Here is a 57,671-nt window from a genome sequence, read left to right on the forward strand (position 1 = left end):
TCGGTCGGCGAGAGCAAGCTGCGTATAGCATCGGGACATGCCAAAATCTCCAAAGTGAAGCCGTTGAAATCATTGGCATGTCGCACTTGGAAATAGAATGTACCGATCGCTCGCGTCTGTCAAAGCTGAATAGGGCTGCGATATTGTCAGCCAGTTAGAAATGCGACACTGGCTCTGACGATCAGCCCCCGATCCGGCCGGCTGGGCCGGGTTGTAAGGGCGGAGCGGGGGCGGGGGATGATGCTCCTCTTCGGCTTTAGCTTTCTCAGTAGCAATTGTTCCGTCTCCGGCTGATACTCGTGCGTACCTGCATAGGGGCGGGGTAGGGATCAAAGTCACACGATGCTTCCGGAAATCAAACTGCAGGGTGACGTCAATGTCGCCGCGCTGTCACCACTCGTTCGCGGCATGCTTCTTGCTGTTGCCTATGCCGACGGTGAGGGCGGCATAGGATTGACGGCAACCGGCGCCATGAACCGCAAGTTCGTGCATTGGGCCGCTGTTAACTTCCTCTGGCCCGACTTTACAGCCGAAGACCTCTACAGCATGCACAAGGTGCTCAATGAACGCGACATGCCGCCGCTCTGGGTCGTGCGCGACATGACCCATCATCTGAAGCTGCTTCGTCGGAAAAAGGATTTGCTGCTGCCAACCAGACGCGGTCGCGAGTTTCTGGTGAACCCTAACGCCTTCTTCGATCTGGTCGCCACGGATTATCTCTATTCCTACATCCACGCCACCGAACGGGAAGAGGAGGTGCAAGCGCGGTTGCGCTGGTGGCGCATGTTCCTCAATCTTCTCAATATCAAGGCCAGAGAAGGTTGCACGCCAATGGAGGTTGTGAAAATCCTCTATCCAGATCTGGCGCCTCTTTCGGAAACCGAAATGACCCTGGAGGCCTGGAAGCTGAAATCCGATCTAAAATACGGCGTCTTACAGCGCTTGTGCTGGCTCGGCTTGCTCTATGAAGCAAGAGAGGGCCTCACACTCTTCCAGGACGGATCCTTCCACAAGACACCGCTTTGGTCCGCATGCCTGCAGCTGGAATCGGATACGCAAAGCGACATCGGCGTGCACTGACGATCTTTATTCCGCCGCTGGTTGCCTCAATAACGCTTTCTCTCGCCGTGCAATCACCGCCGGATTGTTCATGTAATCTGTCCTCGGCTTGCGTCCCCGCTTCTGATAGCCGTTGGCGGTGCTACCGTCGCGAATGCCAAACATATGATCCTTCTGCCCGGTGCGTCGGGGACCACTCTTGCTGCGTTGCTGTTCTCGGCCGGCTTGCAACTCGGCGACGATCGACAGCATGTCGTCCAGCCGCTTGTTGTCGACGACCTCCGCACGATGCACCGAGCGCAACGTATCGAAGGTCCTGTAGGGCAGGGAAAAGCTCTCGTGCATGATCTCGAGCCGTCCGTCCGGGTAGTCGCAGACGATCACTTTCTGGCCAGCCAGTGGCCTGGAAATCTCGGTCGGATCGAGAATGAACAGCACCTTGTCGTAGCGTAGCGTCAGAGATTGCGACAGCGTGCGGACTTCCTTCCGGCACATGGCACCATCGAGGTTCTCGTGGTTGGCCAGCGGTCGGTGCATGTCCTTTGGATTGCGTGGTTGCTTGCCAAAGCGAGTGTTGAAATCCGCAATGAACTCAGGCGCATAGGAATTGGCAGCTTCGATCGTATCAATGCCGCGAAGCCGTAATTCCTTCACAAGCCGATCCTGCAATGTCTGGTTGGCACGTTCCACCCGACCCTTGGCCTGAGGGGTGTTGGCGCAGATGATATCGATGTTGAGCTCATAAAGCGCCCGGCCGAACTGCGTCAGACCGCTTGTCCCGTCCTTCTTCGACGGATGCGTCGATCGAAAGACACCATGTTTGTCGCTGTAGAAAGCCAACGGCTTGCCCCACTGCTGCAGATAATCCTTTGTCGCATGCAGATAGTCGAACGTATTCTCCGATCCGGCGAAACGCAGGTGCAATAGCTTGCCGGTGGCGTCATCGATATAGACGAGCAGGGCGCATTTGGGGCCGCGGTTCTCGAACCACCAGTGATGCGATCCGTCGATCTGCACCAGTTCGCCAAAGCAGTCGCGCCGACCACGTGGCTGGAAAACCCGTTTCTTGCGTTCACGACGCGAAATCCAGATACCAGCCTCGGTCATCCATTGCCGCAGCGTCTCCTTGGCGACCGAGATCTGGTGCAACTCGAGCAGCTTCTCGCGTGCCAGCGTCGGACCGAAATCCAGATAGCGCTCGCGGATCAGATCCAGCACCGCATTGCGAAACTCTTCGCTATGGCGCCGGTTGCTTGGTCGTGATCGCTTCTTTGAAACAAGGCCGGCCGGACCATCCCGGTCATAGGCCCGCAGCAGCCGATGGACCTGACTTCGACTGAGGTCGAGCCGTTCGGCAGCCTGGACAACGCTTAGGCGTTGGTCACGGATCTTCTGGATAAGTTCAAGACGATGCAACTCTTTCTGCGATATGGTGATCAAACAAGACATCACGACTCCGACCGTTCATGGTCTCGACCAGGCTGAAGATCGTCATCCTTGCTCCCAACGTTGAATTTGACCAGTGCGTCGAAAGGCGAGACTGTCGCATTACTAAATAGCTCTTACACGCGTCGTGTTGCGTAAGCTAAATTATGGAACTCTCAACAAATTGAGATCAGAACGGGCTACTGGCTTTGTCAGGCCTCAGATCTGCTAGCCTACGCTTGGAACCGGATGTAAAGCCATCAGCATTGGGCTGCTTGAGTGTCGCCGCCGCCGCAATCCGAGGAGCACTCCGTTTTATAGGGATAAGCAACTGAAGTGATCGCGCTCTAGGACACGCCGCAGCCGCTGCATCCGTCCTGCGCGGTTCCCCGGCAAGGGATATCAATCCCGCCTGAGCTACACTCGCGATAAAGTCTCGGACAAATGTGCCTGAAGACCCAGAAGCTCCACGAGGAAGTCAACATCCTCCTGCCTGAGGCGGCTGCCTTTCCGCACCTGCCACAGCTCAGAAATCTTCATCGCGACACTGTCAGCTCGCCGAAAGATATCCAAAATCTCATCGTGATTCTCCCACGTGATGATCGGGTCGACGGCATCGAGGCCTTCTATGGGGCAGTCACAGGGGTAAGCTACTTGCATGAGCTCGCCTTCTGGCAGGGCAGTGACATTCGATCGCGAATCATCGTCCTGCTTGAAGCAGTACGTGGATACGATAAATGGGAAAAATACCCATTTGTCAATCTGGCGCCAAATCGAGCACCCGGCGTTATCGAGGGGGCGGCCCCGGTGGTGGTGGGCGGCCCGGAGGCGCTCTCCGGGGTCCGCCGGGAGGCGGCATATCAGGCATATTTTGTCCGCCCCACGCGCCCGGGTCTGGACGATCGAAGCCGCCGGGCGGTCCGCCAGGTCCACTTCTATTGAACCGCGGCCGATCATCCGGTCGACCAAAGCCACCTGGACCCGGATCAAGGTGGCCCCCAGCCACTGGGACGTTGAGAAGTGCACGTCCGCCTCTGCCGAACGGCTGCAGCCTGTTGTCGTTCAAACGAAAACCAAGGCCGGTCCGCATGGTGGACCCGTTTCTCTCGACGAATGTCTCGATATTGACCGTTCCGTGCGTCATTCCAGGAACGATATCATCCGCCTTCACCTTGCCGGGGCGCCAGGTGCCACCCGACTTGAGGAAGGTCACAACCACGCGGCTGCCCACAAGTCCGGCCGTTGGGCGACCAATTCCAAAGCCTGAGATCGCGAGATCCCCATCCTGTCGTGTGGCAATGCCGCGAAGAATTGGGGCTATGGACGCCGGGCGACCTTCTATGCGGCTTGCGACGATTGTACCGTCCGGCTTTCGGATGCCGTAAACCGCAACCATCTGCCCTCGCCTGAAGCGCGGCCGATCCGCCAGCGTCGTGATATCGACTGATTGGGAAAGAATATAGATCCGAGTGTTTTTGATCTCACTGATCGGACCGATCACTTCGCTGGTGACGTGAATCGACTGCGCCTGCGTGCCGTTGAGCAAGACCCGGACCACATGCCCCAGCCGCATCTTGTCGGCACTCGAGGGCCGGCCGTCGATATAGACAGGAACGTCGGTCGCGTAGGGCACGCGCACGCCGTTGACGATGATGCTGCCGAAGCCGGTGATCGTTCCAACGATACCGGTGCCGCCGATACCCTGATCGTCGCCGCCGCGCAAATATGCGCCTGTCCCCCCGATGCCGTGGTCATGCGGCTTCGGCTTTTCGGCGGCTTTTGCTGCAAAAGCGAATGGCAGGAAAGCGATTGCCTGCATGAAACCGCGGCGCGATGTGTCCAGCCGTTTCATTCGTCGGCCTCCGCCGTCCCCAATCTCGACGTTGGCTGGTCGTCTTCAGCCTGGAACATGTACACGCCTGCGATCCAGCGGTGATCGCCGCCCGCGTCCGTTTCCAAAGCCTGGTTCGCCATGCGATTGAGCCGCAGCAACATCGACATCGCTTCCTCTCTGCCTGCTGCCTCGAGCCGCTTGGCGAGAGCGTCGGAAATGTTGTTGTAGTGAACCGCGCGCTCAAAGAACGGCGGCACCTCGGCAAGCATGTTCTCAACTGCCGCCGCCGCGTGGTCATGCAGGTTGCGGGTGAAATAGTGCTGACGCGTTTGCGTGTCCGCGCTTGATACGAGCGAATCGACGCGTAGTTGCACATGGTCGTTTTCGTCGAGCACCGCGAGGCCACGGTCGAGCCATTCGTCGAGAACGGCCCGCGCATGGAGGTCTTTGGTCACTTCCCCCACCAGGTTTTCAAATGAGAACTCGCCGTTGGACGAAACCCGCGGCAGTGCTTTCGGCACCCCGGTTTCATCGCAGCAACGCGGGTCGGCCAACCATCGCGCAACAATGCGGCTGGTGCGAGACGCCGGCGCTGGCAAGGAGTCTACGGACAGACTGCTTTCGCGCAGACGGCTCACATCCTTGCGATGAATGCCGGTCAGCAGGGATATGCGGCTGTCGGTCTGCTGTTTGTCGGGAAGCGCGAAGTCTTTCTCGGCCACATCGATGAACAGCCGTCGCATGAGCGCGGAAAACGCGACATAGTTCAGACCGCTTGCAAGACAGAGCCGCACCAGCGGCCTGAGGACGCGGAACACCGCGCGCTGCAAAGCATCTTCTGAAAATGGAGGCTTCGGCCGCTGCCTTACCATCGTTCCTCCCGCGCTTGACATCGCAGGCCGCAGCGCCTCGGATGAACGCCCATTCCCATCAAGCCAATCACGCGTAGTACTTATCCGTACCCAAAATCAAGATGCCGAGGCCCCTCGCAGAAAAAACCGGATACAATTCCCCAGGTGTTCTCTCCTGGCCGCCTCGTCAGCCCACCCATCGCGTGGGTATGCGCCCGCAAATATCATATCCATCAGCAACCGCGCGCCGCTTTCGGGGCTATCGATACGCAGGGTCCCCTTAGCCATCTCGCCCCGCAGCCAATCGGCAAGGCAATTCCTCGCGCGGCGGGTCTCGCGAAGAGCCAGCTCCCTGACCATCTCAGGAACTTCCGGCATTTCGTTCATCACGGCGATAATCAGCGCGGCATGGCTGGCCTTGATCGCCCCGTTGTTATCGATCCGGAAAATCCTCGCGATGACCTCTTCTATCGCGACGTCTTCATGCGTGGGTCGAGGGAGGTCGAGTAGCGCCTGAGCGGGCGTCTTCGTTGCAGCGATGAACAACTCCTCCTTGCTCGGAAACAGACGATAGAGCGTCTGCTTTGAAATCTGGCAGCGTGACGCAACGATGTCGGTGGTTGTACTGGCGTAGCCCAGCTGTGCGAACGTTTCGCGTGCCGTCTCAACTATCTGCGCTCGGCGCGCCGGTTCATCCTGAGCTGGCGGACGGCCACGCGATCGTTTGATGTCGGAGGTGCCACTTTGAGGTTCACGCACGTTCAAGATGCCAAACGCCCCACTGCCAGTCGCTCCACGATGCGGCCTCGGGCGCAATGATAGCGCGTCGAACGGCACCTAATCTGGCAACAAGATCATAGCACCTGACCAAGGGTCAACCGTCCAAGCCTAAACAAGCGGGACGCGGAGGTACTGTCCACGGTTCTCTGATATCTCTTTGATAGCGAGGGCGTTCTCTCAAAGGGTTGGCGTCCTCTGCAGGCAGGTGTAGGGCTTCGCCACGACTGAAGCCTTGCGCGACCACCGGAAAGACAGGACTGAAGAAATGAATGAGGCAACTCCTCACAACGAGACGGCCGCAAGAACATCCCCACTGTCGGAGAGAGAAAAGAACGTCATCATCGCGGGCGTCCTTCTGTCCATGCTGCTCGCCGCACTGGACCAAACGATCGTTGCCCCTGCGATGCCGACAATCGGCAAGGCGCTCGGGCATGCGGATTACCTTCCCTGGATCGTGACCGGCTATCTCCTGACCGCGACGGCGATGGCGCCGCTTTACGGAAAGATCTCGGATGTTCGCGGCCGGCGCCCGACCATCTTTGCGGCCATCATCATCTTTCTCATCGGATCCCTGATCAGCGCGCTTGCGCCCAACATGCTGCTGTTGATCATCGGTCGCGCCGTGCAAGGCCTCGGCGGTGGCGGCTTGTTCGCGCTTTCGCAAACGGTCATCGGCGACCTGGTGCCACCACGGGAGCGCGCACGGTACGCCGCCTGGATCTCCGGCACGTGGGCGGTGGCAAGCATCGCCGGACCGCTGTTGGGTGGTACCTTCGCCCAGCATCTTCATTGGTCGCTGATTTTCTGGATCAACATTCCGCTCGGGCTGGTCGCGCTCGCCATCATCAACAATCCGCTGAAGAAGTTGCCGATCACCGCGCGCTCGCACCGCATCGATGCCGCAGGCGCATCACTCCTCGTTGCCGCGACGGCCGTGCTACTGCTCGCTCTCAACTGGGGTGGCAGCCAGTATTCGTGGCTGTCGTCGACGATAATCGGATTGCTGGGTGCTTCCGCGGCTCTCTGGGCGATGTTTGGTTTGCGGTTGCGGCGCGCCGTCGAGCCGCTGATCTCGCTGGACGTTCTTGCCAATCCAATCGTGCGATATGGCACCCTTTCGATGTTCACGGCGCAGGCCGCCAATGTTGGCCTGTCGGTCTACCTTCCCGTCTATATGCAATCGTTCCACGGCCTTTCCGCCGGCGCGTCAGGCGTTGCCATGCTCGGCCTGCTGCTCGGCGCCGTCGCCGGTGCGACATTTAGCGGGCGCACGATCCCACGGGTCGCGCGCTACAAGATGATCGCCATTGTCGGCGCCCTCTTCAGCTTGATCTGCCTTGCCGTGCTGGCGCTTTTGACCGGCCGATCGTCCTTGCTTGTCTTGGAGCTCCTGACCGTCGGCGCGGGGTTCGGCACTGGCATGACATTTCCGGTCGCCACGATTTCCGTCCAGAATGCGGTGGATCAGGCGCATCTCGGCGTTGCAACGGGCGTGCTGACGTTCCTCAGATCGCTGGGCGGAGCCTTGGGGGTCGCCATTCTTGGTGCCATCGCGCTCGGCAACGGGCTGCCGCTCGGCGGCGAGAGCTTGCAGATGGGAAGTGCGTCCCTCACATCGGCAATGCCTTTCGCCTATATTTTCCTGGCCTGTAGCGCAGCCATGGCGCTATCGCTTCTTGTCCTCTGGCTCATGCCGGAAAAATCTCTGCGCGGTCACACCGAGAGCGATATTCCCACCGTGGTGGAATGACCGGGCCGGCGGTCTCGACCGTCCCGGCGTTGTCGAAGATTTGCGCTTCACGTTTGGCATCGATCGTGAGGGTCAGCTGGCGGTACCCAGCAAATCGTCCAATGAGGCGACATGAACGAAAGATCGCGCCGCTTTCGCGAGATCACTGTCGAGAGTGACCAGCGCATCTGCCTGAAGCTGGGTTACGGCGATGTATTCGGCGCGATAGGTGTCCGGCCAATCGAGCTTGCTGGCGATATTCCATGCGTGCCGTTGCAGCACGCGATCGCCAAGCAACCGGATTCGTAGCGCTCGAAGATAATCGAGCTGAAAGTCAGCCTCTTTCTTCGTCAGTTCGCCGCTGCGCACCGCGAAGTAGAGTTGCGACAACACCTGGGACCGCAGAAGTGTCGGAGCAACCATAACGTGGTTCTCAGGCACCATTGCCCCGTTCTTCGCCAGTGCCAATGCGGCATCGGCGGCTATCGCAAATCGCGTCTTCACCATGCTCTCCCTCTGCGGCAAAGGACGATCCCCTTGCTGACCCTTTGTCACCTAACGCCGAGTTAGAAGTAATCCAACCGATCGCTTGGCATCAGGCGCAGATATCGTTGTTGCGGCATGACAAGGGAGCGAGAGCAGCATGCCGGCTCTGGCTCGCACAGAGTCCGGCATTCAGTGACTCGAGAGAAGGAACACGTCGCCTTCAGATGGTCTGCCGGCGCGTCAGACCAAGCGCGTGATAAAGCGCGATCGCGCCGATCGTTGCGGTACCGATCCCGTCGAGCGTGAAGCCCGCGACATCGAGCTTGAAGTTGCCGGCGCCCAGCACCAGCGCAACACCGACGGTGATGAGATTGCGCGGCTCGGAGAAGTCCACCTTGTTTTCGACCCAGATGCGGCCCGCGGTCGCTGCAATGAGGCCGAAAACGACGATCGACAGGCCGCCAAGGACCGGTCCCGGAATGGTCTGGATGAGCGCGCCGAATTTCGGCGAGAAACCGAGAAGAATTGCGACACAAGCAGCCACCAGGAACACAAGCGTCGAAAAGATCCGCGTGACCGCCATGACGCCCATGTTTTCTGCATAGGTGGTCATGCCCGTGCCGCCGAAGAAGCCTGAAAACATCGTCGCCAGACCGTCGCCGATGAAGGCACGGCCGAGATACGGATCGAGATTGCGACCCGTCATTGCGCCGATTGCCTTGATATGCCCGAGGTTCTCCGCAACGAGGATGACGACGACGGGGGCAATCAGAGTAACAGCTGACGCCGAAAACACCGGCGAGGTGAAGTGTGGCAGGCCGAACCAGCTCGCAGTAGCGACACCCGAAAAATCAACTGGCGTGCCGAAGCCGAAGCCGTTGGCGAGTATCAGGTAAACGACATAGGCGATCGCCCCGCCGAGGAGAATCGGTAGGCGACGCGTCATTCCCGGCGCGTAAACGGCGATGAGGCCGACCGCAGCCACCGTCAGGAGCGCGACCCACCGCGACAGCTGGCTGCCATCCGGGCTCGCGGCACCTGTGCCCGATGCGCTGGAAATCGCGATCGGCGCCAGCACAAGGCCGATCGCAGCCACGATCGCGCCAGTCAGAACCGGCGGCATCAGCCGTTCGATCCAGCGATGGCCGGCAAGCATGGTGATGATGCCGATCAGCGTATAGAGCGCGCCGGCAGCGATGATGCCACCAAGCGCCAAGGCTATGTTCGGATTGGGGACGCCTGCCGAAGCGGCAGTCGCGACCAGGACAGGGCCGATGAAGGCGAAGGACGAGCCGAGATAGCTAGGCACGCGACCGCCTACAGCGATAAAGAAGATAAGCGTCGAAATGCCGGAAAACAGGATCGACACATTCGGGTCGAATCCCATGATCATCGGGGCAAGTACGGTCGAGCCGAACATCGCCACGACATGCTGGAAGCCAAGCACCACCGTCTGTGCGGCCGGCAACCGCTCGTCAGGAAGAATACGTCCCTCCGTCTTCAGCCGCCAACGCGGAAAATAACCACCCGTCTCACTCATCGCTTGCCCCATCCCTTGGATCACGCCCGTCCGCTCTTCGGAGTTTCCGATCGTCGGAGGCGTAGATTTCATTGTTATCGCGCCAATACTTCGTCGACGCTGCGTGTCGGCCCTTCGAACTGGCCGCTACGGCCGTCGATACTGCGAACAATTGCTGCTGTCATGGGGATGAAACGGCTTTCCACAACACTCCAAAGTCATTCGCGACCTGTTCATCTTGTCGACCGCGGTCTTTGAAGCGGTTGGTTGGGCAAGCCGTTTACGGCGCTGCTATTGGAACGCAGACTGGTCAAGCGCTTAAGCCCCCTCCCCGCTATCGGCAAAAGCGCCTCGCCTTGAATTACCGGCTCGACAGCATTGGAAGCACGGGACGCGTCCTCCGGTAGTCCGGATTGGTCATCCACCTGTCCTGGGAGAAATAGGCTCGCGTGCGAATCTGCTGGTTGGAGCCCTGGGAGAGGACCAGCGTGAAATTGTAACTATTGTCCTGGCTCAGCTCTCGTGTGAATTCGAAAGATGCACCGAAGCGTTCGCAGCGGACATCCAGGAGCTTCCGGATTGGGCCTAGCGTGTCCTGAAAATCGCCCCACTTCACCTGACTGACGAGAACCTCGAAGATGCGCATGAGGGAGGGATCGAGGCTTCCTTGATCATCCGTCGTCGGCCCAACAATTCTGCCGCTGATTTCAAGCACCTCTCCCCATGCGTTGCCTCGAACGCGAAGGAAGGTCGAGCGAAGGGGGCGTATCTCGTCTCTTTCGTAAATGCGCTGAAAGTAGCATTCGTAGGTGACGCTGCGCATGGATGCGGCGCGCCATTCCGTCGCCTCAATGCCCGCGTCCCGGAACGCTGCGCACATCTGAGGTCCGGAAATGCGCCATGTGCGCGTGAACTGGCCGGTCAGTTCAGAGACCGGCGCATCGAAAAGGCGCGTTCCGGTCATCGTGGATGATGGTGCGCTGAGGGGCGCGGCAATTCCGTCGTCAGCCGGTTGGGCGGACAGACTCTCATCCTGGACCGCCGGATCCACCCTGCCTGTCACGAGATCGTGCCAATAGCGCGCCCCCGACAGCATAACGACGCTAATGACGGCAACGCAGAAGAGCCCCATGAGGAGCACTATGTGGTTCTTTATCCAGAACGGCGGGGTCGTTGTTCGACTTCCTGAAGTCTGGTTTCCCAAATCCAACACCGTCGTGAGGGTGAATGCGAGATCACTAAGATAGCAGTGGTTGAAAAGCTTTGGAAGCCATCGATCCACGCGCGGCAATGCCCCACGCTTTCAGTGCTGATTGCCCGCCAGAAAGAAGGCCGGATTGCTTCTCGGCAACCGGCGGCGACCTCCTCATCGAGGCAGCCGGGGGAGACAAATGGTGGGCTTCGGCCAGCCAATCGTTTGAATTTTTCTAGAGTGTCCCTAGGTCAGTTCAGGTGGAATGAAAACGCCTGCTTCGGCATAAGGAGGACTGCTTATGCAGTTTACGATCAACGGCGAGCCGACTGAGGTTTCCGCCGATATAAGAACCTCGCTCCTCGATCTCCTTCGCAACACTCTTGGTTTGACCGGTACGAAAAAGGGGTGCGACCAAGGCGCTTGTGGCGCATGCACTGTCCTCGTCGATGGCGAACGGATCAATTCGTGCCTTGCGCTGGCCGTTCAGTATCAAGGGCGATCCATTACCACAGTCGAAGGGCTCGCCGGCCGCGACACCCTCCATCCGCTGCAGCAGGCCTTTGTCGATCATGATGGGCTGCAATGTGGCTACTGCACACCGGGCCAGCTCTGTTCCGCCATCGGCATGGCGGGGGAGATCAGGCGGAATTTTCCGAGCGCGGTTTCGAAGGATCTTTCAGCCGAGCACTATTTGCTCGACGGCGAGGAGGTGCGGGAACGCATGAGCGGCAATCTCTGCCGATGCGGCGCCTATAACGGCATTGTCGAGGCAATCTCCGGGTCTTACTCCCGAGGAGAACTGGACGAGCCCCCCTCGCAGATTTCACCGGCTGAGCGGAGGGTACGCGCATGAACCCGTTCACATACCAGCACGCAGCCGACACATCGGCGGCCATCAAGATGGCGAGCAGTCACGCAGCAGCGAAATATCTGGGCGGCGGCACAAATCTCGTGGATTTGATGCGCGAGACGGTCGAGCGGCCTGAAGTGCTCGTCGACGTCACGGGCTTGCCTGGCGTCATCGAACAGCGCCCCAATGGCCCCCTGATGATCGGCGCGGCGGTGAAAAACACTGCGCTCGCCACCGATATGTACGTGCGGTCGGCGTTCCCCATGCTGTCTCGTGCCATTCTCACCGGCGCGAGCGCTCAAATCCGCAACATGGCGACAGTCGGCGGCAATATCCTGCAACGGACGCGCTGTCGCTATTTTTATGACACCGCGGCACGCTGCAACAAAAGAGACGTTCAATCCGGATGCGACGCGCGGGACGGTTTCAATCGCTATCACGCCATCCTCGGCGCCTCAGATAGCTGCGTCGCCACGCACCCCTCGGACATGTGCGTGGCGCTCGCCGCGCTTGACGCAATGGTCCACCTCGATGGGCCGACCGGTGCACGCGCGATACCGTTGCTTGACCTGCACCGCCTGCCAGGAGATCGCCCTGATATCGAAACGGAGCTGCGTGCGAACGAACTGATCACCGCGATCGAAATCCCGCCGCTGCCGTTCGCGCAGCGATCCACATATCGGAAGGTACGCGACCGGGCGAGCTATGCCTTTGCGCTCATTTCGGTCGCCGCCGCGCTCGATGTCGATGAGAAGGGAACCGTGCGCGACGTGCGCCTGGCGCTCGGCGGGGTCGCACATAAGCCCTGGCGGGCGTTCAATGCCGAGGCGGCCCTCAAGGGAAGGGTTGCCAACGAGGAGAATTTTCGTGCCGCGGCGGAGACGGAGCTCGCAGGCGCGGTCGCGCTGCGCGATAACCAATTCAAGATCGAACTGGCAAAACGCACCATCGTTGCGGTCCTTGGCGAACTGAAGGGACGAGAAGCATGAGCGGGCAAACAGACCTCCAGAATCCCAAGCCGGGCCGCTGGCAGCCAGCGGTCACCTCGGACCCGCTGCTGGGCAAGCACGGTACCCTCGGGCAGCCCATCTCGCGCATCGACGGTCCGTTGAAGGTGCAGGGCAAGGCACGTTTCGCAGCCGAGGTGCCGTACGAAAATCTGTGCTATGCGGCCCTTGCTTACAGCACCATTCCACGCGGACGCCTGACCCGGCTCGAGACAGCTGCGGCGGAAAAGGCGCCCGGCGTCGTGCTCGTCATGACCTATCGCAATGCGCCGCGCATGAAGGCACCATCTCTGATGATGTCTTCGCCGACGGCGGCTGGCGCAAGTGACCTGCCCGTCCTGCAAAACGACGAGATCCACTGGAACGGTCAACCGATTGCAGTCGTGCTCGGCGAAACGCAGGAGGAAGCAGACTACGCGGCCTCCCTTATCGCTGCCGAATATGAGCTTCTGCCGGCCGTCACGTCGTTCGCCGAAGCCAAGAAGAAGCCGCGGCAGCTCGACACCCTGCTGGGCGAGCTGCCGATCCTGGAAATCGGCGATGCCGAGGCGGCGCTCAGACAGGCGCCGGTTCAGGTCGACCATATTTACCGGACGCCGAGGCATAATCACAATGCGATCGAGCTGCACGCGGCCACCGTCGCCTGGACTGGCGACGAGCTGAGGGTTCACGATGCGAGCCAGCTGCTCGACCTCACGACCGGCCAGTTGGCCGATATTTTCGGCATCGACCCCGGCAAGGTTCACGTCACTTCGCCCTTCGTGGGCGGTGGTTTCGGCGGCAAGTGTCTCTGGGATCATCAGATTCTGGCATGTGCGGCCGCCAAGCTTGCCAAACGGCCGGTTCGCATCATGCTGTCGCGGGAGGGTGTCTTCCGCATTGTCGGCGGTCGGACTGTAACCGAACAGCGGGTTGCGCTCGGGGCAAATGCGGACGGCTCGCTCGAGGCGCTGATCCATACCGGCATTGTCGCGATGACGCGCCACAACTCCTGTCCCGAACAGTTCACCTTCCCTGCGCGCCATCTCTACGCGGCCAAGACATTTCGGCTGGCCCAGGAGGTCGCTGACATGGACATGCTCGCGAATACCTTCATGCGCGCGCCAGGCGAATCCGTCGGCACGTTCGCGCTCGAATGTGCCCTTGACGAGTTGGCGGAAAAGCTCGGTCTCGATCCGATCGAATTACGCCGTCGTATCGAACCCCGGCAGGACCCGACAAGCGGCAAACCCTTCTCCTCTCGCCATCTCGTTGCCGCTTACGAAAATGGCGCCAAGGAATTCGGCTGGCATCGGCGTAGCGAAACGCCCGGCCAACAGCGCGACGGTGAATGGCTGATTGGCATGGGCTGCGCGACGGCAACCTACCCCTATTACCGTTTCCCGGGCGGTGCCGTGCGCATTCGGCTGACGATCGACGGCCGCGCCACTGTATCGACGGCAGTGCACGACATGGGAATGGGGACCGCGACAGCACAGGCCCAGCATATCGCTGTCCGCCTCGGGATCCCGCTCGAACATGTGACGTTCGAGCATGGTGACAGCAGGTTGCCGCGTGGGGTGATCGCCGGTGGCTCGACGCAGACTGCTTCCATCGGCGGTGCAATCATCGCCGCCACCGAGGTGTTGACCGAAGAGTTGATCAAGCTTGCCGGGAATGATTCACCACTTGCCGGGCTGACGTTGGGCGATGTCGAGATCGGCAATGGCGGCATCGTCCACAAGGACGACGCGTCGCGCTTCGAGAGCTATGAATCGATCCTTCGACGCTCGGGCAGACATGACATCGTCTGCGAGGCGCAGGCGTCGCAGCCGAGCGAAGTGGAGGCGTTTTCGATGCATTCCTACGGCGCGCAATTTTGCGAGGTGAAAGTGAGCGAAGTCACCGGCGAGACCCGCGTGTCGCGCTTCCTCGGCTCATTCGACGCAGGCCAGATCCTCAATGCCAAGACCGCAACGAGCCAGTTCAAGGGCGGTATCATCATGGGGCTGGGGATGGCGTTGACCGAGGAAACCAATTTCGACGAACGTTCGGGGCGCGTCATCAACGCGTCGCTGGCCGAATATCATGTGCCCGTTCAGATGGACGTGCCTGACATCAGGATCCTCTATACAAATTGCCCCGATCCTCAAGCCCCCATGGGCGCGCGTGGCATCGGCGAAATCGGCATCACAGGCGTCGCCGCGGCCGTCGCAAACGCCGTCTACAACGCGACCGGCAAGCGCATCCGGGACCTGCCAATCACGCTGGACAAGCTGATGTGATCGCCGCAACGAGCAAGTTCAGATGCTCGATATTGGCGTCCTGATCTGGCCGAGTGACATCCGTGACTGCGTCGAGGATCTGGCGGTGTTTTCACGCGCTTTAGGCTACCCGAGAGTAAGCCAACATTTGGCGCGCGGATACCGATCCGCTTGCCCGCGCAGCACCATTCGAACAATCAATTTTTATGCTAGATTGGCCTCTCCGGCGATGGACCCAGCCGGGAACGAGGCGACGATGACCGAAGGACAGAGACCACCCCCGACCCGGGCTGCCCTCAAACGGCGGCACAAGATCAATCCGAAGCGGGATGTCAGGCCGCAGGTTCTGACGAGAGCCAATCGTTTCGTCGGTTGGGGGGCGTCATTGGTCGTTATCGCCTTTCTCGCGATCATCGCGATCAACGCGCTGTTGGCCTAGGGCGTGCACACGATGCCAGGGTGGCGAAGCTAGCTTGCCGATCGTGCAAGGCTTTCGGCGAGCGCGATGACCACGGGCCCGACCAGCGGTAGCAGGACGTTGGAAATCGCATAAGTGACCGTATAGCCGATTACAGGAGTGGCATTGCCGGCCTGCGAGACCAGAGCGCTGATGGTTGGCGTGCTGCAGTGTTGGCCGGCGATGACGCCGAGCAGGATCGGCATCTCGATTTTCATCAGCTTCCAGCCAACGAACAAGGAGACGAGAGCCGGCGTCAATGACATTGCCGCGCCAAGAACGGGCAGGATCAGGCCATATTCGGCAATCAGCGCGATGGCGCCAGGCCCCGCGGCCAAGCCGATCGCCGCGATGAATGTTGCCAGCCCGAACTCCTTGGCAAACTCGGCCGCAGGTGGTGGAAGATAGGCCCTGTTGGGGTAGCGCATGTTCAGCCAGCCGAAAAACAGGCCGGAGATCAGGGCTCCGCCGCCGGCGCCGAGCGTCAGTTCCAGCGCGCCGGTCTTAAACGCCAGCCTTCCAACCAGCAAGCCGACGACGATGCCAAGTCCCATGAACATGAGGTCGGTCGCCGTCGTGGAGGGTAACGCCTTGCCGAGCCGCGTGGCAGCACCGTTGAGAAGCGCTTCCGAACCTTGAAGGGTGATGACGTCTCCCTCCTGCAGGCGCGTTTTCGGCAGGACCGGCACATGGTGGCCGAGCCTGCGGATGCGGGTGATGAAGATGCCACGTTGTGCTTCGATATTGCCAATTCCGCGCAGCTCTTCGATCCTTCGTCCGAAGAGATCCCGACGCAAAAGCACCACGTCCTTCGTGGCGATGGGCGGTCCTGCACCGGCTGGGACCGGAACCTCTTCGCCGAGCATGTCCTTGGCCGCAATGACCGCGTCGCGCCGGCCGAGCACGAAAGCAATGTCGCTGGCTGCGAGCGTGAAATCCGATGTTGCCTCGAGGAGTTCGTCGCCGCGCTTCACCCGCTCGATCACGACACTGTAGCCATGGCGCCGCTCGAAGCTTCCAACCGATTGGCCAGCCAGCGGCGTTGCAAGGAAGGCGCGTCCGACGAGAATGGGAAGCCCGCTTTCGAGGCCTTCCTCCTCCTCCGACCCAAGAGAGGCGGCAAGCGCCTGGGCTTCCGCCCTCAGGTTCTTGCGGAGGATGAGGGGAGCGATCTGCGTCGTGAACAGGACGATGGCGACGAGGCCAAAAAGATAGGTGATGCTGTAGGCCGTTGCCATGTTGGATTCGAGATCCAGGATGCCGTCGGGCGACATATCGAGCCGGGAAATCGCATCGCCAGCCGTCCCCAATACTGCCGATTCAGTTGCTGAGCCTGCAAAAAGACCTGCCGCCGTGCCGGGATCGAAGCCAAACACGTAGACGCAGATTGCCACGAGCGACAAGGCCGTCACGACTTCGATGACGGAGAAGATGCCGAAGCGCCATCCGCCGCGGATATTCGCGAAGAACTGCGGCCCTGCCGAGAAGCCGAGGGCGAAAATGAAAAGCGCGAATGCGGTATTCTTCAGGTCGGCGCTGACGGTCACGCCAAGCTGGCCGATCAGCAGGGAAACGAACAAGGTGCCGCAGACACCGCCCAGCCGTATCGGTCCGATTTTGGCCAGGCCGATGAAATAACCCAGCGAGAGCGACAGAAAAACTGCAATCACTGGGTCAGTCAAGAATGTCATGGCACATCCGAGATAGCGAGGGCGATCGCCAAATACTCTGTTCTTTCAATCCGCCCTAAACAAGTGCCTGTGCGTGCAAAATATTCAAGATCGCCTTTCGAACAATCCTGCGTTGCTCTTTCAGGATGGCGCGTAGCGGCTGAGAGCAAGGTCCTTGATCTCGATCTGTGGCGCAACGCCGCTGATGAGATCCGAAAGAACGCTCGCCGACCCGCAGGCCATGGTCCAGCCAAGCGTGCCGTGACCCGAGTTGAGATAGAGGTTGCTGAAGCGGGTTGCGCCGATCACCGGTGTGCCGTCCGGCGTCATCGGTCTGAGGCCCGACCAGAAGGTCGCCCTTTTCTGATCGCCGGCGCCGCCGAACAGATCCTCGACCGAATGTTCCAGCGTGGCGCGGCGAGCGGGCGGCAGATCGCGGCTGAAGCCGGCGATTTCGGCCATGCCGCCGACGCGGATACGGTCGCCGAGGCGCGTAATCGCGATCTTGTAGGTCTCATCCATGATCGTGGAGACAGGCGCGCGGGTTTCGTCGACGATCGGTACCGTGATCGAGTAGCCTTTTACCGGGTACACAGGAAGCCGCAGACCGAGCGGCTTCAGCAGTGCGGGTGTATAGCTACCAAGGGCTGCCACGAAAGCGTCGCCGGAGACGTCGCCCTCCGCTGTCTCGACGGCAACCACGCGGCCGCCGCTCGTCTTCAGCCCGCGAATATCGACACCAAACCGGAACGTGACGCCGAGCGCTTCCGCCTTTGCCTGCAATTCATTCGTGAACTTGAAGCAATCGCCGGTTTCGTCATTCGGCAGCCTAAGGCCGCCCACGATCTTGTCCCGGACCGGCGCCAGGCCGGGTTCGACGGCAACGCAACCCGCCGGATCGAGAACCTCGAACGGCACGCCGTCCGCCTTGAGAACCTCGATGTCCTTGCCAACGCCGTCGACCTGCTTCTGTGTCCGAAACAGCTGCAGCGTACCCTGTGTCCGGTGATCATAGGCGATGCCGGTCTCCTCGCGCAGCGCGATCAGGCAATCGCGGCTGTACTCGGCAAGCCGCACCATCCGGCTCTTGTTGACGGCGTAGCGGGCAGCCGTGCAATTGGCGAGCATCGCCATCATCCAACGCCAGGTGGCGGCGTCCGCCATCGGCCGGATGATCAGCGGGGCGTGCTTCATGAACAGCCACTTGACCGCCTTTTGCGGAATGCCGGGTGCCGCCCAGGGAGACGCATAGCCCGGCGAAATCTCGCCCGCATTGGCAAAGCTGGTTTCGAGAGCGGGGCCGGTCTGCCGGTCGAGGACGGTTACCTCGTGTCCAGCCTTGGCGAGATAATAGGCCGATGTGACGCCGATGACGCCGGCGCCGAGAATGGTGATCTTCATTATGCTCTCTGCTGTATGGATTGCGGCTGAGTTAGGCCCCGGTATTCGCGCTGGTAGCGTTGGCCGAGGCTTGTCAGGATTTCGTATGAAATGGTTCCGGCGGCGTCTGCGACATCTTCAAGCGTCTGATGCTCGCCGATGATCTCGACAAAGCTGCCGAGCGTCAACGTACCGGGCGGCAGAGCCGTTACGTTGATGGTCATGCTGTCCATCGAAACGCGTCCGACGATAGGAAGACGCGTCGCGCCGTAAAAGGCGGCGCCGCGGTCGCTGAGGCTGCGTGGCAGACCGTCCGCGTAGCCGGCGGCGATCGTTGCAAGGCGCATTTCGGTTTCCGCGACATGGACGCCGCCGTAGCCTATGCGGGTCCCAGCCGGCACGGTCCGCGTCTGGATGACGCTGACGTCCAGCCTCACGGCCGCACGCATCGGATTGGCTGCACCGCTTATCGGCGCCCCGCCATAAAGAGCAATGCCTGGACGTGCCAAACCGGCATGGTAATCCGAGCCAAGGAAAATGCCGCCGGAGTTGGCAAAGCATATAGCGGTGCCAGGAAATTGCGCCGCCACGGTCTGCATGGCAGCCAGTTGCTCGCCATTCTGCTCGCTGTCAGCCTCATCAGCCGAAGCGAGGTGGCTCATGATAAACAGGACGTCGACATCGCTTAGTCGGTTCGGTTCGCGCGCAAGCAGCGCACTGTCGTCGGCCGACATTCCAAGCCGCGACATGCCGGTGTCGAACTGAAGGATGACCGGCAGCTTCTTGCCGCGATTGCGCGCGACAGATGCCCAGCGCTCCAGCTGCTCGGGAGAGTTCGCGACCGGAATGACATTGGCATCGGCACACGCGTTCTCGCTGCCCGGCTGGAGGCCGTTCAGCACGAATATCCTGGCGTCACCTGCAAGACGCGGCCTTATCTTCAGCGCCTCGCCGAAGTGAGCAACGAAGAAGTTGCGGCAACCTGCAGAGTAAAGAACCGGGACGACGCGGTCAGCGCCAAGCCCGTAGGCATCCGCCTTGACGACGGCTCCGGCTTTCACCGGTGCCAGCTGCTCTGAAAGTTGCAGGTAATTCCGCCGGATGGCGGCCAGATCGATGATCAAACGGCCGGACGCTCCCCGGAGATCCGATTGATCCCTGTTCGACGAACTCCAAACCCCACCGTCCATTGCCAATGCTCCCACGATTTCTACCGCAAAGGTATTGAAACAATCGGAGAATTTCTCACGGATTTGCGCTTGAAAATTCTAATCCAAGATGATTATCAGAATTATCATCTGAAGAATGAAAGAAAATTCATGGCCGCCTTGGACGCAATCGACCGCAATATCATCCGGCTGTTGCGACTCAATGCGCGCATGACCAACGCCAAGCTCGCGGCGGAGGTGGGACTGTCGCCTTCCGCCTGTCTCCGGCGGATTCACATTCTCGAAAACGATGGCGTCATTCGCGGTTATACCGCTCTCGTCGACAGCGCTGCGGGTGAAAATTCGATTGCCGTTATCATCAATATCACGCTGGAACGGCAGACCGAGGATTACCTCAACCGGTTTGAGGCATCGGTCAGGCGTCACCCGGAGATCCAGGAATGCTTTCTGATGACGGGTGGCTCGGACTATCTGCTTCGCGTGGAGGTGGCGACCGCCGGTGAATTCGAGCGGATCCACAAGGAGATACTGTCCACCCTCCCCGGAGTGTTGCGGATCCATTCGAGCTTTTCGATCAAGAACGTGTTGGCAGCGCGCTCCAAGGGGCGCAAGGGCTAGGCGATTGGGGCAATTGTTCGGTCGCGATTTGCGCGCCGTATGAGCACCGATTTTTCAGCACTCGCCAAAATCGGCAAGGATATACCTTTAGTCTATAAAAAATATGGACAATATTGCCGAAAGATTGGCGGTATGTACGAAAGGAAATCGAATGCCTGGTCCCAAACTCGTTGGTCTCGCGGGAAGCTTCAACCGTCCTTCGAAGACTTATGCGCTGGTAAGCCACGTCGCGGATCTGGCGAGCGGCCAATATGGCTTTGCACAGACGATATATGATCTGACGGATGTCGGCCCGTCACTCGGACAGGCCCAGTGGCGCAAGGATCTCGATGACACAGCCAAGCGCGTGATCGACGACATCGTCAGCGCCGACGCGCTGATTATCGGATCGCCGACCTACAAGGGATCCTATCCCGGCCTCTTCAAACATCTGATCGACCTGATCGACCCGCATGAGCTGCGTGCCAAGCCGATCATTATCACTGCGACCGGCGGCGGTGATCGCCATGCCCTGATGGTGGAGCATCAGCTGCGTCCGCTGTTCGGCTTCTTCATGGCCCATACGCTGCCGACTGCCGTTTACGCGTCGGATCGCGATTTTACGGACTATAAGGTGGCTTCCGAGCCGTTGGCCGGCCGCATTGGCGAGGTCGTGGGCGAGCTGTCCGCATTCTTTCCCAGCAAGAACCGGGTTCTCGCCGCGGCTGAGTGACGCGCTGACGCCGGATTATTGCCCGCAAGAATTTCCTCAATAAATAGTCCTAAGGCTCTATCGCGCCACACGCCGTTAAGGTGATAGCGTGTGGCAAAAGTAGAATGCCGGAGGATTGGTATGACGAAGAAGACGCTTGGCGATTGGCAGGATCTTGCCGAGAGGGAGCTTCGTGCTTCGCCTGAAACGCTCGTCTGGCATACGCCAGAAGGTATCGACGTCAAGCCGCTCTACACCGAGCAGGATATCGAGGGGGCCGACCATCTCGGTTCCCTCCCCGGGCTTGCCCCGTTCACCCGCGGGCCGCGCGCGACGATGTATGCCGGTCGACCGTGGACCATCCGGCAATATGCCGGCTTTTCGACAGCCGAAGCATCCAACGCATTCTATCGCAAGGCACTGGCAGCCGGCCAGCAGGGTGTTTCCGTCGCCTTCGATCTGGCCACACATCGCGGCTATGACAGCGACCATCCCCGCGTGGAAGGCGATGTCGGCAAGGCGGGCGTGGCGATCGACAGTGTCGAGGACATGAAGATCCTGTTCGACGGCATTCCGCTCGACAAGATTTCGGTCTCCATGACCATGAACGGTGCGGTCATTCCGATTCTCGCGAACTTCATCGTGGCAGGAGAAGAACAGGGCGTATCGAGAGCGGCACTGTCGGGGACGATCCAGAACGACATCCTCAAAGAGTTCATGGTCCGTAACACCTATATCTACCCGCCCGAACCATCGATGCGGATCGTTGCCGACATCATCGAATACACGGCAAAAGAAATGCCGAAGTTCAACTCGATCTCGATCTCCGGCTATCACATGCAGGAGGCCGGCGCGACGCTGGTGCAGGAGCTTGCCTTCACGCTCGCCGACGGACGCGAATATGTGCGCTCCGCCATTGCCAAGGGCTTGAACGTCGACGATTTCGCGGGGCGCCTCTCCTTCTTCTTTGCCATTGGCATGAATTTCTTCATGGAGGCCGCGAAGCTGCGTGCGGCCCGGTTGCTGTGGACGCGCATCATGCAGGAGTTTCAGCCGAAGAAGGCATCGTCGCTGATGTTGCGGACGCATTGCCAGACATCCGGCGTCTCCCTGCAGGAGCAGGATCCCTACAACAACATCATCCGCACCGCATTCGAGGCGATGTCGGCCGTGCTTGGTGGCACGCAGTCGCTACATACGAATTCCTTCGATGAGGCGATCGCGTTGCCGACGGAATTTTCCGCGCGCATTGCCCGCAATACACAGTTGATCCTGCAGCACGAAACCGGTGTGACCAATGTCGTCGATCCGTTGGCCGGGTCTTACTATGTCGAAAGCCTCACCGATGAACTCGCGAACAAGGCCTGGGCGCTGATCGAAGAGGTCGAGGCATTGGGCGGCATGACCAAGGCAGTGAACGAAGGGCTACCGAAACGGCTGATCGAGGAGGCCGCGACACGGCGCCAAGCCGCCGTGGACAAAGGCGACGAAGTCATCGTCGGCGTCAACAAGTACCGGCTGGAAGACGAGAAACCGATCGACATTCTTGAGATCGACAACAGCGCCGTGCGTGCTGCCCAGATCAAGCGGCTCGAGGACACCCGGCGCCGTCGCGACGGCGCCCGGGTGCGCGAAACCCTCGACAGGCTTTTCGACGTGGCGCGGACCGGCAAGGGTAACCTGCTAGAGGCTGCGGTCGATGCGGCCCGTGCGCGGGCGACGGTTGGCGAGATATCCGATGCCATGCGCCGGGCATTCGGCGATCATGCCGCAACGCCCGAGGTCATCAAGGATGTCTACGGCGACGCCTATCGCGACGAACCGGAGCTGGCGACCCTGAAGGGGCGGATGTCCGCCGTCAGCAAGAGCCTAGGCCACAAGCCCAAGATCATGGTCGCCAAGCTCGGCCAGGACGGCCATGACCGCGGCGCCAAGGTCATCGCCTCGGCGTTCGGTGACATCGGCTTTGACGTGCTCGCGGGCCCGCTCTTCCAGACCCCGCAGGAGGCGGCCGATCTTGCCGTGGCCAGCAAGGTGCATGTCGTGGGCATGTCGTCGCTGGCGGCGGGCCATAAAACCCTCGCACCGCAATTGATCGCAGCGCTCAAGGCGCAGGGTGCGGATGATATTATCGTGGTCGTCGGCGGGGTCATCCCGCGCCAGGATTATCAGTTCCTCACAGACCACGGAGTCGCCGCCGTTTTCGGGCCGGGAACGAACGTGCTCGAAGCGGCCAACTCGGTGCTTGATCTGCTTGAGGGTAAGAGGCGAAACCAGTAGGATTTGACGGTTTCTCCCGCATTTTTCAGGGGAAATCAGGAGGTAATGAGCGGCTTTTCACAGCTGTCAGCAGCGCTTTCCTCGGAGCGTGCGGATGGTTGCGGATGCCGGATCGGCCAGCTGTTCCGCCGTGAAAATCGAAAACCCGTCAAAACAAGTGGCTATGAAAATTAATTTCATACACCCAACTTTTTGCGGGATTTCTGTTGACGAGATCGAATTTTTGTCCCAACTTGACGAAAATAAATTACGTAAATGGGAACGAGAACGGCATGAAAGTGGGAATTATCGGGCTAGGTTTCCGGCTCGGCTACCTGGGCTACGTCTTCAAGTCTGTCGATGAGAGCTTCGAGATCGTCGGTTACGTCGATCCCGATCCGGCAGGCCTTCCTGGCCTCGTTGAAAACGGCGTTTCCGCTGGTAAAGCCTATGCCTCGCCTCAAGAGCTGATCGCCAGCGAAAAGCTCGATCTGCTGATGATCGGTTCGCCGAACCACATGCATCTCGACCACATCAGGCTCGGCCTCGAAGCCGGCCTGAAAGTCTTCTGCGAAAAGCCGATCGTGACCACGATTGCCGAGAGCATCGAGCTGGCGCGGCTGATGGCCAAGTTCGGCCATGAGCGCCTGATGGTCGGTCTCGTGCTGCGCTATTCGCCGCTCTACAAGGACTTGCGCGCCATTCAGGCGTCCGGCAGCCTTGGCCAGATCGTCTCGATTGAAGCCGCAGAGCATATCGAGCCCTATCACGGCGCGTTCTTCATGCGCGACTGGCGCCGTTACGAGCGTTATTCCGGCAGCTTTATGCTGGAAAAGTGCTGCCACGACCTCGACCTCTACAATGGTGTCGTCGGCGCTCGCCCCGAACGCGTTGCAAGCTTCGGCGGTCGCAAGAGCTTCACCCCGGAAAATGACCCAGCCCGCGAAGGCATCAACGACCTCGAGCTGTTCCATCGCAAGCCGAGCGGCTGGATGGGCTCCGACAAGGTGTTCGATAGCGACGCCGATATCATCGATTATCAGGTCGCGATCGTCGAATACGCCAACGGCGTGGGCATGAACTTTCACACCAATCTGAACGTTCCTGACCAGTTCCGCCGCTTTGCCATCATGGGCTCGCGCGGCATGGCGGAAGGCGATTTCGTCCGCGGCTATCTTGACGTGCACGAGCAGCTGACTGGCAAGAAGGTCATCGAGAACAAGTATTACGCCACCGAGCTTTCCCAGCATTACGGCGCCGACGAACAGATGGCGGCCGACCTTCTGGACAGCGTTCGCACCGGCACCGAGCTCCCTGTTTCGACGCTCAACGCGCTCGAGGCCGGCATTCTTGCCTTGTCCATGGACGAGGCGCGGATCAAGAGAACGATTGTCGATCTGCGCCCGGTGTGGGACAGATTTGACGAGGCGCTTCACGCAAGAGCGGCTTGAGGAGGGCGGCAGGATGAATGTTCAACGCAGCAACCTCATCTTCGCCTGGATATTGCTCTTTCCGGCTGTCCTCTATGTCGCGGTGATCGTCGCCTATCCTCTGGTCGATACATTCATCCTCTCCTTCACCGATGCGTCGCTGAAGAAGGTGACGAACTGGGTCGGCTGGGTGAATTATCAGAAGATCTTCAACGAGACCTTCGCGGAAGTCATCATCCGGACCTTCATCTGGACGTTCTTCTCGGTCTCCATCAAGATGATCATCGGTGTCTTCGGCGCGACGATGCTGAACTCCGCTGTGCCCGGTCGTGCGCTGTTCCGTGTCCTCACCATGCCGCCGTGGATCGTTCCGATGGCAATCGGCATCTTCATGTGGGGCTGGATGTATAACGGCCAGTTCGGGATGATTTCCGGGATGCTGCAGCGCTTTGGCCTCGCGGACGCTCCGGTAGCGTTCCTGGCTCAAGGATCGACAGCGTTCTGGGCGACGATCATCACCGACGTCTGGATCGGCGTTCCCATGGTGACGCTCTATATGCTCGCGGCCATGCAGGCGATCCCGCAGGATCTGTACGAAGCTGCGTGGACCGACGGAGCAGGCCGTTTCTACCGCTTCCGCCGCATTACCATGCCGCTGATCGTCCCCTCGATGATCACCATGTCGATGCTGTCGCTGATCTCCACCTTCAATTCGTTCGACATCATCTGGATTTTGACGCGCGGCGGTCCGAGCGGCGAAACGACGACGATGATCATCGATACCTACAAGACGGCGATCGGATCGAACAAATATGGCGAAGGTGCCGCTCGCGCCGTGCTGATCTGCATCTTCCTGTCGATCTTCTGCGTCTGCTACTTCCGCCTGACCAGCCGTCTTGCCTCAGGAGACAAGCGATGAAACAGCCTCCTATGCTGATCAACCGGTACAAATGGTACGAGATTGTCGGCATCTACGTCGGCATCGCGGTGTTCCTCACCTTCGTGCTGGCGCCGTTCGTCGAAGGCTTCCTTGTTTCGCTGAAGCCGCTCAGCCAGCTGTTCTCGTCGCCTTATCGGTTCATTCCCGAGAATGGATCCTTCGAGGCCTATAGGACGATGTGGGTCAGTGTTCCCGGCTTTGCACGCTACATCTTCAACTCGTTCTTCATCTCGACCATCGTGACCGCGGCGGTGCTGGTTCTCGTCATCCCCGCCTCCTATGCGTTCGCCCGCTTTGAGTTCAAGGGTGCTGGCGTCCTGCTCGGCGCGTTCCTGGCCGTCAACATGTTTTCAGGCGCTGTGCTGCTCATTCCGCTGTTCCGGCTGATGCGCACGCTTGGCCTGCTCAACACCTATTTTGCGATCATGGTTCCCGGCATTGCCTTCCTGATCCCTTCGGCGATCTGGCTGCTCAGGACCTACATGATGCGCATTCCGAGGGAGCTCGACGAGGCTGCATTCGTGGACGGCGCCAGCCATTTTTACACGCTGCGCCGCGTCATCCTGCCGATCGCCATGCCAGGTATCACCGTGGTTGCGATCACGACCTTCATCGGCTCCTATGCCCAACAGTTTATCTTCGCACTGACCTTCAATTCCAAAACCGAATTCGCGCCGTTGCCGGTTGGCCTCTTCGCCTATTTCGGCCGACAGGAAGTTGTCTGGAACGAGCTCATGGCCGCAAGCTTCGTCGGCATTGCGCCTGCCATGATCGTGATCTTCTTCCTTCAAAAGTATCTCGTCAGCGGCCTGACCGCTGGCGCGGTGAAACAGTAAGTCGATAAGTCAACCACCAGAGAAAAAACGGGAGCTAACGAAGTGACAGTTCAATTCAAGACCGGGCTATTGGCCCTTGCTCTGCTCGGCACCACCGCGCTCGGCACCATGACCGCACATGCCGCTGACAAGGAGATCAGCTGGATCTATTGCGGTGACAAGATTGACCCCATCCATGAAAAGTACATCAAGGAATGGGAAGGCAAGAACCCAGGCTGGAAGGTCACGCCTGAGGTTGTTGGCTGGGAACAGTGCCAGGACAAGGCGACGACGCTTGCTGCTGCCGGCACTCCGGTCGGCATGGCGTATGTCGGCTCGCGCACGCTCAAGGAATTTGCCCAGAACGACCTGATCGTTCCGGTTCCGATGACCGACGAAGAGAAGAAGAGCTACTATCCGAACATCGTCGACACGGTTACCTTCGATGGCAATCAGTGGGGCGTGCCGGTCGCATTCTCGACCAAGGCCCTCTACTGGAACAAGGACCTCTTCAAGCAGGCTGGCCTCGACCCGGAAAGCCCGCCGAAGACCTGGGCTGAAGAAATTGCCGACGCGAAGGCCATCAAGGAAAAGACCGGCATCGCAGGCTACGGTCTGCCGGCCAAGACCTTCGATAACACCATGCACCAGTTCATGCATTGGGTTTACACCAACAACGGCAAGGTCATCGACGGCGACAAGATCGTCATCGACAGCCCTGAAGTGCTGGCTGCCCTGCAGGCCTACAAGGACATCACGCCTTATTCCGTCGAAGGCGCAACCGCCTACGAACAGAACGAAATCCGCGCCATCTTCCTCGATGGCAAGGTCGGCATGATCCAGGCTGGTTCCGGCGCTGCTGCCCGCCTCAAGGACACCAAGATCAACTGGGGTGTAGCACCGCTGCCGCTCGGCCCTTCGGCCAAGGGTGAAGGCACGCTGCTCATCACGGACAGCTTGGCCGTGTTCAAGGGTACGGGCGTGGAAGAGAAGGCAGCTGAATTTGCCAAGTTCATCACCTCGCCGGGCCCGCAGGGCGAATACGAACTCCAGGGCGGTGCAGGTCTGACGCCTCTGCGTCCGTCGGCCAAGGTTGACGAATTCGTCAAGGCTGATCCGTCGTGGAAGCCGTTCATCGACGGTATTGCGTTCGGTGGTCCTGAGCCTCTCTTCACCGATTACAAGGGTTTCCAGAACTCTATCATCGAGATGGTCCAGTCCGTCGTGACGGGCAAGGCTGAACCGGCTGCTGCCCTCAAGAAGGCTGCCGGCGAAATCGAAGCGTTCAAGTAAGCCTTTGTTGGGATCGCGGGCGCAACACCCGCGATCCTTTATCTATTATGTAAAGCGCCGGGTGACGCGGCGACCGGAGACAGGTTTTGGGACAGCTTCTTCTCAACAAGGTTCAGAAGTTCTACGGCGACTTCGAGGTTCTCAAGGGCGTTCAGCTCGAGGTCAAGAACGGCGAGTTCGTTGTTTTCGTCGGCCCCTCCGGCTGCGGCAAGTCCACGTTGCTTCGTATGATCGCGGGTCTGGATGCAACGTCGGGCGGTGACATCGTTATCGATGGCCTGAGGGTCAACGACCTTCCGCCGGTCAAGCGCGGCATCGCGATGGTTTTCCAGTCCTACGCGCTCTATCCGCACATGAGTGTTTTTGAAAACATCGCCTTTCCGCTTCGCGTCGAAAAGATGGAAGAGGAAAAGCTGAAGGCCAAGGTCGAGCATGCCGCGCGCATTCTCCATCTCGACCAGAGACTGCAGCAGAAGCCCGGCATGCTTTCAGGCGGCCAGCGTCAGCGCGTTGCGATCGGTCGAGCCATCGTGCGCGAGCCAAAGATCTTCCTGTTCGACGAACCGTTGTCCAACCTTGACGCGGCGCTGCGTGCGGACATGCGCATCGAGCTTGCGAAGCTTCATCGCCAGCTGAAGGCAACGATGATCTACGTCACGCATGACCAGGTCGAAGCGATGACGATGGCGGATCGTATCGTGGTCCTCAATGCCGGCGAAATCGCCCAGACCGGCGCGCCGCTGGAACTCTATCACAAGCCGGCCAACATGTTCGTCGCCGGCTTCATCGGCAATCCGAAGATGAATTTCCTCAGTGTCACCTGCAAGGCGGTGAGCGATGCGGGCGTGACGGTAGACTACAAGGGGCAGACGGTGACGCTGCCGGTGACGCCGCGCGAGACTGCCGTGGGCAAGACGCTGACGCTGGGCGTCCGTCCCGAACATATCCAGCTTGGCGCCGGTGACATCTCGATCAATGTCGTTCCGACGGTCATCGAGCGCCTCGGCGCCCAGACGGTCGCCTATGCTTCGCTCGACGGTGAAGGAGAGAACTTCTGCGCGACGCTGCCGGGCAGCGCCAGCGTGCGCCCCGAACAGCCACTGACGGCCGGCATCAATCGTGTCGATTGCCACCTGTTCGACGAAGCCGGTATCGCTTTCGAACGTCACGTCGAACTGACCGATATCGATATGGGTCTGCTGAACTCGACCGCGAACGCGTGATTGCGGGCGGCGCTATCGCCGCCCCTCAGAGCCGCCCGGTTATCATGCCCTCAGCGATCGAGGGCGTGATAGAAGTAGAGGTAGGTCGGGTAGGCGTACGCGCCGCGATCGATGATCCCCATCCGAGACATGCAGCTCCTCAATGCCGTGACATGAAGCAGGCTATACGGATCCGGTGAGCCGCGCTGGACTGCTTCGGGCTCGCAATAGGCATATGCCCGGTCGAAATGATTGAGCAGCGTCGGCGTGGAATCCACGCGAACGCCGTAAAGTGTCTGCCATTGCCAAGGCGCTTCGGCTGCCGATATGCAAGCCAGGCTCGCCACGATTCCCACTGCCACCAGAACTCTCATAGACCTGACCTCCCGGCGTCGCTAAACCATTGCCGCACAACAGAAGATGCGCCGGTAAACTGCCACGTCAAGATGTCTCAGCCAAAGGTAGGCGTCTGGTTTACGGGAGATTACCAGACCAGTCCGCGCGCAGCGACATCTTCGACCCGGGTAACGACGCCATCGCGATGGAAGACCATCGTGTCGAACAGGTTCGAGACAACACAGGTGTGGTTCGGAATGATGCGGATCTTCTCGCCGATCTCCGGGCGTCTGCCGGTGCATCTGGAAAGGTCGATCACGCCGTGCTCTTCCGAGAGCCCGGTGATCACGGCGTCGGGATAACCAACGACAGTTCCGAAATCGGAAAAACCTAGCAGGTCGGAGGTCAGCGCCTTCGAACCGGCGTCGATGACGGCGCGGTCCGCGGTCGGGCGCGAGACGACGGTCGCAAGCACATGCATTGCGCAATCGTCTTCGGTGCAATGCCCGGCCCTGACCATGGAGCGGTCGTTATAGATGTAGGTCCCGGCCCGGTGTTCGGTCGCAGCCGTGACCAGATGCGCTTCAAACAGGCTTGGCGTCCCGCCGTTGCTGACGATTGGGCACTCGATGCCTTGCGCCTGCAACAGCGACAGAGCGGCGGCGAGGAAGGTCTGGACGGCCTCAGCAGCACCCGGTTTCGGGTAATTCAGAAGGCCCGCAAATATCAGGCCGGGCGCGTCGTTGATGCGCTTGGCAAGGGCAGCAGCATCTCCCGGCGTCTGGACGCCGCAACGTCCGCCGCCAGTGTCGCATTCGACAAGAACGGCGAGCGGCTTGCGGGACGAAAACTTGGCGGAGAGACCATCGACCGTGGTCGCGCTGTCGGCCACGACCTTCAAGCCAGAGATCCGGTCGTTGAGGGCGGCAAGGCGTTCCAGCTTCTCGGGGCCGAGGATGTTGAAGGTGATGAGAATGTCTTCGAAGCCTGCGGCAGCGAAAACCTCGGCTTCGGTTATCTTCTGGCAGTTGATCCCCTTCGCGCCAGCGGCGACCTGCTCGGCGGCGAGCGCGGGGATCTTGTGTGTCTTGATATGCGGACGGAAGTTCAGGCCATGCTCATTCATATAGGCCTGCGTGCGCGCAATGTTTCTTGCCAACCGCTCTTCGTCGATGACCGGTCGCGGTGTCGAGAGATCGGTGATGCTGTCGCCTGGTTGTGCGACCACCGCAAAGCGATTGTGCTCCATCTTACGCTGCTCCGCTTTCACTGCCATGTGGGTCGGCTATCATCGGCCAGATATCCTTGCGGGCGCGCCGATAAGGAGTCTTGGCCGGATTGTTCGGATAAGGCGTTCCGGCCGCGCAGTAAATGATTTCCGCCGCGATCTTGGAGAAGGATGCAAAGAAGTGATTGGTCGACTTGATCACCAGGATCTTCTTCGAAGTCGGTTCAATTCCGAGGGCTGAAAACAGGCTCGGATCGAAGCTCTGCGCCCGCGTCGAGTTCAGGATGATGTCGATACCGTTCAAGACGATATGCGCGGAATCGCCAAACGGGGCAAAGCTCTCGCCGAACCGCATTTCGGCGTTGCGAACGATCCTTACCACCTTGACGATGCCATCCACCGGATTGCCGGTGCCCGGAGCCGATTTGGCGCCGAAGCGGAGCGGGATTTCGGCCCCCTCGCCTGCGGCCATGCAGATCTGCACGGCCATCGGGTCCCAGATCGTGCCGATTGCGGCATCAGTCACGCCCCTCGCCAGCAATTCTTCGAGAAGCACTGTCGCGTCGCCTGCCGTTCCGCCGCCGGGATTATCCCACATGTCGGCGATGACGACCGGCCAGGAGGTTGCCTTCAATGCCTGGTCGACGGCCTGCTTCTCGTCGATCTGCGGCATGATGAACGTTCCGCGCTTCGAAAAGAGTTCGAGCCCCAGTTCCCGTGCGACCGCCTTGCCCTTTTCGGGCTTGTCGTTGGTGACGACGAGAAGCTTCGTTCCCATTTCCGGCACGTCGCCGGCCATGAAGCCGTGGATCACCGAGATCGACAGGATGTCGGCGTCATCCTTTTCGATCTGCATGATCTTGTCGACAAACGACCGCATCGGATCGCGCGATGTCGGGAACACGTCGATCATCCGGCAATCGAAGACGGACATGACCGGCTTGATACGACCCTCGAGCGTATCGACCGCCAGGCGCCACAGGTCCTCGGCGCGGTCGACGAAATCGGTGTGCGGAAACTCCTTGAAATAGACGAAGAAGTTCGCAGCCGTCAGCCGCTTGACCGTTAGATGGCTGTGCGGATCGAGTTCGGCACAAACCAGAATATCCGGCCCGACGATCTCGCGCACGCGCGCCAGAATATCGCCTTCGGTATCTTCATAGCCTGCGGCCACCATTGCGCCGTGCAGGCCGAGAACGACCGCGCCGACGGGCATAGCCGCGCGCAACTGATCAAGGACCTCGTCGCGCAGGCCTTCATAGGTCGTGCGGCTGACGAGGCCGGCGGGATCTGCCCAGGCGGCGGTGCCTTCGACCAGTTCCCAGCCCTTCGCCGCGCAGACGCTTCGCCCGACCGTGATGGGCGCCGAGCACAGCGTTGGCGTCTCCGGATGCTCGCCGGGTGGCGCATAAAGCGATGCTTCGAACGCGCGGCGATCGATGCAGATGGGAGAGAAGGTGTTCGTTTCGGTCGCGAGCGCCGCCGTGAAAATGCGCAATGGCTTGGCCTTTATTGTTTGTCAGCCCATCGGGTTCGGCAGGTAGCCGGTAAAGCCGCTGATCTTCCACCGGCCCTCATGCAGGCGGCAGTAATAGAGTGTCTGCCACTGCATGATATCGCGGCTGCCATCCGGCTTGTTGATGCCACCGTTGAACTTCTTGCGGACGAGCGCCATGTCGCCCTCGATCTCGATGTCCTCAAGCGTCGTGGTCGTGAAGATCGCGGTGCGGGTATCTTCGGCAAACGACTGCGTGGCGAAATCCTTGGCCTGGCGCAGCCACTCGTCACGGTAGGCTGCAAGGGTCGGAAATGCCAGGCGCCAATTGTCCGGGCTCACTTCCTTGCGGCCGTCGATGCCGATGAAACCCTCTTCCACGAAGTCGTGCGCGACAAGCGACCAATCGGCTGCCAGAAACGCGTCGATGTCACGCGGAACAAGCATCTCCCATATCGAATGTCTGGCAACGTCGGAAGCGGGGAAAGGGTTCTTGAAAGGATCGCGCATGGGGTTCCCGATTGAAATTCTTTTCATGAATGATGTTTTTCGCTGGTCAAATTCCGCTTAATATGGTCCTTTGTCAACGTATCACGAAAATAATTTGCAAGGATCGGTCAATGTCCATCAAGCGTTATGGCACGGTTCAGAAGGGTGCCGGCGGCAAGCCGCTGCCGTTCGCCCGCGCGGTCGAAGCTGACGGCTGGCTCTATGTTTCGGGCCAGGTCGCCATGGAAAACGGCGAAATCATCGACGGCAATATCGTCGCGCAAACCCACAAGACGATCCAGAACGTCATCGCGATTCTTGAAGAAGCCGGCTACGGCCTCGAGCACGTCGTGCGTTGCGGCGTCTGGCTCGACGATCCGCGTGATTTCTGGACCTTCAACGGTATCTATCAGCAGTATTTCGGTGAACACCCGCCCGCGCGCGCCTGTGTTCAGTCTTCGATGATGGTCGATTGCAAGGTTGAAATCGACTGCGTCGCGTATAAGCCGAAGGATCGATAGCGTCTGAAGCGGAAAGGAAGTCGGGATGGATATTTTCTCTACATTGCAGGAAGAGAAGGCCCGGCTTTCGCCGTCGGAAACTCGTATTGCCGATATTCTGCTCAATGACTTCGAGTTTGCGGTCAACGCCTCGATCATCGAGCTCGCTGAAAAGGCCGATGTGTCGCCGCCTACCGTGACGCGTTTTTGCCGCCGCGTCGGCTGCGACAGTTTCGCCGATTTCAAGATCCAGCTCGCGCGTACCGCTTATGTCGGGATGCGCTACATCCGGCCGGAGCCGAAGAGCCGCAATCCAGCCGATGTGGCGCAGGATATCGTCACCAAGGCACAGAACGCACTCTTTCTCCTGCATCGCTCGCTCGATCTGGCGGCCCTTGAGGAGGCGGCGGAAAAACTCGCACACGCCGAGATGATCTATGCCTTCGGCTCGGGCGGCAATTCCTCGATGATCGCAAGCGAATTGCAGAACCGCCTCTTCCGATTTGGCCTGCATGTGACCGCAAGCTCCGACCACAGCATGCAGCTGATGATGACGGCTGCCGCCAAGCCCAAGGACGTCGTCATCGGCTCCTCATTCTCGGGCCGCAACATGGAACTCGTGCGCTCCTTTGCGCTGGCGCGTGAAACCAAGGTGACAACCATCGCGCTGACGCAGGCAAACAGCCCTGTCGCGCAATCCGCAGACATCGTCGTGCCGATCGACCTGCCGGAAGGCAACAATATCTTCCGGCCAACGTCGACACGCATCGCCTACCTCGCTGTCGTGGACATCCTCGCGAGCCTGGTGGCCTATGCCGTTCAACCGCAGGCGGCAGTGACGCTCCGCCGTATCAAGCAGCAACTCGTCGCCCATCGTGACGGTGATGACCGTCAGCTTCTTGGGGACTGACATTTTCATGCAGGGAAGGATGTAGAATGACACAATCGGTAGCGATCGTAACAGGCGCTGCGGGCGACATAGGTCGGGCCATCGCCAGCCGGCTTGCCGACGATCACGATATCATCCTGCTTGTCGATATTGATCTCGCCGCCGCCGAAAAGGCAGCACGCACGCTTGGCCCGATCGAGCGGTTCGTGGCCTTCGCCTGTGACGTTACCAGCGTCGAGAGCACGGCTGAAATGGCGAGGAAGGCTGCTTCCCTTGGTTCTGTGAAGACGCTGGTCAACAATGCCGGCGCTGCGCGTAGTGTCAGCCTCCAATCCACCACGCCGGAAAACTGGCGCGCCGATCACGCGCTCAACCTCGAAGCGCCATTCCTCTGCTTCCATGCACTGGAAGAGCAATTGAAAGCGGCCAAGGGTTCGGTGATCAACATTGCCTCGGTCAACGGCATGAGCGTCTTCGGACATCCGGCCTATAGCGCGGCCAAGGCCGGTCTGCTTCATTTTACCAAGCTGGTCGCGGTCGAATACGGCAAGTTCGGCATTCGCTCCAACGCGATCGCGCCGGGCACCGTGCGAACGCAGGCCTGGGAAGCGCGGGCCGCTGCCAATCCCAACGTCTTTGAGGAAGCCCGGCGCTGGTATCCACTGCAACGCGTCGTGGATCCGAAGGACGTCGCCAATGCTGTCGGCTTTCTGGCGGGACCACAGGCTGCCGCCATCAGCGGTGTTTGCCTGCCCGTCGACTGCGGTCTGACGGCCGGTCAGGCGGAGCTTGCCCGCACCTTCTCCCAATCCGCAGACTACTAAGAACAAAATCATAAAGAGGAACGACTATGGAAGCGGCTTATCGCCTTGAAACAACGTGGAATCCGGAGGGCGGTCCCAACGGACGCTTTACGTTCTCGTTGTTCAACCTCTCGGACGAGGCGCTGACAGGGTTCAAGCTCGTCTACACGTCGCTGACCCGCGTGATCGACCCGAAGGCTTGCGAGAACGCCGTCTTCCAGCGGCGCAATGCCAATTTCCATGAATTTGCACCGCCTGCGGGGCTGTCGATCGAACCCGGCGCGAGCTGGATTTTCACCGTCAGCGGTCTGCACCGTCCGGCAAAGCATTGCACTGACGGCGCCAAGTCGGCTTACGTGACGCTGGCAGACGGCAAGCATGTGGCCATCGCGGTGTCCGATCTGCTGCTGGAAGGCCGTGTCAGCGAGCCGCCGCCGGTGCTGCTGCCGGAAGGCCGACTGGAACTGCCCTTTGCCCTGCAGCCCTGGCCGGCTGAGATCGATGTGATCCCCGGGGATGGTTTCCCGGTCGTTCTCTATCCCGCCGAAGGCTCGTCGAAGGACGAGCTCACGGCGGTGTCGACGGCGCTTGCCCTTTTTCGCCGTCTCTTCGAGAGCGGCCACGCGCCGTTCAACCTTTCGGTTTCTCCGCAGGGGCGGCCGGTGCGTTTCGCGCACGATCCGTCGGTTGCCAAGGAAGGCTACAAGCTGACTTTTTCAACCCAGGAGGTCACGCTCGCCTATTCGGATGCGGCCGGCCGCCAATACGGTCTCACCTCGCTTGCGCAACTGCTGCACGGCGCGCGCAGCGAGCCTAACAAATTTCGCTTTCCGGCTTTAGGCACGATTACGGACAAGCCGCGCTATGTCTGGCGCGGGTGCCATCTCGATGTCTCGCGCCAGTTCTATCCAGTGGCCGACCTCAAGCGGCTCATCGATATTCTTGCCTGGTTGAAGCTCAATATCTTCCATTGGCATCTGACCGATGACGAGGCCTGGCGTCTCGAAATCAAGGCCTATCCGACGCTGACGACAACTGGCGTCCTTCGTGGTCCCGACGAACCGCTGCTGCCGCAGCTCGGCAATGGCGCCGATCCCGTCGGCGGGTTCTATTCGCAGGATGATGTCCGCGATATCGTCGCTCACGCGGCGGCACTCGGCGTTGAGGTCGTTCCTGAGATCGATATCCCCGGACACAACTCCGCGACGCTGATTGCATTGCCGGATCTGACCGACGGGCAGGAAGCACCCGACAGCTACCATTCGGTACAGGGCTATCCGAACAATGCCCTGAACCCGGCCGTACCGCTGACCTATGAATTCCTCGAGAAGGTGTTCGACGAAATGGTCGAACTCTTCCCGTCCGAATACATCCATATCGGCGGCGACGAAGTGGCGAACGGTTCGTGGCTCGCCTCCCCGCTTGCCAAGAAGCTGATGGAACAGGAAGGCATCTCGGGCACCTTCGCGCTGCAGTCCTACTTCCTGAAGCGCATCAAGGACATGCTGACGGCGCGTGGGCGCAAGCTTGCGGGCTGGAACGAGGTTGCCCATGGCGGTGGCGTGGCCTCCAAGGACTCGTTGCTGATGGCCTGGGAAAACCCGCAGGTCGGTATCGATCTGGCCAAGCAGGGCTATGAAGTGGTGATGACGCCCGGCCAGGCCTATTATCTCGACATGGTTCAGGCTGAAGCGTTCCAGGAGCCGGGCGCCAGCTGGGCCGGCACGGTCCCGCCGGCACATACCTATGGCTACGAGGCCGAGGGTGACTTTCCGGAAGAGCTCAAGGACAAGATGAAGGGCGTGCAGGCCTGCATCTGGTCCGAACACTTCCTGTCACGCGGCTATTTCAACCGTCTCGTCTTTCCGCGCCTGCCGGCAATCGCTGAAGCTGCGTGGACGCCGAAGGCGAAGAAGAACTGGCATCGGTTCTCGGCCATCGTTCCGCTGAGCCCGAAATTGTAAACCCGAATCCAGGATTGAGACGATGCGGATAGCCGTCGGTGGACTTCATACGGAATGCAGCACCTATTCTCCGGTGCTGATGGCTGTCGAGGATTTTCGTGTCCTGCGGGGCGCGGAGCTTCTCGGCGCGGAATATTTTAACTTTCTCAAGGCGGAGGGGATCGAGCACCTTCCCCTCCTTCATGCGCGTGCCGTGCCGGGCGGCCCGGTTTCGCGTGTGGCGTACGAGGCCTTCAAGAGCGAGTTTCTCGATCTTCTGAAGGCATCCCTGCCACTCGACGGGCTTTATCTTGCCATGCACGGTGCGGTGAACGTCGAGGGCATGAACGACGCCGAGGGCGACTGGATCTCGGCGGCGCGCGCCGTCGTAGGGTCGGATTGCGTCGTTGCCGCAAGCTACGACCTGCACGGCAACGTCAGCCAGACGATCATCGATCAGCTTGATATCTTCGCCGCCTACCGCACGGCGCCGCACATCGATGTGCGTGAAACCATGGTTCGTGCCTGGTCGATGCTGGTGGAGGCGTTGAAGAGCGGCAACCGCCCTGGGGTTGCCTGGGCACCGGTTCCGGTTCTTTGGCCGGGTGAACGTACTTCGACGGAGGACGAACCGGCCAAAAGCCTCTATGAGGCGCTGCCGACGTTTGATGAACGGCACGGCGTCCTCGATGCCAATCTGATGATCGGCTACGTCTGGGCCGACGAACCGCGCGCGACCGCCTGCGCCGTTGTGACGGGTGCCGACAAGAAGGCCGCCGCCAAGGCTGCCGAAGATATTGCTCTTTCCTACTGGAACGCGCGCGAGGAATTTCGGTTCGGCCCAACAACAGGCCCGCTTGCCGAGATGCTCGATATCGCCGAGAAGACCTCCACCGCGCCGGTCATCCTCGCGGATTCCGCCGACAACCCAACCGGAGGCGGCGTTGGCGATCGAGCCGATGTCTTGAACGCGTTGATCGATCGCAAGTTCGATGGCGCCCTCATCGCCGGCATCACCGATCGTCCCGCCGTCGAGGCATGCTTTGCCGCAGGCAAGGGCGCGACCGTGTCGCTCTCCATCGGCGGTAATCTCGATCCGTCGAGCGTGCCCGCAAAGGTCGAAGCCGAGGTTATCGGCCTCGATGATCCGGGTGTCGTTGCGGAGCGTCAAGCCGTTGTGCGCGTTGGGGGCATTACGGTCGTGCTGGCCGCTCGCCGTCGCCCCTACCACAACATTGCCGACTTTACCCGCCTGGGGCTTGATCCGAAGACGGTGCGGCTGCTCGTCGTCAAATCCGGCTATCTGTCGCCGGAACTGGCGCCGATCGCCAACCCGAACCTGATGGCGCTGACCGAAGGTGTGGTCAACCAGGATATCGAGGGGCTTGCCAGCCTGCATCGTGCCCGGCCGGCATTTCCGTTCGATCGCAATTTTTCCTATGAAGCGCGGGCTCGCCTTTCGGCGTGCTGGCAAGACTGACATTCTGCCTTGGCAGGTTTCGGCGCTATGCCGAACCTGCCAAGGCGCAGGTCGCCCGGAGACCGGATGACTTGCCACTCGCTCAATTGCACGACATGACCCGTCCCCTCCCCGATGTATTCCGCAACCCGACGATCCGGGTCAGCATGCTTGCGATCTTTGCCTTCGGCTTTGCAGGCGCTGCAACGTCGCCCTATCAATCCGTTGTCGGTATCCGCGAGCTGGGCCTGAGCAACGGGATCTATTCGGGCCTGATCTTCGCGGCCGCAGCCGTCAATGTCATCGTCAGCATTCTGCTCGGCAACCTCGCTGACCGCATCGGCGAATATCGCGCGATGATGATCGTCTCAGCCGTCTTCGGCATCCTGGGCTATGGCGCTGTCTTCGTCCTGCCGGCGCAGGCGACCTTCGTTTTCAGTGCACTGCTGTTGCTGCCGGTCTATGGCTCGCTGAATTCGCTGCTTTTCGCCAACGTGCGGGCAACGACCAAGGGCATGTCGCGAAACGACGTCGCGACCGTGAACTCGGGCGTGCGCGCGATGATTTCGCTTTCCTGGGTGCTGGTCCCAGGAATTACCGGTGCGTTGCTGGCGGGCTCGACGACGATGCTGCCGGCCTATCTGTTTGCTGCACTCGCCTGCGTGGTCTGCCTCGGTCTGATTTCTATCTTCCTTCCCCGCCAGAGCGGGACGGACAAGGCTGCCACGCACCACCTTTCCTATCTCGCAGCACTCGGCGAGGTCTTGTCGCCGCGTGTCTTTGTTCGCGTTATTGCGGTGGCATTGATCAGCAGCACACTGCACGTAAATGGCGCAATCCTGCCGCTGATCGTAACAGGCGCGGCGCATGGCACTGTTACCGACATCGGCGTGCTCGTCGGCATCGTGGCCTTCTTTGAGGTGGTTTTCATCATCATCTGGGGTCGGGCGCAGCGGATCATGAGCCATGTGACAGCCTTGGCGCTGGGTGCCGTCATCTATGTCGTCTATCTGGTCCTGCTCGGCTTTGCCTCGGCGCCCTGGCATGTCTATGCGCTGACAGTTCTCAGCGGCATCGGTGCGGCAGCGCTGATCAGTATTCCGATCACCTACCTGCAGGACCTGATCGCCGAACGGCCAGGGCTTGGCAGCGCACTGATCTCCGTCAACATCTTCCTCGGCGCGGGACTGAGTGCGCTGCTGTTTGCAATCGGCACCGGCATCAGCAGTTATTCCGGCACGGCCCTGATCGCGGCGGAAGCCGGACTGATCGGCTTGGGCCTGCTGCTCCACTTCGATGGGCGCAAACGGCGGCGCTGAAAACCGTCTTTCGCAACCACGGCAATCGTACCGTTCATCCGCGGGGACCAAGCCACGGCTCTTGTCTATCGACGAAGGGTCGTGGATGTTGCCGGACGGCAGCGATCCGCGAGCGGTCTCCGGTGTGCCCAATGTGGAGGTTACGAAATGAGCATGGGTTTCCCGCCGAAGTCGTTGGCCGACACCGCTCCGTCACCGGCCAGGCAGTCTCGGCTGCCACGCGTCCCGGCCGCCTTCTTCGGGATCGTTCTCGGTATCGCCGGGCTCAGCAACAGCTGGCGTGCAGCGGCTGCGATCTGGCCACTGCCGCCCGGGATCGGTGCGGCGCTGGGCTTCCTGGCTGTCGTAGTCTGGCTGCTGTTGGTCATTCTCTATGCCGCAAAATGGATCGTCGACCCGAAGGCCGCGCTGGCCGAGGCCGAAAATGCCATCCAGTGTTGCTTCATTGGCCTTGCCGGCGTTGCGACGATGCTGATCGCATTGGTGTTACTTCCCTATTCCAGATTGGCGGCTGAGGTGCTCTTTGCTCTGGGAGCTATCTTCACGCTTCTCTTCGCGCTGTGGCGGACTGGCATTCTCTGGCGTGGCGGGCGCGACCCGGCAACGACGACGGCCGTCCTCTATCTGCCGACCGTGGCGGGCTCGTTCGTCACGGCAATCGTCGCGGGCGCGCTCGGCCATGCCGACTGGGGACAGCTGGCGTTCGGAGCGGGCTTCTTCTCCTGGCTGGCGATCGAATCCGTGCTTCTCAACCGCCTGCTGACAGCGCCCACCCTTGCCGAGCCATTGCGTCCAACACTCGGGATCCAGCTCGCACCGCCTGCGGTTGGCAGCGTGGCCTATCTCGGCGTCACGCAAGGGGCGCCCGACATGCTGGTTCATGCTATGCTGGGCTATGCCATCCTGCAGGCGCTTTTGCTCCTGCGCCTGCTACCCTGGATCGCAAAGCAGCCTGTGGCGGCATCCTATTGGGCCTTTACCTTCGGCATCACCGCGCTTTCGACGGCGGCCTCGAAGATGGTCGGTCGAGGCGACATTGGAGCGGTAGACGCCTTGGCGCCGATCCTCTTCGTCGTGGCCAATATCGTGGTGCTGGTGGTTGCGATTGGAACGATCGTGCTTCTCTTACGTGGAAAATTGCTGCCAACGCCGGTTCCGGCCGCCTCGTAGGGACAAAAATGCCCGCCGCGAGACCAGCGGCGGGCATCTGCTCTTAGGCTCGGAGAGAGGTGAGCCTTAGATGTTGGCAAGCAGTTCGTTGATGCGCGACTCCATGTCGGTGAGAGCGGCATCCACTTCCTTCTGGCCGGTGATGGCTGCGCTCATTTCCTGGCCGATGATGTCCTGGATCGCGAACTGGCGCTGGACGGTCGACGGCAGCGGCGTGCCGAGCGTCGCGATCGCCGAGATCGTGTCACGATGCGGCAGAGCCTTGAACTCAGGCGAGTCGAGGACTGCCTTGACAGCCGGCAGGTGGCCGGTGCGCGACCAGTCGAAGTCGTTGTCGTGGAAGAACTTCAGGAACTTGCCGATAGCGGCCGTTTCCTCAGGCGAGCGGTCCTTCTGCGATACGGCCCAGCTGTGGCCGTCAGCGTACTGCGACTTCTTGCCGGCGAAGAGCTGCGGATACGGATAGACCGCATAGCCGCCCTTGTTGAGCGCGGTGCCGGCCTTTTCGGACGATGCGGTGTAGTCGCCGATCACCCAGGTTCCGTTCAGGTGCACGCCGCCTTCGCCGTTGAGGAAGGCATTGATGCCAGCGGCGTAGTCGAGGTCCTTGGTGGTGTCGCCGTTGTCATAGATCGCCTTGTACATCTCGAGCACCTTCTTGGCCTCGGGCGTATTCAGCTTCACCTGCTTCGGATTGGCGAAGAAGTCGGAATCTTGCTGGAACAGGTAGGTGTAGAGGTTACGGGTGTAGAGCGCCACTTCGTTGGCGAGGTTCTGTACGAAGTAGGGCTTGCCGGTCTTCTCCTTGAACTGCTTTGCCTGCGCCAGCAGCTCGTCCGGGCTCGTCGGCAGCTTCGGCGTGCCGTCGGCATTGAGGAGGTCAGCCTGTTTGAAGAGGTCCAGGTTGATATGGTAGAGCATGGTCCAGTTGTCGATCGGCAGGCCGTAGATCTTGCCTTCCTTCGTCACGCCGCCAAGGCTGGCATCGGTGAAGTCGCTGGACGCGACCCCGACGGACTTCAGGACGTCGTCGAGCGGCATGATCAGGCCCTTGGACTGGTAATCAGCAAGCACCGACTGATGGATGGTGACGATGTCCGGCGGATCGCCGGCTGCGAACTGAGCCGTCAGCTGGTCGTAGCCCGGCCATTCAACGGTGGTAACGGTGACATGAACATCCGGATTGTCGGCGTTGAACTTGTTGATCAGCGACGTGATGATGCCGCATTCGCCAACGGCCTTGCTGACGTCGGTGTTGGTGCCGAAGTCTGCATCGCAGGCACCGAAGAAGCGCTGAACGCTGAGTTCGGTGGCGGCAAAGGCTGGCGATGCGCCGACAAGGGCGATCACCGATGCTGCTGCCAGCATGTATTTCCTGAAGGTATGCGTCATTCCAACTCCTCCTCTTGGGTCTTCCTTGACCCTTGGCTTAAGCCCCCTCCCCGGGAGCCGGTTACATGATCACCGGGATGGCGGTCGTCAGCGCACGGCGGCGCCGGAAACTGCCGTCACGATGTATTTCTGGAAAAACAGGTAGAGAATGAGGATCGGCGCACCGGCAAAGACTGCTTGCGACATCAGGAAGCCGAGGCCTTCCGACTGTGCGAAGTTGGTCTGCGTCGAGGCGATGCCGATCGTCAGCGTGTACATTTCCTTCTTCGTGCCGGAGATCAGCGGCCAGAAGTAGTCGTTCCACGCGCCCAGGAAGGTGAAGATGCCGAGCGTTGCCTGTGCCGGGATCGTCAGGGGCAGAAGCACCTTCCAGAAGATCTTGAAACGGCTGGCATTGTCGAGAAGCGCCGCCTCGTCGAGCTCCTTCGGGATGGCGCGGAAGTACTGCGTCATCAGGAACACGCCAAAGGGTGCCGACAGTCCAGGCAGAATCAGGCCGTGGTAGGTGTTGTGGAACTTCAGCCAGCTGAACAGTTGATGGCGGGCAATCAGCACCGCCTGTTCAGGCACGGCCAGGCCGAGCAGCACGATGATGAACAGCGCGTTGCGGAACGGAAAGTTCAGTCGGGCGAAGCCATAGCCTGCAAGCGAGGACAGCACGAGGGTCATGACGGTCAACCCGCCGGCGACGATGATACTGTTCAGGATCCAGCGAAAGACCGACGAGGTTGCCAGGATATTGATGTAGTTGTTGATCGTGTAAGGAGCGTGGAAGACAGCGTTCATATCCGCCATCAGTTCCTTGTTGTCCTTGAGCGAGAGCCCGATCACCCACAGGACCGGCGCCATCATGATCAGTGCGCAGAGAACCGCCAGGATAAGGATCACGCGGTCGCCGGTCGAACGGCCGACGATGTTGCCACCAGTTACAGCGCTCATCCTTCTTCTCCTTTGCGGCGCGAGATGAAGTACTGCGCCATGGCAGCAATCAGGATCAATACGAAGAGAACTTCCGAGGCTGCAGCACCGAGACCGAGGTCCCACTTGGTGAAGGCGGCTTCGTAGATGTAGAGCACGATGGGCTTGGAGACGTTGTTCGGTCCGCCGAGCGTCATCAGCTTTGCCTGGCCGAACAGCTGGAACTGCAAGACCACCTGGATGATCAACACCAGAACGAAGGTCCGGCGGATCGACGGCAGCGTGATGTACCAGAGGGTACGCCAGCGGCTGGCATTGTCGAGCGCGGCGGCTTCATAGATCTCCGCCGGCACCTGCTGGAGGGCTGAGAGGAACAGCATCATCGGCAGGCCGATGCACCACCAGACCGTGGCAATGGCGATACCGATCATCGCGAGCTTCGGATCCGACAGGAAGGCCGGCGCCGTTGCGCCGAACCATCCGTAGATGGTGGCGAGCAGACCGAAATTGCCGATGAAAACAATCCGCCAGATCAGCGTGACGATGGTGACCGACATGACCGACGACGAGAAATAGACGGCGCGCAACGCTGCCGCGAGCCTTGTCTTGCGGTTCAGCGCGAGCGCCAGCATCAGGCCGAGGATGGCAAGTGTCGGCACGGTGAGGAAGACGAAATAGAAGGTGTTTCCGACCGCCTGAATGAAGATCTTGTCGCGGAAGAGGCGGATATAGTTGTCGATGCCGACGAACTTGCCGGCGCCGAAGGCATCGGCCTTATGCAGGCTGAGCCACATGCCCCAGAACAACGGCACGACGAGCAGCGTGACGAAGAAGAACAGGTAGGGCGCGACGAAAAGCGCGTTGCGCCAGAGCGGTGCGTTGATGTTCTGCACCTTCTGGCGGGCCGCGGCCTTTGCAGCCGCGGCGGTGCCGGACAAGGTTGCGTCAGCCATGCGCCGGCTCCTCGTTGTGCCAGGCGCTGCCATCGGCATCGAAAAGATGGGTCCGGGTGCCATCCAGCGTCAGGGCGACTTCGTCGCCGATCGCCACGCGGCTGTTGCCGATATCCTCGGCAACGAGGCTGCTGCCGTCCTTAAGGCGCGTGTAGAGAAGCGTGCGGTCGCCCAGGCGTTCGAGAACGTCGACCTTGCCGGTCGTCGTTGCGGGAACGCCGTTGGCAAGCTTCACCGCTTCGGCGCGAATGCCGAGCGAATGCGCGCCGTTCTTGATGCCGGTCGGGCGTATCGCCGTCTGCAGTTCGGTGCCGTCAGCCAGCTTCGCGCTGATGAAACCGTTGCGTTCCGAGATGCCGACGTCGAGGAAGTTCATCGTCGGCGAGCCGACGAAGGTCGCCACGAAACGGCTGGCCGGGCGGGAATAGATCTCCATCGGAGATCCGATCTGCTCGATCTTGCGGTTGTTCATGACGACGATACGGTCGGCGAGCGTCATCGCCTCGATCTGGTCGTGGGTGACGAAGATCATTGTCGACTGAACGCGATTGCGCAGCTGGGCAAGTTCGACACGCGTGCGGACACGCAGCGCGGCATCGAGATTGGAGAGCGGCTCGTCGAACAGGAAGGCCTTCGGTTCCTTGACGATGGCGCGGCCGATGGCGACGCGCTGGCGCTGACCACCGGAGAGCTGGCCGGGCTTGCGCTCGAGCAGATGACCGATCTCCAGCATACGCGCGGCCTCGGCCACGCGGGCGGAGATCACGTCGGCGGCAACATTGATGTTGCGCAGTCCGAACGCCATGTTGTCGGCGACCGTCATGTGCGGATAGAGCGCGTAGCTTTGGAACACCATGGCGATGTCGCGCTGGCCGGGCGGCAGCGTGTCGATGCGTTCGCCATTGATGGAAATGGTGCCTTCATCGACGCTTTCGAGGCCGGCAATCATTCGTAGAAGCGTTGATTTCCCGCAGCCGGAAGGACCGAGGAAGACCATGAACTCATTGGCCTTGATCGACAACGACAGGCCGTCGAGAATGGTCACGGCGCCGTAGCGCTTGCTGACATTGTGGATTTCAATATTGGCTGTCATCCGACCGCTCCCATGTTGCAGTCAGAATCCGAAAAGCCGATATGGACACGTGGCTGGCATATGTCGACCGGGCAGGCGCCCGCTTTCGCAAGCGGGGCCCTTTCAGTCAGTGATAGTGCCAAAACAGAAGCGCTTGCTCCCATCTCTTCCTCCCAGTGGCACGTCAAAACCGGTGCGCTGACGTTAAATCATACAATTACGATGTCAACATATCTTTGATATGTATCAGGAAGTCTGATTTAAATATCAGGCCTGCAGGCGGATCACCCGATAGGACAGCGGCGCGATCTTTGCGCTGAGCTTTCCAGCTTCAAACGCCGAGCCGGTTGCCTTCTGCGGCACCACGTTGTCCGGCTTTTCAGCGGTGTTGGTGATGTTGAGGTCGGCGTGCGAGATGACCTGGTCGTCGACGATCTTCAGCGCGCCGAACTCCAGCAGGCTGGCGTCCAGATCGAGCGCTTCGGTGCCATGGCGATTGACGATGAAGAACGTTACGGCCTTGGCGTCTGCGTCGTGGACGGCGGAGACGTCGAGGTAAGGCACATCGCCCAGATCATCGACCTTGTAGGTCGGGCTGTCGACGATCAACTTCAGCGCCGTGCCGCGACCGTAGACCGAAGCGAAATAGTACGGGTAGAAGATCGTCTGGCGCCATGCAGCGCCGCCAGGCGTCGTCATGATTGGGGCGATGACGTTGACCAGCTGCGCAAGGCAGGCGATCTTCACGACATCGGCGCGATTGATGAAGGTGTTGAGAATGCAGCCGACCTGCAGCACGTCTTCGAAGTTATAATCGTCTTCGAGCAGTGCCGGGGCATGCGGCCAGCCGTTAGCGCCGGCGAGCGTCGCCTTGTCGCGTTCCTTGGAGTGGTACCAGACGTTCCATTCGTCAAACGAGATGTAGACGTCCTTGGTCGAGCGCTTCTTCGCCTTGACGTAATCGATGACGCCGGCGACCGTGCCGATGTAGTTGTCGAGTTCGATGCTGCGGGCGAGGTAGTTGGCGGTGTTCTTGGCGCGGTTCTCGAAATACATGTGCAGCGAGATGTAATCGACCTCGTTGTAGGTATGGTCGAGAACGGTCGCTTCCCATTCCGGATAGGTCGGCATGTGGGCGTTGGACGAGCCGCAGACGACGAGTTCCAGCGAGCTGTCGAAGGCGCGCATGGCCTTTGCGGTTTCGTGGGCCAGGCGGCCATATTCGTCGGCCGTCTTGTGGCCGATCTGCCAGGGACCGTCCATCTCGTTGCCGAGGCACCACAGCTTCACGTCCCAGGGCTCCGCGCGGCCGTTGGCGATGCGCTTGTCGCTCCACTCGCTGCCGCCGGGATGGTTGACATATTCGAGGAAGTTGCGTGCTTCATCCAGGCCGCGCGAGCCGAGGTTGACGGCGAGCATCATCTCGGTGTTGGCCGAGACGCACCAGTCGGCGAATTCGTGCATGCCGACCTGGTTGCTTTCGGAGGTGTGCCAGGCGAGGTCGAGGCGCGTCGGGCGGCTTTCCTTCGGGCCGATGCCGTCTTCCCAGTTGTAGGCGGAGACGAAGTTGCCGCCGGGATAGCGTACGATCGGAACATTGAGTTCCTTGACGAGATCGATCACGTCCTTGCGCATGCCGTTTTCGTCGGCGGTCGCGTGGTCGGGTTCGTAGATGCCGGTATAGACGGCGCGACCCAGGTGCTCGATGAACGAGCCGTAAAGGCGCGGGTCAATGTCCGAGATCGTGTATTTGCTGTGCGCTGTAACCGCGGCCTTCATGGTTTCCTCCACCGTATCGTAGTTTGTGATGTATATCACAATTTGAGGTGAATAAACCGGAAGCCTTGGGCGTGGTCAAGGGTAAAATTCAGAAAATTGGATAGACTCACCGAGTCTTGATGCGCAGCAGGATATCCTGGTCGTAATTACCGAAGCCGCGGCCGAAAATGTTGATCCCGCCGGGATGCTTGGCATCGTCGCGCACGCCGATCCGCAGGCGAATTGAATGGTGTTCGTCGAGCTTGAGATCGGCGAGCGTCACATCCGAGATCCGCAATCCGTCGACGAAGGCACCGTCTTCATTGATGCGGAAACTCTTCAGCTTGCCGTATTGAGACCCCTTCAGTTTCCACCAATCCGGCGTGAAAACCCCGCGCTTGTCGCCGAAATCGCCCGGAGACGTCCAGGTTCCGATGTCGGCACCATTCACAGTCAGGGTGATGTCGGAGGGCCAGTCGGCACTGGTGCCGGGCACCTCCGAGCTCAGTTCCATGACGAATTCGACTTCGCGAATCCGGGTGTTGGTCAACCGCGCATTGTTCGGGAACTGGTACTCTACATGGCCGCGCGTGAACCAGATCAGCGCCGTTTTCATGCGGTCCGGATCAAGGAACGTATTGGGGACGTCAAGCAGGCCGATGATGCCATCGACTGAACAGAGCCCGCACGGTGCCGTCACATCGAAGCTTGTATAGAGGCCGAGCGGCATCGCCACCTCGATGGCATCCGGTTCGGTTTCCTTGATTTCATTCTTGAAGACGACGAGAATCTCGTCATAGACGCTATGGCAGACCTTCTGGTTGCCCTTGCGCGCCTTCTGCGTCTCGGTACGGATCAGCCCCGCCTCCTCCAGCATCTGCACGTTTGTCGAGACACTCGACTGCGGCAGCTCAAGGATTTCAGCGATTTCGTTGACGTTGAGCGGGCCCTTCTCGTGCAGCAACTTCAGCACGGATACCCTTGCCGGCGATGCAAGCCCCTTCAGGATTGGCATGCCCTCTTCGGGATCAACGACAAGAAAATTACGGCTCATAGGGTTCCGATCAGGCGGGATGAGAATGCGTATCCATGTTCTATATCAATATATTGGATTTAATCAATCGGCTGCTTGCCAAACCTGATGCAAACAAAGCTTAGCCATGTTGATGAACTTACCCGCCCGGGTTCCTCGCGCATGGTTGCTTCCAACGGTTCGCCGTTTATCCTAGCAAGGCGCGTCTTGCCGTCTCGTGGCCAAACGCGTTTGAACGCAATGTGGGATCGTCGATTTTGAAAGCTGCCTTCCGCGCGACGTTAATTTCCTTTGCCGCACTTCTGCCGACGATGGCTTCCGGCCAGGAAGGCTGGAGTTCCGATGGCAGGGGAACGAGCTCCTGGCACGTCTCACCGTCGCCGGGTCAATGCAATGTCAGCCAGGCGAGAAATCTGGCTAGGCGTGCACGGATCTACCGCACCGATGTTGTCTATCAGGATGAAAACGTCGTGACGCTTCGAGGCATGACGGACGGAGGAGATCGCCGTGAGATAAGCTTCGCCAATGTTCGCGGTTGCCCCGAAGTCGGCTTCAATGATGTCGTGCCGGGCGCTGTTGATACGCTGGGAAACCCTCTCGGTAGGAAAGTCCCGCGGTAGAACCGCGGGACTTCTTGAGGTCCCTGACCGGGAGAGAGAGTGGTCAGGCGGCCTGAACTTTGCGTGAGGTTCGGGCCCATTCCGGCAGCCAGTCGCCGTGGGCGGCAAGCAGTTCGTCCGTCATCGCCCAGATCTGATCAAGGTCGAGTTCGGCCGCCGTATGCGGGTCCATCATCGCGGCGTGGTAGATGTGCTCGCGATTTTCCGTCATCAGCGCCTGAACCGTCAGCTCCTGCACGTTGATGTTGGTGCGGATCAGCGCCGTCAGCTGCGGCGGCAGGTCGCCGATGAAGGTCGGCTGGATGCCTGAGGCATCCACCAGGCAGGGAACCTCGGCCGCGCAATTGTCAGGCAGCGAGGTGATGCAGCCATTGTTGCGGACGTTGCCGTAGATGACGGAGGGTTCGCCCGTCCAGACCGAGTTGATGATCGAGGAAGCGTATTCCTTCGACTGCGCGACTTCGATCTTGTCAGCCGACTTGTAAGCTTCCGCCTGTCCCTTCCAGCGGGCGATCTGCTCGATGCAGCGCTTGGGGTATTCGTCGAGCGGAATGCCGAACTTCTCGATCAGGTCCTCGCGGCCTTCCTTGATGAAATAGGGCGTGTACTCTGCGAAGTGCTCGGAGCTCTCGGTGACGAAATAGCCGAGGCGCGTCAGCATTTCGTAGCGTACCTTGTTCGGGCAGCGCGGGTTCCAGCCCGGCTTCGGAGCGCGGCCTTCACGGTAGGCGCGCACGAGATCCGGATAGAGGTTCTTGTAGGAACCGTCTGCCTGGCGATGCTCGAACTTCAGATAGAAGGCCATGTGGTTGATGCCGGCCGAGCGGTAGCGGATTTCCTCGTAGGGAATGTCGAGGTCATGGGCCAGTTCCATCGCGGTGCCCTGCACCGAGTGGCAGAGGCCGACCTGCTTGATCGTCGGGTATTTTTCCGAGATCGCCCAGGTGTTGATCGCCATCGGGTTGACGTATTGCAGCATGATCGCCTCGGGGCAGACCGCGAGCATGTCTTCGCAGATCTTCCAGAGATGCGGGACGGTGCGCAGGCCGCGCATGATGCCGCCGACGCCGAGCGTGTCGGCGATCGTCTGACGCAGGCCGAACTTTTTCGGAATCTCGAAGTCGGTTACCGTGCAGGGCTCGTAGCCGCCGATCTGGAAGGCGACGACCACGAAATCGGCGCCGGTGAGTGCCTTGCGCTGGTCCGAATAGGTCTCGGCCTTCGCCTTGACGCCAAGTGTCGAGATCAGCTTGTTGACGACGATGGCGCTTTCTTCAAGCCGCTGCGGGTTGATATCCATCAGGGCGATGGTCGCGCCCGACAGCGCCGGGCGCTGCAGCACGTCGCCGATGATGTTCTTCATGAAGACGGTGGAACCAGCACCGATGAACGTGATCTTGGGATTTCTTGCCATTATAACCTCCGGCATGTGCAATCAGGCTACCTCGAAAGCGGCTTTGACGAGCCGTTCCGTGTAGGCGGTCTTGGGATTGGTGAGAACTTCGTTGACAGGTCCCTCTTCCATGATCTTGCCATGCTGCATGACGATCACCCGGTGGCAGAGGGCACGCACGACCTTGAGATCGTGCGAAATGAAGAGATAGCTAAGGCCGCGCTCGTCCTGCAGCTTGCGCAGCAGTTCGATGATCTGCGCCTGGACCGAAAGGTCGAGCGCCGAGGTCGGCTCATCGAGCAGGATGAACTCCGGCTCGAGCGCAATCGCCCGGGCAATGGCGATACGCTGGCGCTGACCACCGGAAAACTCATGCGGGAAGCGCGACAGGATATTGCCGGGCATGCCCGCGGCGATCAGCGCCTCGCGGACACGGTCGAGCCGTTCAGCCTTGGTCGCTCCGAGCTTGTTGACCACAAGCCCTTCCTCGATGATCTGGCCGATGGTCATGCGCGGGTTGAGCGATGAGAACGGATCCTGGAACACGATCTGCATGCGCGAGCGCAGCGGCCGCATTTCCGCACGCGATTTTCCGTGGATCGGCTGGCCGTCGAAATAGATCTCGCCGCTGTCCGGTTCGTTCAGCCTGACAAGTGCCTGACCGAAGGTGGTCTTGCCTGACCCGGATTCGCCGACGAGGCCGAGTGTTTCATGCCGCCTGAGCGTCAGGTTCAACCGGTTGACGGCGATGAGCTCCTTCAGTTCCGGCTTGAAGAACCCGCCATGACGCATCATGAACGAGACGCGCACGTCCTTAGCATCGAGGATGACGTCCGAGCCCTCAGGCAGCGGATTGGCCTGGCCACGCGGTTCCGAGCCCAACAGATGCTTGGTGTAGGCGTGCTGCGGATTGGCAAAGAGGGCCTCGGTGGTGTTGTGCTCGCGCATCTCGCCATGCTGCATGACGTAGACGTAGTCCGAGAACTGGCGCACGACCGTGAGGTCGTGAGTGATCAGGATCACCGCCATCCGCAATTCCTTCTGCAGGTTGCGGATGAGGTTCAGGATCTGCGCTTGCACCGTCACGTCGAGTGCGGTGGTCGGTTCATCGGCGATCAGCACATCGGGGTCGTTGGCGAGCGCCATTGCGATCATCACGCGCTGGCGTTGGCCCCCTGAGAGCTGATGCGGATATTGTCTGAGCCGGGCTTCCGGGTCAGGAATCTGGACATGTTGCAGGAGTTCAAGCGCTCGGGCTTCCGCCTGCTTCTTGCTCACCTTGCGATGCACGCGGATCGCCTCGACGATCTGGCTGCCGATCGTATAGATCGGATTGAGCGAGCTCATCGGTTCCTGGAAGATCATCGAGATGCGGTCGCCGCGCAGTCTGCGGCGTTCGCGCTCGGAGAATTTCAGGATGTTGGCGCCGTCATAGGTCACCGTGGATTTCGGTGACACCACGGCGCGCTTGGAGAGCAGTCCCATGACGGTGCGCGCGGTGACCGACTTTCCGGAGCCGGATTCACCGACGATCGCGATCGTTTCTCCGCGATAGAGCTGGAAGGAGATGTCCTTCACAGCCTCGACGGTGCCGTGCTCGACCTTGAAGTTGACCGCGACGTTGCGCGCATCGATGACAGGGCTTTCCGACCGTCCCTCATGATCGAGGCGCACCGGCGGGGCGAAAGAGTTGACGAGTGCAAGAGCCATCTTGGTCACCTCAATAAGGATCGACTGCATCGCGCAGACCGTCACCCAGCGCGTTGAACGCGAAGACGGTGATCAGCACGAAGCCGACAGGCGCCAAAATCCAGGGATAGGTGCCGATAACGGAGTAGTTTGCGGTATCCTGAAGCATCAGACCCCAGGAAATCAGCGGTGGCTTCACGGCAAAGCCCAGGAAGCCGAGGAAGGATTCCAGCAGCACCACGCTTGGGATATGCAGCGTGACGGCGACGATCACGTGGCTCATCACGTTCGGGAAGATGTGCTGGAAGATGATCCGTCGGTCGGTGGCACCGACGGCCATTGCCGCTCTGACATAGTCGATGCGGGCGAGCGCCAGTGTCTTTCCGCGGACTTCGCGCGACATCTGAGCCCAACCGAGTGCCGACATGACGATGATGACGAAGCCGAGGAAGACATTGGTCGGTGCCGTCACCGGGATCAGTGACGTCAGCGCCAGATAGAGCGGCAGTTGCGGGAAAGCGAGCACCACTTCGACGAAGCGCTGCACCCAGGTGTCGAAGGCGCCGCCGAAATATCCGGACACCATGCCGACCGTGGTCCCGATCACCGTTACGATGAAGACGACGGTAAGTGCAATCGTCAGCGAAATCCGCGAGCCGACGATGGCGCGCGACAGCACGTCCCGGCCGAACTTGTCGGTCCCGAGGAAATGGACCGGCTGGCCCGTGGTCGAACCGAAGAAGTGCCGGTCCGTCGGAATGAGGCCGAGCAGCTTGTATTCAGACCCCTTCACGAAGAAACCGAGGAGGTTCGGATTGTCGTAATCCGGGCCGACGATCGGCTGGAAGGTCACGGGGTCGAGTTCTTCGGACTCAGCAAGTCCATAGACGCGTGGCTGAAAGACGAAATTGCCGTCCTTGTCGTGGAAGCTCATCATCTGCGGCGGGGCAAAGCCGACATCCGTTGCCTTCGGATCCATCGGGGCGAAAAACTCCGCGAAGATGGCCATTATCAGGAGCAGGGCAACCAGCACGAGGCCGATGGTGCCCGTCCACGAGCGTCTCAGGCGGCGCCAGACCAGCGCCATATAGCTCTCATTACCATGCGGCACGACGTTGACGGTTTCTTCATGCGGCGGTGGGGGAGCGGAATCGAAAGCGAGCATGTCAGGCTCCTCCGTACGTACGGACGCGAGGGTCCAGCATGGCAAGCAGCATGTCGGCGATGATATTGCCGACGATGAGCGTGGCGGACAGCACCATCATGAAGGTGGCCGTCACGTAGACGTCGCCGATCGCCATGGAGCCGACGATTGCAGGCCCGACGGTTGGGAGGGAAAAGATGATCGCGGTCTCGATCTCGCCGGTCAGCATGTAAGGAAGCACGACGCCTTGGTACATGACGAGTGGATGCAGCGCGTTTGGCACCGCATGGCGCATGACGACCGCGCCGCCCGAAAGGCCCTTTGCCCGCGCTGTCTCGACATACTGGGCGTTCAGCGTATCGAGCAGGTTCCCGCGCATCACGCGCATGTTGTAGGCAAGCCCGCCGAAGGTGGCGATGGCGACGACCGGCCAGACATGGTGGACGAGATCGACGAATTTTGCCCAGGACCACGGCGCTCCACCATATTGCGGCGAGAAGAAGCTGCCGATCTCCGCAACGTTGAACTGGAATACCATGAGATAGACGATGATCAGCGCCATCAGGAAGCGCGGCACCGTCATGCCGAGGAAAGAAATGCCGGAAAGCAGGCTGTCGATCCAGGAATACTGGCGGGTCGCGGCCCAGACGCCGAAGGTGATGCCGAGCACGGATGCCAGTATGTGGCAGACCAACGCCAGCGCAAGGGTGCGTGGCAGGCGCTCGGCGACCACGTCGGCCACCGGCTTGTTGTAGAACATGCTGTAGCCGAAATCGCCCTGCGTCAGGATGCCCTTGATCCAGTTGAAGTACTGGATGACCATCGGTTGGTCGAGCCCGTGGGCGACGCGATAGGCCTGGGCCTGCGCATCGGCGGCCGCGAAGGAGGCTCCACTCTGATTGATCAGCTGCGAACGGATGTAATCGGCATAATCGCCGGGCGGCGCCTGGATGATCGCGAAGGTCACGATGCTGAGGATGATCAGCACCGGAATCGCGGAGGCTATGCGCACGAGCAGGAATCGGAACATCTGACGGTTCGCTTCTCATTGCGGCCAGTCGCTGTCTCTATGCGGCTGGCTTGTTGATCTTGGCCGGTCGCGCGCAGCACGCGCGACCGGTGTCTTTCGTTGGGAGGAGAACGCTTAGTTGATCGGGCCCTTGTCGCCGGGCTTGCCGGGCAGCTGCTCAGGGAACAGCTCGTACTTGCCCTGCTTGTCGGCGGCCACCCACAGACGTTCGCGGATGACGCTATCTTCTGCCCAGTTGAACATGAAGATCGGAGTTCCAGCCGGCACGTTCGAGAAGCGCTTGTTGATAATCAGCGCACCCGGATACTCCGTGAGGCCGACCGTATCGACATTCTCGGTCGCGACCTTCTGATACTGCTTCATCAGGTCGACGCGCTCGTTGTTGTCCTGGCTGGTCTGGAACTTCGTGACGATGTCCACCAGCTTTTCTTCATAAGGCATCAGGTCAAGCTTGCCGTCCTTGCCGGCGCGATGCTGCCAGCTCGTGCGGGGACCGACAGGTGCAAGCTGTTCGGTGTTCTGCACGACGGAAGCGAGCTCCGGTGAACTGCGCTGGATCAGCCAGTCGAAACGACCCGCATAGTGGGCGTCGTCACGCTTCGGACCATCCAATGCATTGAGGATGACCTTGATGCCGAGCTTTTCCATCTGGCCGATGACGCCTTCAGCAAGGCTCTTGTCGGTCGCGTAGCCGTTGTTGACGAGAAGAACGATTTCGACGTTCTTGCCGCCTTCGGTGCCGGCCGGGAAGTTCACGAAGCCGTCGCCGTCGGTATCCTTGAGGCCTGCCTTGGCGAGCAATGCCTTGGCGCCCTTCAGGTCGAACGGGTAGTAAACCACCGAGTTACGATCGTAGAAGCTCGTGCCCGAAGACAGGCCGCCCGGATAGATCGCGGTGAATGGACCCTTGACGAGTGACTCGCCGATGGCCTTGCGGTCGAGACCCATGGTGACTGCCTTGCGGAAGTCCTCATTGCGGTTCAGTTCGCGAACAGCTTGGCCACGTGCGTCAGGATCGCCCCAGCCATTGGCCGAGAGGTTCATGCGCAGGTTGTAACCGATCAGGCGCGGGCCGAAGGCAAGGCGCGCCGGTGCCGTCTTTTCGGCGGCGCGTTTCAGCGACGCCACGAAGTTTTCCGGCTGCTCCAGGTTGGAAATGTCGCCGGAACCGGCAACGGCTTGCACGTCTCGGTCAGCCCAGGTGGAGAGCTTGTAGTGCAGTTCGTTGAGGTAAGGCAGCTGGTTGCCCTTCTCGTCGACCTTCCAGTAGTACGGGTTGCGGCGCATGACGATGATGTCGTCAGGACGATATTCGACCGGCACCCAGGCACCCATGACCGGCATGTTCATGAATTCCGGCGGGAAGGCATTCTTGAACTGGTCGTAGGTGTTCTTCGAATACTTCGGATGTTGCGGCTTCAGGATGTGCGACGGACCCGGGCAGAAGCTCGGATAGGACATCGTGTAGAGATACTGCTTCGGGAAGGCTTCCTTGAAGGTCCATTCGACCGTGTAGTCGTCGATCTTCTTCAGCGTCGTTCCCTCGCCGAAGGCTTCCGGCGATGCGCCGCCACCGAGCGGCGAAACGTTCGGGTCGATGACCTCGTCGTCCCAGTAGAACATGATGTCGTCAGCGTTGAAGGCGACGCCATCCGACCACTTCGCGCCTTCGACGAGATGCATGGTCAGCTTGTGGCCATCAGCAGACCATTCCCAGCTCTTGGCGAGGTTCGGAAGCGGCTCGGTGTCTTTGGCTTCCACCTGGAAGAGCGGCGCGGTGCGCGTCAGGCATTCGGAAAGACCGATGTCGATGCCGCCCCAGCCCTGTGTCTGGCCTGCGCCGTAGTTCCAGCCTTCCGGCCGACCGCCGATGACGTGGCGAAGCGTGTCGCCATAGACACCGATGCCGTCGACCATGTTGTCGGTCTTGAAGACGAGCGGTTCCTTGGGCAGTCGATCCTTGACGGGCGGCAGCTTGCCGGTGTCGACGAAGTTCTTCTTCACCCAGTCCGGTTCGTTATACGAAGGAAGCGCCTTGAACTCTTCGATCGAGTCTCTCGAAACGTATTTGATCTTGCCTTCCGCCGGGAACGGCGGCGCAACGGGCGGTACCGTCGGCTCGGAAGCGTAGGCGCTCAAAGCCGAGACCGAGACGCTCAGCGCCAGTCCGGCAAGAATGCCAAGGTTGCGGTAATTTCTCATCGTCTCTCCCTCTTGTTTCGAGGCGCTTGTCGGCTGCCCCGGTTCTCCTCAACGATCCGGCAACGGGTTTGCGGCGATGGCGTCCCCTCCTTGGAACGCCATCGCCACCCGTCCTCCGGGAAACTCAGACGGCTTGCTTGAGCGCCGCCTTCTCGGCACGAAGTTCTTCGATCGAGCGGACGTTGCGGCGGGCAGCACCTGCCCATTCGCGGGTCTTCACGGTCGATTTCGCCAGGCGCTCCTTGGCGGCCGGAACTGCATCCGCATATTGCGGCAGCCAGCGGGCCTGGGCGACAACCATCTCGTCGACCATCTGCCAGACCTCTTCCGGCGTTGCGACGGCCCCGACCAGCGGGTCGTGCAGCACGGCAAGCTTCAGGAGGTCGATATCGCCGCTGACGGCTGCATGGACGGACATGCGCTGGACGTTGATAGACGCCATGCAGGTCGCAGCACAGGCTTCCGGAATGGTGACGCCGGAGACCATGTTGATGCCGAAGCGGTCGACGAAACCGGGCGACTCAATGATCGCGTCAGCAGGCAGGTTCGTGATCACGCCGTTGTTCTTGACGTTGAAGTGGCCGCGATAGACACGCCCCGTTTCCAGCGCTTCCAGGATATGGCTGGCATGCTCGTTCGAACGCTTGGACGGATCGATCGGCTTTTCAGCGGAGGCGAGGAACTGTGGGAATTCCGTCTCGAACCAGTTGCGGGTTTCCGTGGAGTGACGGAGATAGCCACCAGTTTCGCCGTGGATCCAGTCGGACATGTCGATCCACTTGGTGATCTCGTCCGGCCGCTTGCGGTACCAGGGCAGGTATTCCGAGAGGTGGCCGTTGCTCTCCGTCGAATAGACGCCGAAGCGCTTCAGGACGTCGATGCGCAGCTTTTCCTGCTGCGAGAAGACTGGATGCGCCTCGAAGGCGGCAACCAGTTCGTCCTTGCCGATCTTGCGACCGTTGAGCTTGAGATCGACGAACCAGGTCTGGTGGTTGATGCCCGAGCAGATGTAGTCGAGTTCGGACGGCGACTTCGCGCCGAGCACCTCGGCGATCTGTTCGGCGCCGTGCTGTACGCCGTGGCATAGACCGACCGTGTCGACCTTGCCGTATTCGATCGCGGCCCAGGTGTTCATCGCCATCGGGTTCGCATAGTTCAGGAACTTCGCGCCCGGCTCGGCGACTTCGCGGATGTCCTTGCAGAAGTCGAGGATAACAGGAATGTTGCGCTGACCATAGAGAATGCCGCCGGCGCAGATCGTGTCACCGACACACTGGTCGATGCCGTACTTCAGCGGAATGCGGATGTCGTCGGCATAGGCTTCGAGGCCGCCGACGCGCACGCAGCTGATGATGTAGCGCGCACCGGTGAGAGCCTCGCGGCGGTTCGTCGTCGCCGTTACCTTGGTGGGCAGCTTGTTGGACGACACGATGGTGTCGAGGATCTGCTTGATCATCTGCAGATTGTGTTCGCTCATGTCGGTGAGCGCGAACTCGATGTCCCTGAATTCCGGAACGCACAGGATGTCGGTGAACAGCTTTTTCGTGAAGCCGACGCTGCCAGCGCCGATGATAGCGATTTTGAAACTCATGATCCTAACCTCGATGCGATCAAAATACCGGCATTGGACAACGAGAAGAAGAATAGGACACGGGCTTGCGCTCCCTATCAAAAAAGGCCAGAAATCCGGCTTATTCTCCTCCCCGCCACTCCTCGATGCAGGCGGTGTGCTCTCTCTTGGAGGCGGATTATGCGCAATTTCGGCGAGCCCGCCAGAGAAGGATTATGCTTTCATGGGTAATTCTGTGCTCCACAAACTGATTGAGAACGGCCCGGTCATGCGCACCGTTTCACTGCCGCGCGGGCGACAGAGCCTGCACACCATGCCGACCAGCACCGGATACGAAATCCGCGAGGATGCGACCTATGACTGG

Annotated in this window: 49 protein-coding genes (1 of these 49 running past the window's edge); 23 read left to right on the top strand and 26 right to left on the bottom strand. The window is 60.3% G+C overall.

Annotation, left to right across the window (positions count from 1 at the left end):
* The first annotated feature begins 342 nt into the window (after window positions 1–342).
* Entirely contained in the window at window positions 343–1,080 is a 738-nt protein-coding gene (locus QTL94_RS22115) for a hypothetical protein (protein ID WP_065693364.1), read from the top strand.
* A 6-nt stretch (window positions 1,081–1,086) separates the two neighbouring features.
* Here QTL94_RS22115 and QTL94_RS22120 read toward each other — a convergent pair whose 3' ends face one another.
* From QTL94_RS22120 to QTL94_RS22135, 4 genes are all read right to left on the bottom strand, one after another.
* Window positions 1,087–2,508, bottom strand: a complete 1,422-nt coding sequence (locus QTL94_RS22120; RefSeq protein ID WP_289803107.1) for an ISNCY family transposase — start codon at window positions 2,506–2,508, stop codon at window positions 1,087–1,089.
* 763 nt (window positions 2,509–3,271) lie between these two features.
* Window positions 3,272–4,336, bottom strand: a complete 1,065-nt coding sequence (locus QTL94_RS22125; protein WP_289803108.1) for a DUF5666 domain-containing protein — start codon at window positions 4,334–4,336, stop codon at window positions 3,272–3,274.
* A complete protein-coding gene (locus tag QTL94_RS22130) occupies window positions 4,333–5,190 on the bottom strand; it encodes a DUF6502 family protein (RefSeq protein WP_289803109.1) in 858 nt (285 codons plus the stop codon). The genes QTL94_RS22125 and QTL94_RS22130 overlap by 4 nt, the downstream gene beginning before the upstream one ends.
* Window positions 5,191–5,286: 96 nt before the next feature.
* Window positions 5,287–5,928, bottom strand: a complete 642-nt coding sequence (locus tag QTL94_RS22135; RefSeq protein WP_289803256.1) for a TetR/AcrR family transcriptional regulator — start codon at window positions 5,926–5,928, stop codon at window positions 5,287–5,289.
* Window positions 5,929–6,214: 286 nt separating this feature from the next.
* Between QTL94_RS22135 and QTL94_RS22140 the strand changes: the two genes are divergently transcribed.
* Window positions 6,215–7,699 carry an MDR family MFS transporter gene (locus QTL94_RS22140; protein ID WP_289803110.1) on the top strand — a complete coding sequence of 495 codons (1,485 nt, stop codon included), beginning with the start codon at window positions 6,215–6,217 and terminating at the stop codon, window positions 7,697–7,699.
* 72 nt (window positions 7,700–7,771) lie between these two features.
* Here QTL94_RS22140 and QTL94_RS22145 read toward each other — a convergent pair whose 3' ends face one another.
* The 3 genes from QTL94_RS22145 to QTL94_RS22155 all read right to left on the bottom strand — a co-directional run bounded on the left by QTL94_RS22145 (window position 7,772) and on the right by QTL94_RS22155 (window position 10,815).
* A complete protein-coding gene (locus tag QTL94_RS22145; protein WP_065691881.1) occupies window positions 7,772–8,185 on the bottom strand; it encodes a type II toxin-antitoxin system VapC family toxin in 414 nt (137 codons plus the stop codon).
* A gap of 199 nt (window positions 8,186–8,384) precedes the next feature.
* Window positions 8,385–9,704 (bottom strand): solute carrier family 23 protein, encoded by a 1,320-nt coding sequence (locus QTL94_RS22150; RefSeq protein WP_289803111.1) that lies wholly within the window; start codon window positions 9,702–9,704, stop codon window positions 8,385–8,387.
* Between the two features lie 340 nt (window positions 9,705–10,044).
* On the bottom strand, window positions 10,045–10,815 hold the full coding sequence (locus QTL94_RS22155) for a DUF6030 family protein (protein WP_289803257.1): 771 nt from the start codon (window positions 10,813–10,815) through the stop codon (window positions 10,045–10,047).
* Window positions 10,816–11,176: 361 nt separating this feature from the next.
* Between QTL94_RS22155 and QTL94_RS22160 the strand changes: the two genes are divergently transcribed.
* The 4 genes from QTL94_RS22160 (at window position 11,177) to QTL94_RS22175 (ending at window position 15,417) form a co-directional block, all read left to right on the top strand.
* Window positions 11,177–11,731, top strand: coding sequence for a 2Fe-2S iron-sulfur cluster-binding protein (locus QTL94_RS22160; RefSeq protein WP_289803112.1), 555 nt, complete (start codon window positions 11,177–11,179; stop codon window positions 11,729–11,731).
* Complete coding sequence (locus tag QTL94_RS22165) at window positions 11,728–12,717, top strand: FAD binding domain-containing protein (RefSeq protein ID WP_289803113.1); 990 nt, start codon at window positions 11,728–11,730, stop codon at window positions 12,715–12,717. The genes QTL94_RS22160 and QTL94_RS22165 overlap by 4 nt, the downstream gene beginning before the upstream one ends.
* On the top strand, window positions 12,714–14,999 hold the full coding sequence (locus QTL94_RS22170) for a xanthine dehydrogenase family protein molybdopterin-binding subunit (RefSeq protein ID WP_065691879.1): 2,286 nt from the start codon (window positions 12,714–12,716) through the stop codon (window positions 14,997–14,999). Before QTL94_RS22165 ends, QTL94_RS22170 begins: the two co-directional genes overlap by 4 nt.
* A 235-nt stretch (window positions 15,000–15,234) precedes the next feature.
* Window positions 15,235–15,417 carry a hypothetical protein gene (locus QTL94_RS22175; RefSeq protein ID WP_065692218.1) on the top strand — a complete coding sequence of 61 codons (183 nt, stop codon included), beginning with the start codon at window positions 15,235–15,237 and terminating at the stop codon, window positions 15,415–15,417.
* A 29-nt stretch (window positions 15,418–15,446) separates the two neighbouring features.
* Here the strand turns inward: QTL94_RS22175 and aspT are convergent, their stop codons facing one another.
* The 3 genes from aspT to alr form a co-directional block, all read right to left on the bottom strand.
* The gene (aspT, locus tag QTL94_RS22180; RefSeq protein ID WP_289803114.1) at window positions 15,447–17,126 is read right to left on the bottom strand and encodes an aspartate-alanine antiporter; all 1,680 of its coding nucleotides are present in this window, start codon (window positions 17,124–17,126) and stop codon (window positions 15,447–15,449) included.
* Between the two features lie 120 nt (window positions 17,127–17,246).
* Complete coding sequence (locus tag QTL94_RS22185; protein WP_289803115.1) at window positions 17,247–18,506, bottom strand: D-amino acid dehydrogenase; 1,260 nt, start codon at window positions 18,504–18,506, stop codon at window positions 17,247–17,249.
* The gene (gene alr / locus QTL94_RS22190) at window positions 18,506–19,675 is read right to left on the bottom strand and encodes an alanine racemase (RefSeq protein WP_289803116.1); all 1,170 of its coding nucleotides are present in this window, start codon (window positions 19,673–19,675) and stop codon (window positions 18,506–18,508) included. The genes QTL94_RS22185 and alr overlap by 1 nt, the downstream gene beginning before the upstream one ends.
* Window positions 19,676–19,804: 129 nt before the next feature.
* Here alr and QTL94_RS22195 point away from each other — a divergent pair, with 129 nt between their 5' ends.
* The 8 genes from QTL94_RS22195 to QTL94_RS22230 all read left to right on the top strand — a co-directional run bounded on the left by QTL94_RS22195 (window position 19,805) and on the right by QTL94_RS22230 (window position 28,923).
* A complete protein-coding gene (locus tag QTL94_RS22195) occupies window positions 19,805–20,272 on the top strand; it encodes an Lrp/AsnC family transcriptional regulator (protein ID WP_065692217.1) in 468 nt (155 codons plus the stop codon).
* Window positions 20,273–20,423: 151 nt separating this feature from the next.
* Window positions 20,424–20,984, top strand: a complete 561-nt coding sequence (msuE, locus tag QTL94_RS22200; RefSeq protein WP_289803117.1) for an FMN reductase — start codon at window positions 20,424–20,426, stop codon at window positions 20,982–20,984.
* A gap of 120 nt (window positions 20,985–21,104) precedes the next feature.
* Window positions 21,105–23,243, top strand: coding sequence for a methylmalonyl-CoA mutase (gene scpA, locus QTL94_RS22205; RefSeq protein WP_289803118.1), 2,139 nt, complete (start codon window positions 21,105–21,107; stop codon window positions 23,241–23,243).
* Between the two features lie 272 nt (window positions 23,244–23,515).
* Window positions 23,516–24,673 carry a Gfo/Idh/MocA family protein gene (locus QTL94_RS22210; RefSeq protein WP_065691873.1) on the top strand — a complete coding sequence of 386 codons (1,158 nt, stop codon included), beginning with the start codon at window positions 23,516–23,518 and terminating at the stop codon, window positions 24,671–24,673.
* A gap of 13 nt (window positions 24,674–24,686) precedes the next feature.
* On the top strand, window positions 24,687–25,571 hold the full coding sequence (locus QTL94_RS22215; protein WP_065691872.1) for a carbohydrate ABC transporter permease: 885 nt from the start codon (window positions 24,687–24,689) through the stop codon (window positions 25,569–25,571).
* Window positions 25,568–26,428 (top strand): carbohydrate ABC transporter permease, encoded by an 861-nt coding sequence (locus QTL94_RS22220; RefSeq protein WP_065691871.1) that lies wholly within the window; start codon window positions 25,568–25,570, stop codon window positions 26,426–26,428. The genes QTL94_RS22215 and QTL94_RS22220 overlap by 4 nt, the downstream gene beginning before the upstream one ends.
* Before the next feature lie 42 nt (window positions 26,429–26,470).
* A complete protein-coding gene (locus tag QTL94_RS22225; protein WP_289803119.1) occupies window positions 26,471–27,700 on the top strand; it encodes an ABC transporter substrate-binding protein in 1,230 nt (409 codons plus the stop codon).
* Window positions 27,701–27,786: 86 nt separating this feature from the next.
* Complete coding sequence (locus QTL94_RS22230; RefSeq protein WP_289803120.1) at window positions 27,787–28,923, top strand: ABC transporter ATP-binding protein; 1,137 nt, start codon at window positions 27,787–27,789, stop codon at window positions 28,921–28,923.
* A 50-nt stretch (window positions 28,924–28,973) separates the two neighbouring features.
* Here the strand turns inward: QTL94_RS22230 and QTL94_RS22235 are convergent, their stop codons facing one another.
* From QTL94_RS22235 to QTL94_RS22250, 4 genes are all read right to left on the bottom strand, one after another.
* A complete protein-coding gene (locus tag QTL94_RS22235; RefSeq protein WP_065691868.1) occupies window positions 28,974–29,276 on the bottom strand; it encodes a hypothetical protein in 303 nt (100 codons plus the stop codon).
* Between the two features lie 110 nt (window positions 29,277–29,386).
* Complete coding sequence (locus QTL94_RS22240) at window positions 29,387–30,487, bottom strand: D-TA family PLP-dependent enzyme (RefSeq protein ID WP_065691867.1); 1,101 nt, start codon at window positions 30,485–30,487, stop codon at window positions 29,387–29,389.
* Window position 30,488: 1 nt separating this feature from the next.
* Window positions 30,489–31,964, bottom strand: coding sequence for a M81 family metallopeptidase (locus QTL94_RS22245; RefSeq protein WP_289803121.1), 1,476 nt, complete (start codon window positions 31,962–31,964; stop codon window positions 30,489–30,491).
* Between the two features lie 21 nt (window positions 31,965–31,985).
* On the bottom strand, window positions 31,986–32,471 hold the full coding sequence (locus QTL94_RS22250; RefSeq protein WP_289803122.1) for a hypothetical protein: 486 nt from the start codon (window positions 32,469–32,471) through the stop codon (window positions 31,986–31,988).
* A gap of 110 nt (window positions 32,472–32,581) precedes the next feature.
* Between QTL94_RS22250 and QTL94_RS22255 the strand changes: the two genes are divergently transcribed.
* The 7 genes from QTL94_RS22255 (at window position 32,582) to tehA (ending at window position 40,533) form a co-directional block, all read left to right on the top strand.
* Window positions 32,582–32,971, top strand: a complete 390-nt coding sequence (locus tag QTL94_RS22255; RefSeq protein ID WP_065691864.1) for a RidA family protein — start codon at window positions 32,582–32,584, stop codon at window positions 32,969–32,971.
* A gap of 25 nt (window positions 32,972–32,996) precedes the next feature.
* The gene (locus tag QTL94_RS22260) at window positions 32,997–33,860 is read left to right on the top strand and encodes a MurR/RpiR family transcriptional regulator (protein ID WP_289803123.1); all 864 of its coding nucleotides are present in this window, start codon (window positions 32,997–32,999) and stop codon (window positions 33,858–33,860) included.
* 26 nt (window positions 33,861–33,886) lie between these two features.
* Window positions 33,887–34,663, top strand: a complete 777-nt coding sequence (locus tag QTL94_RS22265) for an SDR family oxidoreductase (protein WP_289803124.1) — start codon at window positions 33,887–33,889, stop codon at window positions 34,661–34,663.
* A gap of 26 nt (window positions 34,664–34,689) precedes the next feature.
* Window positions 34,690–36,606, top strand: a complete 1,917-nt coding sequence (locus tag QTL94_RS22270) for a beta-N-acetylhexosaminidase (protein WP_289803125.1) — start codon at window positions 34,690–34,692, stop codon at window positions 36,604–36,606.
* A 22-nt stretch (window positions 36,607–36,628) separates the two neighbouring features.
* Window positions 36,629–38,065: a M81 family metallopeptidase gene (locus tag QTL94_RS22275; RefSeq protein ID WP_289803126.1), complete on the top strand. Its 1,437-nt coding sequence runs from the start codon at window positions 36,629–36,631 to the stop codon at window positions 38,063–38,065.
* The gene (locus tag QTL94_RS22280; RefSeq protein ID WP_354666069.1) at window positions 38,050–39,363 is read left to right on the top strand and encodes an MFS transporter; all 1,314 of its coding nucleotides are present in this window, start codon (window positions 38,050–38,052) and stop codon (window positions 39,361–39,363) included. Before QTL94_RS22275 ends, QTL94_RS22280 begins: the two co-directional genes overlap by 16 nt.
* A 153-nt stretch (window positions 39,364–39,516) precedes the next feature.
* Window positions 39,517–40,533 (top strand): dicarboxylate transporter/tellurite-resistance protein TehA, encoded by a 1,017-nt coding sequence (gene tehA, locus QTL94_RS22285; RefSeq protein ID WP_289803259.1) that lies wholly within the window; start codon window positions 39,517–39,519, stop codon window positions 40,531–40,533.
* A gap of 66 nt (window positions 40,534–40,599) precedes the next feature.
* Here tehA and QTL94_RS22290 read toward each other — a convergent pair whose 3' ends face one another.
* The 6 genes from QTL94_RS22290 to QTL94_RS22315 all read right to left on the bottom strand — a co-directional run bounded on the left by QTL94_RS22290 (window position 40,600) and on the right by QTL94_RS22315 (window position 47,680).
* A complete protein-coding gene (locus QTL94_RS22290) occupies window positions 40,600–41,925 on the bottom strand; it encodes an ABC transporter substrate-binding protein (protein WP_289803127.1) in 1,326 nt (441 codons plus the stop codon).
* An 87-nt stretch (window positions 41,926–42,012) separates the two neighbouring features.
* Window positions 42,013–42,864: a carbohydrate ABC transporter permease gene (locus QTL94_RS22295; RefSeq protein WP_065691857.1), complete on the bottom strand. Its 852-nt coding sequence runs from the start codon at window positions 42,862–42,864 to the stop codon at window positions 42,013–42,015.
* Window positions 42,861–43,796, bottom strand: a complete 936-nt coding sequence (locus QTL94_RS22300; protein ID WP_065691856.1) for a carbohydrate ABC transporter permease — start codon at window positions 43,794–43,796, stop codon at window positions 42,861–42,863. Before QTL94_RS22300 ends, QTL94_RS22295 begins: the two co-directional genes overlap by 4 nt.
* Entirely contained in the window at window positions 43,789–44,889 is a 1,101-nt protein-coding gene (locus QTL94_RS22305; protein WP_289803128.1) for an ABC transporter ATP-binding protein, read from the bottom strand. Before QTL94_RS22305 ends, QTL94_RS22300 begins: the two co-directional genes overlap by 8 nt.
* 246 nt (window positions 44,890–45,135) lie before the next feature.
* Window positions 45,136–46,647 (bottom strand): arabinosylfuranosidase ArfA, encoded by a 1,512-nt coding sequence (gene arfA, locus QTL94_RS22310; RefSeq protein WP_289803129.1) that lies wholly within the window; start codon window positions 46,645–46,647, stop codon window positions 45,136–45,138.
* A 106-nt stretch (window positions 46,648–46,753) separates the two neighbouring features.
* Window positions 46,754–47,680, bottom strand: coding sequence for an ArsR/SmtB family transcription factor (locus QTL94_RS22315; RefSeq protein WP_065691853.1), 927 nt, complete (start codon window positions 47,678–47,680; stop codon window positions 46,754–46,756).
* A gap of 236 nt (window positions 47,681–47,916) precedes the next feature.
* Between QTL94_RS22315 and QTL94_RS22320 the strand changes: the two genes are divergently transcribed.
* A complete protein-coding gene (locus QTL94_RS22320) occupies window positions 47,917–48,279 on the top strand; it encodes a hypothetical protein (RefSeq protein ID WP_289803130.1) in 363 nt (120 codons plus the stop codon).
* 43 nt (window positions 48,280–48,322) lie between these two features.
* Here QTL94_RS22320 and QTL94_RS22325 read toward each other — a convergent pair whose 3' ends face one another.
* The 6 genes from QTL94_RS22325 to QTL94_RS22350 form a co-directional block, all read right to left on the bottom strand.
* Window positions 48,323–49,693 (bottom strand): alpha-glucosidase/alpha-galactosidase, encoded by a 1,371-nt coding sequence (locus QTL94_RS22325; protein WP_065691852.1) that lies wholly within the window; start codon window positions 49,691–49,693, stop codon window positions 48,323–48,325.
* Between the two features lie 21 nt (window positions 49,694–49,714).
* On the bottom strand, window positions 49,715–51,382 hold the full coding sequence (locus QTL94_RS22330) for an ABC transporter ATP-binding protein (protein ID WP_289803131.1): 1,668 nt from the start codon (window positions 51,380–51,382) through the stop codon (window positions 49,715–49,717).
* Window positions 51,383–51,392: 10 nt separating this feature from the next.
* Window positions 51,393–52,526 carry an ABC transporter permease gene (locus tag QTL94_RS22335; protein ID WP_289803132.1) on the bottom strand — a complete coding sequence of 378 codons (1,134 nt, stop codon included), beginning with the start codon at window positions 52,524–52,526 and terminating at the stop codon, window positions 51,393–51,395.
* Between the two features lies 1 nt (window position 52,527).
* Window positions 52,528–53,535, bottom strand: coding sequence for an ABC transporter permease (locus QTL94_RS22340; RefSeq protein WP_289803133.1), 1,008 nt, complete (start codon window positions 53,533–53,535; stop codon window positions 52,528–52,530).
* Window positions 53,536–53,649: 114 nt separating this feature from the next.
* The gene (locus QTL94_RS22345; RefSeq protein ID WP_289803134.1) at window positions 53,650–55,737 is read right to left on the bottom strand and encodes an ABC transporter substrate-binding protein; all 2,088 of its coding nucleotides are present in this window, start codon (window positions 55,735–55,737) and stop codon (window positions 53,650–53,652) included.
* 124 nt (window positions 55,738–55,861) lie between these two features.
* On the bottom strand, window positions 55,862–57,328 hold the full coding sequence (locus QTL94_RS22350) for an alpha-glucosidase/alpha-galactosidase (protein WP_289803135.1): 1,467 nt from the start codon (window positions 57,326–57,328) through the stop codon (window positions 55,862–55,864).
* 202 nt (window positions 57,329–57,530) lie between these two features.
* Here QTL94_RS22350 and QTL94_RS22355 point away from each other — a divergent pair, with 202 nt between their 5' ends.
* On the top strand, window positions 57,531–57,671 hold the beginning of the coding sequence (locus QTL94_RS22355) for an AraC family transcriptional regulator (RefSeq protein ID WP_289803136.1). 750 nt of this gene lie beyond the right edge of the window; only the first 141 of its 891 coding nucleotides appear in the window; its start codon is at window positions 57,531–57,533; its stop codon lies beyond the right edge, outside the window.

Source organism: Rhizobium sp. S96 (assembly GCF_030382195.1).
Lineage (GTDB): Bacteria > Pseudomonadota > Alphaproteobacteria > Rhizobiales > Rhizobiaceae > Rhizobium.

Coding starts and splice junctions, on each gene's coding strand:
- QTL94_RS22255 (WP_065691864.1), top strand. CDS start 32,582: ATGTCCATCAAGCGTTATGGCACGGTTCAGAAGGGTGCCGGCGGCAAG.
- QTL94_RS22330 (WP_289803131.1), bottom strand. CDS start 51,382: ATGGCTCTTGCACTCGTCAACTCTTTCGCCCCGCCGGTGCGCCTCGAT.
- tehA (WP_289803259.1), top strand. CDS start 39,517: ATGGGTTTCCCGCCGAAGTCGTTGGCCGACACCGCTCCGTCACCGGCC.
- QTL94_RS22290 (WP_289803127.1), bottom strand. CDS start 41,925: ATGACGCATACCTTCAGGAAATACATGCTGGCAGCAGCATCGGTGATC.
- QTL94_RS22340 (WP_289803133.1), bottom strand. CDS start 53,535: ATGTTCCGATTCCTGCTCGTGCGCATAGCCTCCGCGATTCCGGTGCTG.
- QTL94_RS22115 (WP_065693364.1), top strand. CDS start 343: ATGCTTCCGGAAATCAAACTGCAGGGTGACGTCAATGTCGCCGCGCTG.
- QTL94_RS22160 (WP_289803112.1), top strand. CDS start 11,177: ATGCAGTTTACGATCAACGGCGAGCCGACTGAGGTTTCCGCCGATATA.
- QTL94_RS22170 (WP_065691879.1), top strand. CDS start 12,714: ATGAGCGGGCAAACAGACCTCCAGAATCCCAAGCCGGGCCGCTGGCAG.
- QTL94_RS22300 (WP_065691856.1), bottom strand. CDS start 43,796: ATGGCTGACGCAACCTTGTCCGGCACCGCCGCGGCTGCAAAGGCCGCG.
- QTL94_RS22335 (WP_289803132.1), bottom strand. CDS start 52,526: ATGCTCGCTTTCGATTCCGCTCCCCCACCGCCGCATGAAGAAACCGTC.
- QTL94_RS22275 (WP_289803126.1), top strand. CDS start 36,629: ATGCGGATAGCCGTCGGTGGACTTCATACGGAATGCAGCACCTATTCT.
- QTL94_RS22175 (WP_065692218.1), top strand. CDS start 15,235: ATGACCGAAGGACAGAGACCACCCCCGACCCGGGCTGCCCTCAAACGG.
- QTL94_RS22265 (WP_289803124.1), top strand. CDS start 33,887: ATGACACAATCGGTAGCGATCGTAACAGGCGCTGCGGGCGACATAGGT.
- QTL94_RS22165 (WP_289803113.1), top strand. CDS start 11,728: ATGAACCCGTTCACATACCAGCACGCAGCCGACACATCGGCGGCCATC.
- QTL94_RS22350 (WP_289803135.1), bottom strand. CDS start 57,328: ATGAGTTTCAAAATCGCTATCATCGGCGCTGGCAGCGTCGGCTTCACG.
- QTL94_RS22215 (WP_065691872.1), top strand. CDS start 24,687: ATGAATGTTCAACGCAGCAACCTCATCTTCGCCTGGATATTGCTCTTT.
- msuE (WP_289803117.1), top strand. CDS start 20,424: ATGCCTGGTCCCAAACTCGTTGGTCTCGCGGGAAGCTTCAACCGTCCT.
- QTL94_RS22250 (WP_289803122.1), bottom strand. CDS start 32,471: ATGCGCGATCCTTTCAAGAACCCTTTCCCCGCTTCCGACGTTGCCAGA.
- scpA (WP_289803118.1), top strand. CDS start 21,105: ATGACGAAGAAGACGCTTGGCGATTGGCAGGATCTTGCCGAGAGGGAG.
- QTL94_RS22345 (WP_289803134.1), bottom strand. CDS start 55,737: ATGAGAAATTACCGCAACCTTGGCATTCTTGCCGGACTGGCGCTGAGC.
- QTL94_RS22195 (WP_065692217.1), top strand. CDS start 19,805: ATGGCCGCCTTGGACGCAATCGACCGCAATATCATCCGGCTGTTGCGA.
- QTL94_RS22240 (WP_065691867.1), bottom strand. CDS start 30,487: ATGGAGCACAATCGCTTTGCGGTGGTCGCACAACCAGGCGACAGCATC.
- QTL94_RS22315 (WP_065691853.1), bottom strand. CDS start 47,680: ATGAGCCGTAATTTTCTTGTCGTTGATCCCGAAGAGGGCATGCCAATC.
- QTL94_RS22120 (WP_289803107.1), bottom strand. CDS start 2,508: ATGTCTTGTTTGATCACCATATCGCAGAAAGAGTTGCATCGTCTTGAA.
- QTL94_RS22130 (WP_289803109.1), bottom strand. CDS start 5,190: ATGGTAAGGCAGCGGCCGAAGCCTCCATTTTCAGAAGATGCTTTGCAG.
- QTL94_RS22295 (WP_065691857.1), bottom strand. CDS start 42,864: ATGAGCGCTGTAACTGGTGGCAACATCGTCGGCCGTTCGACCGGCGAC.
- alr (WP_289803116.1), bottom strand. CDS start 19,675: ATGGACGGTGGGGTTTGGAGTTCGTCGAACAGGGATCAATCGGATCTC.
- QTL94_RS22305 (WP_289803128.1), bottom strand. CDS start 44,889: ATGACAGCCAATATTGAAATCCACAATGTCAGCAAGCGCTACGGCGCC.
- QTL94_RS22235 (WP_065691868.1), bottom strand. CDS start 29,276: ATGAGAGTTCTGGTGGCAGTGGGAATCGTGGCGAGCCTGGCTTGCATA.
- QTL94_RS22150 (WP_289803111.1), bottom strand. CDS start 9,704: ATGAGTGAGACGGGTGGTTATTTTCCGCGTTGGCGGCTGAAGACGGAG.
- QTL94_RS22185 (WP_289803115.1), bottom strand. CDS start 18,506: ATGAAGATCACCATTCTCGGCGCCGGCGTCATCGGCGTCACATCGGCC.
- QTL94_RS22210 (WP_065691873.1), top strand. CDS start 23,516: ATGAAAGTGGGAATTATCGGGCTAGGTTTCCGGCTCGGCTACCTGGGC.
- QTL94_RS22260 (WP_289803123.1), top strand. CDS start 32,997: ATGGATATTTTCTCTACATTGCAGGAAGAGAAGGCCCGGCTTTCGCCG.
- QTL94_RS22125 (WP_289803108.1), bottom strand. CDS start 4,336: ATGAAACGGCTGGACACATCGCGCCGCGGTTTCATGCAGGCAATCGCT.
- arfA (WP_289803129.1), bottom strand. CDS start 46,647: ATGAAGGCCGCGGTTACAGCGCACAGCAAATACACGATCTCGGACATT.
- aspT (WP_289803114.1), bottom strand. CDS start 17,126: ATGACATTCTTGACTGACCCAGTGATTGCAGTTTTTCTGTCGCTCTCG.
- QTL94_RS22220 (WP_065691871.1), top strand. CDS start 25,568: ATGAAACAGCCTCCTATGCTGATCAACCGGTACAAATGGTACGAGATT.
- QTL94_RS22140 (WP_289803110.1), top strand. CDS start 6,215: ATGAATGAGGCAACTCCTCACAACGAGACGGCCGCAAGAACATCCCCA.
- QTL94_RS22155 (WP_289803257.1), bottom strand. CDS start 10,815: ATGGGGCTCTTCTGCGTTGCCGTCATTAGCGTCGTTATGCTGTCGGGG.
- QTL94_RS22270 (WP_289803125.1), top strand. CDS start 34,690: ATGGAAGCGGCTTATCGCCTTGAAACAACGTGGAATCCGGAGGGCGGT.
- QTL94_RS22325 (WP_065691852.1), bottom strand. CDS start 49,693: ATGGCAAGAAATCCCAAGATCACGTTCATCGGTGCTGGTTCCACCGTC.
- QTL94_RS22145 (WP_065691881.1), bottom strand. CDS start 8,185: ATGGTGAAGACGCGATTTGCGATAGCCGCCGATGCCGCATTGGCACTG.